Source organism: Pectinatus sottacetonis (genome assembly GCF_015732155.1).
In the GTDB taxonomy this organism is placed as follows: domain Bacteria; phylum Bacillota; class Negativicutes; order Selenomonadales; family Selenomonadaceae; genus Pectinatus; species Pectinatus sottacetonis.
The window spans coordinates 1-57,671 of sequence record NZ_WIQK01000002.1 but is presented as its reverse complement, the minus strand read 5'-3'; the positions used below and the strand labels follow the sequence as shown (position 1 = coordinate 57,671).

55 protein-coding genes and 1 pseudogene (1 of these 56 running past the window's edge) are annotated in these 57,671 nt (G+C 34.2%); 37 read left to right on the top strand and 19 right to left on the bottom strand.

Translation table 11 applies throughout. From position 1 onward, the window contains the following. The 10 genes from I6760_RS12615 to I6760_RS12570 form a co-directional block, all read left to right on the top strand. Positions 1–1,704, top strand: the 3' portion of a protein-coding gene (locus tag I6760_RS12615) for a 3'-5' exonuclease (RefSeq protein WP_231036588.1). The gene continues 897 nt to the left of window position 1, outside the view; only the last 1,704 of its 2,601 coding nucleotides appear in the window; its start codon lies beyond the left edge, outside the window; its stop codon occupies positions 1,702–1,704. Positions 1,705–1,875: 171 nt separating this feature from the next. Next, positions 1,876–2,376: a hypothetical protein gene (locus I6760_RS12610; protein ID WP_196594937.1), complete on the top strand. Its 501-nt coding sequence runs from the start codon at positions 1,876–1,878 to the stop codon at positions 2,374–2,376. Between the two features lie 158 nt (positions 2,377–2,534). Continuing rightward, positions 2,535–3,599 (top strand): endolytic transglycosylase MltG, encoded by a 1,065-nt coding sequence (gene mltG / locus I6760_RS12605; protein ID WP_196594936.1) that lies wholly within the window; start codon positions 2,535–2,537, stop codon positions 3,597–3,599. A 20-nt stretch (positions 3,600–3,619) separates the two neighbouring features. Next, entirely contained in the window at positions 3,620–4,210 is a 591-nt protein-coding gene (locus I6760_RS12600; RefSeq protein ID WP_196594935.1) for an O-methyltransferase, read from the top strand. 3 nt (positions 4,211–4,213) lie between these two features. After that, positions 4,214–5,440: a peptidase U32 family protein gene (locus tag I6760_RS12595; protein ID WP_196594934.1), complete on the top strand. Its 1,227-nt coding sequence runs from the start codon at positions 4,214–4,216 to the stop codon at positions 5,438–5,440. Positions 5,441–5,547: 107 nt separating this feature from the next. Next, the gene (locus I6760_RS12590; protein ID WP_196594933.1) at positions 5,548–5,820 is read left to right on the top strand and encodes an acylphosphatase; all 273 of its coding nucleotides are present in this window, start codon (positions 5,548–5,550) and stop codon (positions 5,818–5,820) included. Between the two features lie 55 nt (positions 5,821–5,875). Beyond that, positions 5,876–6,328 (top strand): type II 3-dehydroquinate dehydratase, encoded by a 453-nt coding sequence (gene aroQ / locus I6760_RS12585; protein ID WP_196594932.1) that lies wholly within the window; start codon positions 5,876–5,878, stop codon positions 6,326–6,328. Next, positions 6,303–7,385: a M24 family metallopeptidase gene (locus I6760_RS12580; RefSeq protein WP_231036587.1), complete on the top strand. Its 1,083-nt coding sequence runs from the start codon at positions 6,303–6,305 to the stop codon at positions 7,383–7,385. The genes aroQ and I6760_RS12580 overlap by 26 nt, the downstream gene beginning before the upstream one ends. Before the next feature lie 155 nt (positions 7,386–7,540). After that, complete coding sequence (gene efp / locus I6760_RS12575; RefSeq protein ID WP_196594930.1) at positions 7,541–8,098, top strand: elongation factor P; 558 nt, start codon at positions 7,541–7,543, stop codon at positions 8,096–8,098. A gap of 220 nt (positions 8,099–8,318) precedes the next feature. After that, positions 8,319–9,389, top strand: coding sequence for a branched-chain amino acid aminotransferase (locus I6760_RS12570; RefSeq protein ID WP_196594929.1), 1,071 nt, complete (start codon positions 8,319–8,321; stop codon positions 9,387–9,389). An 86-nt stretch (positions 9,390–9,475) separates the two neighbouring features. Here the strand turns inward: I6760_RS12570 and rpmA are convergent, their stop codons facing one another. The 4 genes from rpmA to I6760_RS12550 all read right to left on the bottom strand — a co-directional run bounded on the left by rpmA (position 9,476) and on the right by I6760_RS12550 (position 11,466). Next, entirely contained in the window at positions 9,476–9,754 is a 279-nt protein-coding gene (gene rpmA, locus I6760_RS12565; RefSeq protein WP_196594928.1) for a 50S ribosomal protein L27, read from the bottom strand. After that, a complete protein-coding gene (locus I6760_RS12560; protein WP_196594927.1) occupies positions 9,755–10,081 on the bottom strand; it encodes a ribosomal-processing cysteine protease Prp in 327 nt (108 codons plus the stop codon). Further along, positions 10,081–10,392: a 50S ribosomal protein L21 gene (rplU, locus tag I6760_RS12555; RefSeq protein WP_196594926.1), complete on the bottom strand. Its 312-nt coding sequence runs from the start codon at positions 10,390–10,392 to the stop codon at positions 10,081–10,083. Before rplU ends, I6760_RS12560 begins: the two co-directional genes overlap by 1 nt. Positions 10,393–10,551: 159 nt before the next feature. Next, on the bottom strand, positions 10,552–11,466 hold the full coding sequence (locus I6760_RS12550; protein ID WP_196594925.1) for a YitT family protein: 915 nt from the start codon (positions 11,464–11,466) through the stop codon (positions 10,552–10,554). A 512-nt stretch (positions 11,467–11,978) separates the two neighbouring features. Here I6760_RS12550 and I6760_RS12545 point away from each other — a divergent pair. From I6760_RS12545 to I6760_RS13115, 4 genes and pseudogenes are all read left to right on the top strand, one after another. After that, positions 11,979–13,349, top strand: a complete 1,371-nt coding sequence (locus I6760_RS12545) for an ammonium transporter (RefSeq protein ID WP_196594924.1) — start codon at positions 11,979–11,981, stop codon at positions 13,347–13,349. A gap of 79 nt (positions 13,350–13,428) precedes the next feature. Beyond that, positions 13,429–13,791, top strand: a complete 363-nt coding sequence (locus I6760_RS12540; RefSeq protein WP_196594923.1) for a P-II family nitrogen regulator — start codon at positions 13,429–13,431, stop codon at positions 13,789–13,791. Positions 13,792–14,029: 238 nt separating this feature from the next. Then, positions 14,030–14,533 (top strand): annotated as a pseudogene (locus tag I6760_RS13120) (protoglobin domain-containing protein); the annotation flags it as partial. Next, positions 14,522–15,325 carry a methyl-accepting chemotaxis protein gene (locus I6760_RS13115; RefSeq protein WP_407947320.1) on the top strand — a complete coding sequence of 268 codons (804 nt, stop codon included), beginning with the start codon at positions 14,522–14,524 and terminating at the stop codon, positions 15,323–15,325. The pseudogene I6760_RS13120 and the gene I6760_RS13115, both read left to right, overlap by 12 nt. Before the next feature lie 25 nt (positions 15,326–15,350). Here I6760_RS13115 and ftsY read toward each other — a convergent pair whose 3' ends face one another. The 8 genes from ftsY to I6760_RS12495 all read right to left on the bottom strand — a co-directional run bounded on the left by ftsY (position 15,351) and on the right by I6760_RS12495 (position 27,235). Then, complete coding sequence (ftsY, locus tag I6760_RS12530; protein WP_196594921.1) at positions 15,351–16,268, bottom strand: signal recognition particle-docking protein FtsY; 918 nt, start codon at positions 16,266–16,268, stop codon at positions 15,351–15,353. 2 nt (positions 16,269–16,270) lie between these two features. After that, a complete protein-coding gene (gene smc / locus I6760_RS12525; RefSeq protein ID WP_407947319.1) occupies positions 16,271–19,822 on the bottom strand; it encodes a chromosome segregation protein SMC in 3,552 nt (1,183 codons plus the stop codon). A gap of 41 nt (positions 19,823–19,863) precedes the next feature. Beyond that, a complete protein-coding gene (locus I6760_RS12520; protein WP_196594919.1) occupies positions 19,864–20,871 on the bottom strand; it encodes an HlyD family secretion protein in 1,008 nt (335 codons plus the stop codon). A gap of 51 nt (positions 20,872–20,922) precedes the next feature. Then, the gene (locus I6760_RS12515) at positions 20,923–22,551 is read right to left on the bottom strand and encodes a nucleoside kinase (protein WP_196594918.1); all 1,629 of its coding nucleotides are present in this window, start codon (positions 22,549–22,551) and stop codon (positions 20,923–20,925) included. A gap of 81 nt (positions 22,552–22,632) precedes the next feature. Continuing rightward, positions 22,633–23,631, bottom strand: coding sequence for an inorganic phosphate transporter (locus I6760_RS12510; protein ID WP_196594917.1), 999 nt, complete (start codon positions 23,629–23,631; stop codon positions 22,633–22,635). Next, positions 23,624–24,247 (bottom strand): DUF47 domain-containing protein, encoded by a 624-nt coding sequence (locus I6760_RS12505; protein WP_196594916.1) that lies wholly within the window; start codon positions 24,245–24,247, stop codon positions 23,624–23,626. Before I6760_RS12505 ends, I6760_RS12510 begins: the two co-directional genes overlap by 8 nt. A gap of 143 nt (positions 24,248–24,390) precedes the next feature. Further along, positions 24,391–25,887, bottom strand: coding sequence for a threonine synthase (gene thrC / locus I6760_RS12500; protein WP_196594915.1), 1,497 nt, complete (start codon positions 25,885–25,887; stop codon positions 24,391–24,393). Positions 25,888–26,005: 118 nt separating this feature from the next. Next, complete coding sequence (locus I6760_RS12495) at positions 26,006–27,235, bottom strand: aspartate kinase (protein WP_196594914.1); 1,230 nt, start codon at positions 27,233–27,235, stop codon at positions 26,006–26,008. Between the two features lie 392 nt (positions 27,236–27,627). Between I6760_RS12495 and purE the strand changes: the two genes are divergently transcribed. The 8 genes from purE to I6760_RS12455 all read left to right on the top strand — a co-directional run bounded on the left by purE (position 27,628) and on the right by I6760_RS12455 (position 35,544). After that, positions 27,628–28,116: a 5-(carboxyamino)imidazole ribonucleotide mutase gene (gene purE, locus I6760_RS12490; RefSeq protein WP_196594913.1), complete on the top strand. Its 489-nt coding sequence runs from the start codon at positions 27,628–27,630 to the stop codon at positions 28,114–28,116. A 30-nt stretch (positions 28,117–28,146) separates the two neighbouring features. Continuing rightward, on the top strand, positions 28,147–28,857 hold the full coding sequence (gene purC, locus I6760_RS12485; RefSeq protein ID WP_196594912.1) for a phosphoribosylaminoimidazolesuccinocarboxamide synthase: 711 nt from the start codon (positions 28,147–28,149) through the stop codon (positions 28,855–28,857). A gap of 18 nt (positions 28,858–28,875) precedes the next feature. Beyond that, positions 28,876–30,312: an amidophosphoribosyltransferase gene (gene purF / locus I6760_RS12480; protein ID WP_196594911.1), complete on the top strand. Its 1,437-nt coding sequence runs from the start codon at positions 28,876–28,878 to the stop codon at positions 30,310–30,312. A 184-nt stretch (positions 30,313–30,496) separates the two neighbouring features. After that, the gene (gene purM / locus I6760_RS12475) at positions 30,497–31,561 is read left to right on the top strand and encodes a phosphoribosylformylglycinamidine cyclo-ligase (protein ID WP_196594910.1); all 1,065 of its coding nucleotides are present in this window, start codon (positions 30,497–30,499) and stop codon (positions 31,559–31,561) included. Further along, on the top strand, positions 31,554–32,165 hold the full coding sequence (purN, locus tag I6760_RS12470; protein WP_196594909.1) for a phosphoribosylglycinamide formyltransferase: 612 nt from the start codon (positions 31,554–31,556) through the stop codon (positions 32,163–32,165). Before purM ends, purN begins: the two co-directional genes overlap by 8 nt. A gap of 18 nt (positions 32,166–32,183) precedes the next feature. Continuing rightward, complete coding sequence (locus I6760_RS12465; protein WP_196594908.1) at positions 32,184–32,777, top strand: IMP cyclohydrolase; 594 nt, start codon at positions 32,184–32,186, stop codon at positions 32,775–32,777. Positions 32,778–32,956: 179 nt separating this feature from the next. Then, positions 32,957–34,231 carry a phosphoribosylamine--glycine ligase gene (gene purD, locus I6760_RS12460; RefSeq protein ID WP_196594907.1) on the top strand — a complete coding sequence of 425 codons (1,275 nt, stop codon included), beginning with the start codon at positions 32,957–32,959 and terminating at the stop codon, positions 34,229–34,231. A 239-nt stretch (positions 34,232–34,470) separates the two neighbouring features. After that, positions 34,471–35,544: a DUF6765 family protein gene (locus I6760_RS12455; protein ID WP_196594906.1), complete on the top strand. Its 1,074-nt coding sequence runs from the start codon at positions 34,471–34,473 to the stop codon at positions 35,542–35,544. A 21-nt stretch (positions 35,545–35,565) separates the two neighbouring features. On the opposite strand, the gene I6760_RS12450 is transcribed toward I6760_RS12455, so the two are convergent. Next, positions 35,566–36,543, bottom strand: a complete 978-nt coding sequence (locus tag I6760_RS12450) for a YeiH family protein (protein ID WP_196594905.1) — start codon at positions 36,541–36,543, stop codon at positions 35,566–35,568. 285 nt (positions 36,544–36,828) lie between these two features. Here I6760_RS12450 and I6760_RS12445 point away from each other — a divergent pair, with 285 nt between their 5' ends. After that, the gene (locus I6760_RS12445) at positions 36,829–37,029 is read left to right on the top strand and encodes a hypothetical protein (RefSeq protein ID WP_196594904.1); all 201 of its coding nucleotides are present in this window, start codon (positions 36,829–36,831) and stop codon (positions 37,027–37,029) included. A gap of 231 nt (positions 37,030–37,260) precedes the next feature. On the opposite strand, the gene I6760_RS12440 is transcribed toward I6760_RS12445, so the two are convergent. Continuing rightward, positions 37,261–38,133 (bottom strand): LysR family transcriptional regulator, encoded by an 873-nt coding sequence (locus I6760_RS12440; protein WP_196594903.1) that lies wholly within the window; start codon positions 38,131–38,133, stop codon positions 37,261–37,263. Positions 38,134–38,507: 374 nt separating this feature from the next. Between I6760_RS12440 and infC the strand changes: the two genes are divergently transcribed. The 10 genes from infC (at position 38,508) to recG (ending at position 49,010) form a co-directional block, all read left to right on the top strand. Further along, positions 38,508–39,041: a translation initiation factor IF-3 gene (infC, locus tag I6760_RS12435; RefSeq protein WP_196594943.1), complete on the top strand. Its 534-nt coding sequence runs from the start codon at positions 38,508–38,510 to the stop codon at positions 39,039–39,041. Positions 39,042–39,043: 2 nt separating this feature from the next. Next, positions 39,044–39,241: a 50S ribosomal protein L35 gene (rpmI, locus tag I6760_RS12430; RefSeq protein ID WP_196594902.1), complete on the top strand. Its 198-nt coding sequence runs from the start codon at positions 39,044–39,046 to the stop codon at positions 39,239–39,241. 25 nt (positions 39,242–39,266) lie between these two features. After that, complete coding sequence (gene rplT / locus I6760_RS12425; RefSeq protein ID WP_196594901.1) at positions 39,267–39,620, top strand: 50S ribosomal protein L20; 354 nt, start codon at positions 39,267–39,269, stop codon at positions 39,618–39,620. 104 nt (positions 39,621–39,724) lie between these two features. Then, positions 39,725–40,963 carry an LL-diaminopimelate aminotransferase gene (locus I6760_RS12420; protein WP_196594900.1) on the top strand — a complete coding sequence of 413 codons (1,239 nt, stop codon included), beginning with the start codon at positions 39,725–39,727 and terminating at the stop codon, positions 40,961–40,963. A gap of 368 nt (positions 40,964–41,331) precedes the next feature. After that, a complete protein-coding gene (locus I6760_RS12415) occupies positions 41,332–41,784 on the top strand; it encodes a Fur family transcriptional regulator (RefSeq protein ID WP_196594899.1) in 453 nt (150 codons plus the stop codon). Beyond that, positions 41,766–43,262, top strand: a complete 1,497-nt coding sequence (gene hemZ, locus I6760_RS12410; RefSeq protein ID WP_196594898.1) for a coproporphyrinogen dehydrogenase HemZ — start codon at positions 41,766–41,768, stop codon at positions 43,260–43,262. Before I6760_RS12415 ends, hemZ begins: the two co-directional genes overlap by 19 nt. Before the next feature lie 12 nt (positions 43,263–43,274). Continuing rightward, positions 43,275–44,540, top strand: a complete 1,266-nt coding sequence (gene hisS / locus I6760_RS12405; RefSeq protein WP_196594897.1) for a histidine--tRNA ligase — start codon at positions 43,275–43,277, stop codon at positions 44,538–44,540. A gap of 2 nt (positions 44,541–44,542) precedes the next feature. Next, a complete protein-coding gene (aspS, locus tag I6760_RS12400; RefSeq protein ID WP_196594896.1) occupies positions 44,543–46,342 on the top strand; it encodes an aspartate--tRNA ligase in 1,800 nt (599 codons plus the stop codon). A gap of 150 nt (positions 46,343–46,492) precedes the next feature. Further along, the gene (tsaA, locus tag I6760_RS12395; RefSeq protein ID WP_196594895.1) at positions 46,493–46,888 is read left to right on the top strand and encodes a tRNA (N6-threonylcarbamoyladenosine(37)-N6)-methyltransferase TrmO; all 396 of its coding nucleotides are present in this window, start codon (positions 46,493–46,495) and stop codon (positions 46,886–46,888) included. Positions 46,889–46,907: 19 nt separating this feature from the next. Then, positions 46,908–49,010 carry an ATP-dependent DNA helicase RecG gene (gene recG / locus I6760_RS12390; RefSeq protein ID WP_330997993.1) on the top strand — a complete coding sequence of 701 codons (2,103 nt, stop codon included), beginning with the start codon at positions 46,908–46,910 and terminating at the stop codon, positions 49,008–49,010. 207 nt (positions 49,011–49,217) lie between these two features. Here recG and I6760_RS12385 read toward each other — a convergent pair whose 3' ends face one another. After that, a complete protein-coding gene (locus I6760_RS12385; protein ID WP_231036586.1) occupies positions 49,218–50,213 on the bottom strand; it encodes a tyrosine-type recombinase/integrase in 996 nt (331 codons plus the stop codon). A 660-nt stretch (positions 50,214–50,873) separates the two neighbouring features. On the opposite strand from I6760_RS12385, the gene I6760_RS12380 reads away from it, so the two are divergent. Further along, the gene (locus tag I6760_RS12380) at positions 50,874–52,277 is read left to right on the top strand and encodes an aminopeptidase (protein WP_196594894.1); all 1,404 of its coding nucleotides are present in this window, start codon (positions 50,874–50,876) and stop codon (positions 52,275–52,277) included. Positions 52,278–52,437: 160 nt separating this feature from the next. On the opposite strand, the gene I6760_RS12375 is transcribed toward I6760_RS12380, so the two are convergent. Continuing rightward, positions 52,438–53,151 carry a thiamine diphosphokinase gene (locus I6760_RS12375; RefSeq protein WP_196594689.1) on the bottom strand — a complete coding sequence of 238 codons (714 nt, stop codon included), beginning with the start codon at positions 53,149–53,151 and terminating at the stop codon, positions 52,438–52,440. A 124-nt stretch (positions 53,152–53,275) separates the two neighbouring features. Between I6760_RS12375 and I6760_RS12370 the strand changes: the two genes are divergently transcribed. Genes I6760_RS12370 through hfq form a run of 3 tightly spaced genes read left to right on the top strand, consistent with a single transcriptional unit; the run spans position 53,276 to position 55,230 of the window. Continuing rightward, the gene (locus I6760_RS12370) at positions 53,276–53,950 is read left to right on the top strand and encodes a metal-dependent hydrolase (RefSeq protein WP_196594688.1); all 675 of its coding nucleotides are present in this window, start codon (positions 53,276–53,278) and stop codon (positions 53,948–53,950) included. Beyond that, positions 53,950–54,921 carry a tRNA (adenosine(37)-N6)-dimethylallyltransferase MiaA gene (gene miaA / locus I6760_RS12365; protein ID WP_196594687.1) on the top strand — a complete coding sequence of 324 codons (972 nt, stop codon included), beginning with the start codon at positions 53,950–53,952 and terminating at the stop codon, positions 54,919–54,921. Before I6760_RS12370 ends, miaA begins: the two co-directional genes overlap by 1 nt. Before the next feature lie 60 nt (positions 54,922–54,981). Beyond that, a complete protein-coding gene (gene hfq / locus I6760_RS12360) occupies positions 54,982–55,230 on the top strand; it encodes an RNA chaperone Hfq (RefSeq protein WP_196594891.1) in 249 nt (82 codons plus the stop codon). A 54-nt stretch (positions 55,231–55,284) separates the two neighbouring features. On the opposite strand, the gene plsY is transcribed toward hfq, so the two are convergent. From plsY to I6760_RS12345, 3 genes are all read right to left on the bottom strand, one after another. Then, complete coding sequence (gene plsY / locus I6760_RS12355; RefSeq protein ID WP_196594686.1) at positions 55,285–55,896, bottom strand: glycerol-3-phosphate 1-O-acyltransferase PlsY; 612 nt, start codon at positions 55,894–55,896, stop codon at positions 55,285–55,287. Then, positions 55,896–57,218, bottom strand: a complete 1,323-nt coding sequence (der, locus tag I6760_RS12350; RefSeq protein ID WP_196594685.1) for a ribosome biogenesis GTPase Der — start codon at positions 57,216–57,218, stop codon at positions 55,896–55,898. Before der ends, plsY begins: the two co-directional genes overlap by 1 nt. 18 nt (positions 57,219–57,236) lie before the next feature. After that, on the bottom strand, positions 57,237–57,671 hold a 435-nt coding region (locus I6760_RS12345; RefSeq protein WP_196594893.1), incomplete at its 5' end, for a DUF512 domain-containing protein.

The following is a 57,671-nucleotide window of genomic DNA, read 5'->3' as shown; positions in this document are numbered from 1 at the left end:
AATCCCCGTCTTATTGTTTTTAATGAAAATTATCGAGCAACTCAAATGCTTTTGCGGGCATCATATGGTTGTTTGAAAAAACTATTTGGAGAAAAAGTATATGCTATATATAAAAATGAAATAAAAGCCGTTAGTAGAGTCCAGGGAGAGAAGATTATTTTTAAAGAAACTAAAAATGTTGCTGATGAGGCAAAATGGATATTTGAAGAAATTCATAAAATAGGGATAAAAGATGTTGCCCGTATAGGCATACTTACCAGAAGCAACAAGTATAATCAGCGACTCAGTAAAAACTTCAGTATATTAAACAATAGATTGCCTAATGCTGATAGAGTTAATTTTATTTTAGTTGATGAATTTAAATTTTTTCGGCGGCAGGAAATAAAAGATGTACTGGCTTTTTTACGCCTTATAACAAACCGATATGATGAGACCAGTTTTAGACGCATATTAAAAAAGTTTGCTATCGGTATAGGTGAAAAAACTATTGCAGCTATAGAGACAAAAAAATATCATAAGGCAGGAATAAATATTATTGATTTTTTGGATAGAAAAACTTATGAATCAAGCGGAGATCCGTTCGGTATTTTACTTGATGCCCTTGCTAAAGATAAAGTAGTTGTTTTTGATGTTGAAAGTACAGGAACTGATACAGCCTGCGATGAAATTATACAAATTGCTGCTGTAAAAATTGACAAAAATGGAACTATAATAGATAAATTTGTCCGAATGGTCAAGCCAAATAAAAAGGTGGGACAGTCCTTTTATGTACACGGTTTTTCCGATGCATTTTTAAAAGAAAAAGGTGAACCACCGGCATTGGTATTACAAGAGTTTATAGAATTTTCCCGTAATACAGTGATCGTTGGGCATAATGTGGGCTATGATATAAGTATTCTTTACAGTCAGCTTGATAGATTAAATATGAATAAGCCAGATTTTATCACTTATTATGACACATTGGATATATTTAGAAGATTTTATCCAGATTTAGCTAACCACAAGTTATCTTTTTTAAGTGAATATTTCGTTATAGAAAATAAACCAACACATAATGCACTTGACGATGTAATGGCCACAGTGGGATTGTTGTTATATGCAGTGAAAAAGAATATAGGGCCATCTGTGTTAATAAGAAAAAAATATATTAGTAAGTATATAGATCAGTTTAGGTGGATAGCTGTTCAGATGCAGGAACTTACGGATAATAGCTATATTGTTCGGCCATATGATCTTATTGCCAAGATAATGAATCTAACAAAGATAAAAGAATATTATAAAAATGAACCTGAACGTATTGACAGGATAAGAGAATTATATCTTATTGCCAGGGAAATTGATAATAAAAAAGTCTATTCACGTGATGCTCTAAATAATTTACTAAAAATCAGTGCTTTATCAAATAGTGATATGGATAGAATGCTTATGAAGGTACCACGTATACCAATAATTACAGTTCATCAGGCCAAGGGAACAGAATTTGACTATGTTTTTTTGGCCGGCATGCAGGACGGGATCTTTCCGGCTTATCTGGCGATAAGGGAAGGGGTTGTCGAAGAAGAAAAACGATTGTTTTATGTGGCGATAACACGAGCTAAAAGGCAATTATTCTTGACATGGAGCCGAATAAGTGAACATGGCCGGGCAAATACCGTAAGTAGGTTCATAAAAACCATTCCAGTCGATTTTGTACAAAAAATTTAACAGAAAAATTTTTTGTTATAAGTATTGTGAATGTAATATATTAATATAGCAAATTATATTTTTAAAATAATATTAATTTAAAGATTTTTTTATTAAAAATATTTGCATAAATTGATTTTATCCTTCATAATAATGGAAGTATCAGCAAGTTAACTTTGAGGAGGATTTTTTATGAAAAAAATATTTTTTGTTTTTGCCGCGATTTTTTTGATAGGTGCATCAACGGCAATGGCAGCACCTATTAATACTTTAGCAAATAATGAAACAGCAGTGGGGATAGGAACAAGAGAATCATATATAGAACATAAGTTCTCCCCTAAATTGACTATTGGTTATCAATACTTAGACAGAGACGAATATAATCATCAGAATGATATATATGCACAATATGATTTGTTTGGTTCTAATTTGAAAGCCATTGCCGGTTTTCGTAATAATCTACCAGGTGATAATTCAAATGGATATGGTGGGATAGCTGTAGTTACTCCGAATATGATAGGGCCTCAGGCTTATGCATCATATGTAAAAGGCAGTGATTTTGATGAAACACAGGTTGGCATAAATATGAATGTTATTGCTAATATCAGCCTTAATGTAAATTATCATAATTTTGATCCTGATCATGGCCATAGCGAAAATGGTGTAGGTGTGGGTGCTACTGTTAAGTTTTAATCAGTTCCATTTATTAAAAAGCGGTATTCGTTTTAAGAGTACCGCTTTTTTGAGTGAAAAATTCTTTACTGATGAAATAAAGATGTATTGCTTAAGTGCAATTCATGCAGTATCATAATTAATATGAATTTATTACGATTCATTCGGAGGGATATTATTTGTCGACTGTTTTGCATAGCCTGATAGGCAGTCTTAAAAAATGTGTATTATACATAAAAGAAAATAGACTTTTCGGTATTCCATTAAAGTATATAATGTGTGTTTTTTTATTATTTATAGTAGCAATAATAATTGGTTTTCATTCTGTCTATGATAAAAAAGCTGCTAGTACTGTTGTTATTGAAATAAAACCAGGTATGCAGACAGTACAAATTGCGTCTTTATTGAAAGATAAGGGAATTATATATCACGATATATATTTTCGTGTTCTTGCTAATATAGAAGGACTGGATAAGGAATTAAAAGTTGGCCGGTATGTACTGCATAAAAATATGACTGATAGCGAAGTTATGCAGCTTCTTATTAGTGGTCCTCGTGTGTCAATAGTTAAAATAACAATACCAGAAGGATATACGGTAGAACAAATAGCGGATCTTTTAGCTGAAAACGGTGTGGTAGACCGAGATAAGTTTTTAGCTTTAGCAAAAACTTATGTACCATACGATTATATGAAAAATTCCAATCCATATATAAGATATGCAGTGGAAGGGTATCTTTTTCCTGACACATATGAATTTAGAATAGATTCATCAGCAAAATATGTTATGGATGTAATGACAGGACAATTTAACAGGAAATTTAATGAGACATTAAGAAACAGGGCAGGAAATTTGGGCTTATCGGTTAATAGTGTTGTAATAATGGCTTCCCTGGTTGAAGCAGAAGCCAAATTCAATGAAGACAGACCTGTGATTGCGCAGGTGTTTTTTAACAGGTTAAAAATCAATATGCCACTGCAGTCAGATACGACTATTCAATATGCCTTGATGCATCGAAAAGCAAGTATTTCTATAAAGGATACTAAAATGGATTCTCCATATAATACATATAAGCATTACGGATTACCTCCAGGCCCTGTAGATAATCCTGGGCTGGCTTCATTAAAAGCGGTTCTTTATCCTGAAAAAAACGATTATTTGTATTTTGTGGCAGATAGTAGTGGACATAATCATTACAGTCATACATATCAGGAGCATCTTAATAAAATAAAAAATTTGAATTGATGTTGGGATAGATTTTTATAATGAAAGAATTATTACAAGAAATGCAGGAATATGCAATTATAAATCATGTTCCGATTATAAAAAAAGCGGCAGCAGATATTTTATGTTGTTATATTAAACAAAATCAACCGGAAAAAATTTTAGAAATAGGGACAGCTATCGGATATTCCGCGCTGCTGATGGCAGGAAGTAGTGACGGAAATAGCAAAATTACTACTTTAGAAATAAATGATGCGCGGATCAGTACGGCACATAGTTTTATCAACCGTTCAATATATAGGAATAATATTGAGATTTTAAAAGGAGATGCGGGGCAGCTTCTGCAAAATTTGCCGGGGAAATTTGACTTTGTTTTTATAGATGCAGCTAAGGGACAGTATATTAAATATCTAGCAGCAATTATGCCTTTATTGGCTGATAAAGGCATAATTGCTGCTGATAACGTTTTATTTCGTGGTTATGTGGAAAGCAAAGAAAAACCACCGCGCCGTTATAAAACAATAGTAAAAAGATTGCGTGAATATATAAAAGAGCTAGACAGTCGATCAGAATTTATCACTGAAATATACCATGACGGTGATGGTCTGGCTGTGTCACAGAAAAGGATTTGAAAGATGAATAATAAAGTAGAACTATTGGCTCCGGCCGGAAATCTGGAAAAATTGAAATTTGCTATTATATATGGTGCTGATGCTGTATATTTAGGTGGAAAGAGATTTGGCCTGCGTACGTATGGCGGTAATTTTTCCCTGAAAGAAATGGAAGAAGGAATACTTTTTGCCCATAGTAGAAAGAAAAAAGTTTATGTGACAGTGAACATTTTTGCCCATAATAAAGATTTAGAAGGGCTGGCAGATTATGTTTTAAAGTTGGAAGCATTGAAAGTAGATGGAATACTTGTATCAGATCTGGGTATCTTTTCTATTGTTAAAACTACAGCACCGGGGCTGCCTGTGCATATAAGTACTCAGGCCAATACTACAAATTGGGCCAGTGTAAATGCATGGGAAAAGATGGGAGCAGAACGCATAGTTTTAGCCAGAGAACTTTCATTGCAGGAAATACAAAAAATACGTTGTAAGTCATCCGCGGAATTGGAAATGTTTGTACATGGGGCGATGTGTATATCTTATTCAGGACGTTGTGTAATGAGTAACTATATGACGGGACGCGACTCAAACCGTGGAGAATGTGCACAGGCCTGCCGTTGGAAATATTCGATAGTTGAAGAAAAAAGGCCTGATGAATATTATCCTATTGAAGAAGATAGCCATGGCACATATATTTTTAATTCAAAGGATTTATGTCTATTACCATATATTAGTGATATAATAAAAAGCGGTGTAAATAGTTTAAAAATCGAAGGACGTATGAAAAGTATATATTATGTTGCTGGAGTGGTAAAGGTTTATCGTGAAGCTATAGATACTTTTTATAATAAACCGCATAAGCTTTCGGAGCTGCAAAGTAAGTGGCGTGAATCACTAGAAAAAATTTCGCATCGTCAATATACTGCTGGTTTCTTTTTTCATAACCCAACGGCAGAAGATCATGTATATAATACATCTGCCTATACACAAACAGCTGATTTTGTAGGAATTGTACTTGATTATAATGAAAAAACAGGCTACGCGATTGTTGAACAGCGTAACAATATGAAACAAGGTCAACGGATAGAATTATTCCAACCTAATCTGCCATCATATTATCAGACTATTGACCAAATGTTTAATGATGAAGATAATAAAATTGCTGTAGCTCCTCATCCACAACAACACGTGAAAATGAAAATGGCCCATCCAGTGGAAAAATATGCAATACTTCGTCGCGATATTGTATGACTTTTTATAAAGCTTTCCCATATTCATTGAATATAATAAGATGAATATTTATAGTGAGGAATATACAATTTTAAAGCAGGATTATTAAAGATTTAGGAGGGGTTTTTATGAATAGATATTTTGCTACAGCATGTGGACGTGTTCAGGGTGTTGGCTTTCGTTATTTTGTCCAGACTACAGCTAAAAAATATGGATTAACCGGCTGGGTAAAGAATATGGATGATGGTACTGTTACGATAGAAGTGCAGGGAGAACAGACTGAAATCGATAAATTATTTGCTGCTGTAAAAAAAGGCAATATGTTTATAAAAGTTGATGAATTAGCTATAAAACCTATGAATACAGTGCATGAAACTAGTAGCTTTACTATAAAATATTAATTATAACTAAGTAATGATAATTTTATAAATTTAATTAAATGGATAGTGATTATTTATGAATAAGGTACTTGTACTCCATGGACCTAATCTTAATCTGTTAGGTACACGTGAACCGGAAATATATGGACATACTACCCTTGATAATATAAATAATATGTTAAAAGAACAAGCTGAAAAAGCACATATTGGGATTGATTTTTTTCAGACTAACCATGAAGGAATTATTGTTGACCGCATTCAGCAATCAGCCGGATATGATTATATAATATTAAATGCCGCGGCATTTACGCACTACAGTGTAGCTATTCGCGATGCAATAGCAGGAGTGGCAGTTCCTGTAATTGAAGTTCATTTATCTAATATACATAAAAGAGAAGAGTTTCGCCATAATTCTGTAATCGCGCCTGTTGCTGAAGGACAGATCTCTGGACTAGGTGTTGGGAGTTATCAGGCAGCATTATATTATATTATTACTAAGCTGAATGGAGTGGTCAATAATGAAAAATAATCGGTTAATGCGTTTAAGAAAATTTTTGTTAGATAAAAATGCTGAAGCTGTAATTATTAGCAAAAATGAAAATGTCCATTATTTCAGTGGATTTTATGGGGACGATTCAGCACTTGTCATTACAATGGATAAACAATATCTGCTGACAGATTCCAGATATATGGAGCAGGCCAAAGAACAAAGCCGTTTCACTGTTTTAGAACAAAAAAGTGGTTTATTGAATAAAATAAAGGAAACTTTACTGGGGGAAAATATACGACGGACAGCTTTTGAATCGAATGTTCTTGTATATGATTCGTTTACTGCTTTGCAGAAAATGCTGCCGGAAATCACAGCATGGATTCCTGTAATTCTTGATGGATTGCGGGTACAAAAAGATGAAGAGGAACTTGAACTTATAAAAAAAGCGGTTGCTATAAGTGACAAAGCCTTTGAACATATTATTGATTTTATTAAACCGGGAATATCAGAAATTGCCATAGCTGCAGAACTGGAAAATACTATGCGTAAACTGGGAAGTGAAAGGCCAGCTTTTACAACTATTGTAGCTTCGGGGAAAAGAGGCAGTTTGCCGCATGGTGTTGCTACTGAAAAGTTGATTCTTGCGGGAGAATTTGTTACAATGGATTTTGGTGCAGTGTATAAGGGCTATCATTCTGATATTACGCGGACTGTTTGTGTTGGCAGGGCAGATCCTGAAAAGAAAAAGCTTTATGATATAGTATTAAAGGCACATCTCATGGGAATAAAATCCATTGAAATAAATAAGGATGGGAAAAGTATTGATGCTCCATCACGTCAATATATAAGTGATATGGGATATGGCAGTAATTATGGACACGGTCTAGGACACGGAGTAGGTTTGGAAATCCATGAATTGCCCCGCCTTTCACCGATGGCAGGTGACATAATATTTAAACCGGATATGCTTATTACTGTGGAACCAGGTATATATATTCCTGGATTTGGTGGTGTAAGAATAGAAGATACTGTTTTGGTAAAAGAAGCAGGAGCAGAACCTTTGACAAAGAGTCGTAAGGATTTAATTGAATTATAGTAATATATTCATGGTGGATGTCTATATTTATGCAGCAGATAATAGTATTTCTTTTACATAAAGGTGCTTGTGGAAAATATTATCTATAGATTTATCCTGATATTGTTTTAAGAGGGATAAATGGCACCAAAATATTAATTGGGGGTTTATTTTTAATGATTTCAAGCAGTGATTTTCGTACAGGTCTTACTCTGGAAATTGATAATGGTGTATGGCAGATTATCGATTTCCAACATGTTAAACCAGGAAAGGGTGCCGCTTTTGTACGCACCAAAATAAAAAACATACAAAGTGGTGCAGTAGTTGAACGGACATTCAATCCAAATGAAAAATTACCGGCAGCTCATCTTGAAACCAAACAAATGCAGTATTTATATGAAAGTGACGGCATGTACACGTTCATGGACAATGAAACATATGAACAAACTGAATTGAATAAAGAACAGTTAGGTGATGCTTTAAACTTCTTAAAGGAAAATATGGATATAAGCCTGCAGTTGTTTAAAGATAAAATTATCGGTATTTCATTGCCTAATTCTGTAGTTCTAGAAGTAGTGGAATGTGAACCCAGCGTTAAGGGAGATACGGCTACTGGAGCAACAAAAATGGCCAAGGTAGAAACAGGTTATGAAGTTCGTGTACCTCTTTTTGTAAACGACGGCGATAAACTGCGTATAGATACGCGCACTGGCAATTATATTGAACGTGCTTAACAAAATTAATGGAAAAGACACTCTGACTAAAGTCAAGGTGTCTTTATTTATATTTTTTGGCTAAAAATACACAGAAAAGCAAATAAAATATATTATTTTTGTAGGTGATTTGTATTTTGCTGAAGATAAAAAAATAATGTAACTATGTAAATTTTTTCTTGCGTTTGAAAAATAAGAGGTGTATAATGTATTCATTCTACAAATGATAGGAGATATTTATATGAATGATGTTAAGTTTGTAAAAACTGACACATTGAAAACAAAACCTGATGTGTCTAAAATCGGCTTTGGTACGCATTTCACCGATTATATGTTTGAAATGACTTATACGGATGGAAAAGGCTGGCATGATCCTCAAATTATACCATATAGTGATATAAAAATAAGCCCAGCTAATGCAACTATACATTATGGACAGGCAATTTTTGAAGGAATGAAAGCGTTTCGACAGGGTAAAAAAGTAGTTATTTTCCGACCACTTGATCATTTAAACCGCTTGAATAACTCTGCCCATATTCTTGATATTCCTCAAGTTGATGTAAAACTAGTTCATAATGCTTTAAAACAGCTTATAAGCATTGAGAAAGCATGGGTACCGGATAAACGTGGTCAGAGTTTATACATACGGCCATTTATTTATGCCGATGATGGTTTCTTAGGTGTAAGCGTAGGAAAATCATATAAAATGTATATAATTTTATCTCCTGTAGCTGCTTATTATGCTCATGGATTTGCGCCTGTTAAAATCATGGTGGAAGATACATATGTTCGTGCAACTAAAGGTGGACTGGGAGAAGCTAAGACACCGGCTAATTATGCAGCCAGCCTGCATGCAGGACTTGTAGCTCATCAAAAGGGATATGACCAGACACTCTGGCTCGATGGTGTGGAACGGAAGTATATTGAAGAAGTCGGGTCTATGAATATCCTTTTCAAAATAAATGGTGAAATCGTAACACCTGAACTGGATGGGAGTATTTTAAGTGGTATTACACGGCGTACGGTACTTCAGGTTGCTAAGGAATGGGGCTATCCTGTTGCTGAAAAGCGTATTTCCATTGACGAAGTAAAAGCTGCCTATAAAAAAGGTACATTGGAAGAAGTTTTTGGTTCGGGTACAGCTGCTGTAATTTCCCCGGTGGGAGTTCTCGGTTATAAAGGCGAAGACATGATTATTAATAATGGAGAAATTGGTCCCTTTGCTCAAAAAATGTTTGATTATGTTACTGGAATACAGTGCGGAGCAGAAAATGATGTCCATAACTTTACGGAAACTGTTGCTGAAGTATAAATCCTATCATTTATCGTTTGCAATCATTTATAAAGGAAATAACAAAAAGCACTCTTGTAATATAAGAGTGCTTTTTGTTATTTCCTTTATTCAGCATAAACGCTGATTTGTCTTTTATAACGACCATTGCGTTCAAAAGCAACTTTGCCATTTACTTTTGCAAATAAAGTATCATCTTTACCAATACCTACATTTTTACCTGGATGAAAATGAGTACCTCTTTGACGTACTAAGATACTTCCAGCAGTAACAACAGTACCTGCCTGTTCTTTAACACCCAAACGCTTTGACTGGCTGTCACGACCATTACGTGTACTGCCGACACCTTTTTTATGAGCAAAAAGCTGTAAATCAAAATTGAACATTCAATTCACCCCCTGCTTGTTTAAAATATTAACGTATTTAGGATATTTTTTTGCTATTTCTGTAAAGCCCAATACAGCAACAGAAAAAACTGCTTCTGTAAGCTCATTTGGTAAATCTTCTAAGTTAAGTTTTAAATATCCGGGTTTAGCATCATAATAAATGTGGGAATGCAAATGTTCCCTTAAACTTAAAGCAGTCGATTGAGCAAGAGCTGATACCGCAGAACAAATAATATCCGTCCCACGTACTCCGGCACCGGAATGTCCCTTTAATAAAAAACCTGCGATCTTATTGTCATTCCGGTGCATAATGACAATTTTGATCATTATGCTTCAATTTTTTCAATGGTCAGTTTTGTGAACGGCTGACGATGACCCTGACGACGGCGATAATTGGATTTAGCTTTATATCTGAAAATTAAAATTTTCTTTGCCTTATCCTGTTTTTCCACTTTAGCTGTAATTTTAGCACCATTTACTAATGGCGTACCAATTTTAACATCTGCATCATTAACAACTGTTAAAACTTCATCAAAAGTTACAGTAGCACCTTCTTCAACGGATAACTTTTCTACGATAACGGTATCACCTTCAGAAACACGATACTGTTTACCACCTGTTTTAAAAATAGCGTACATTATAATATTTACACCTGCCTCTTTATATACTCGCCGATTTTGGTTAGCAAAAGCTATTAGACCTCACCGAGCGGTTGATAAGCCAGCCAATAAGACAAACTTATACTAAAAAATTTTACCATAACCAGATACAGCTTGTCAATGAATTCATTAAATTATTTATTCATCATCGTCATTGTCGTCATCATCGATATCAATGTTCAAATTATCTATTATTTCATGGGGAAGAACATTTTTCATTGTAAAACCCCGCCCGGCTACTTCTGAAGTATCTGAAATTATCATAAAGGCACTTGGATCTAAGGCATAGACTATAGATTTTATTTTTCCGACTTGAGTTAAACTGACAACAACAAACATGATATTTTTTGGTTGTCTGGTAAAGGCACCTTCACCGCGGAAGAAAGTTACACCGCGATTCAAATATTGCATAATAAGCGGTGCCATCTGTTCAACTTTTGGTGACATGATAGTTATTGATTTTTTCCTATTGAATCCGGCAACTACCTTATTAGTTATTTCTGCCGATGCATACATACAAATTAGAGTAAAAAGACCAGTTTTAAAGTCAAAAATAAAAACACCTATTAAAATAACAATGAAATTTAAAGCAAAGATGGCCGTACCAACGTCAAATGAATAATATTTTTTTATCACGGCCCCAATAACATCAAGACCACCGGTATTAGATACAGCACGGAAGATAAGACCATAGCCTATACCGGATAAAACTCCGCCGAATATGGCACATAACATTCTGTCATCAACTAAATTATAATTGCCGAGAAATCTTGTAGCATCAATACATACAGAAAAAAGAGTCATACCTATTATGGTATCAACAGCATATAGTTTGCCAAAGACCTTGTAGGCAAGGTAAATTATTGGTAAATTATATATTATTAATTGTATACCAATGGGAAGTTTAAAAAGATAATATAAGATGATGGCGATTCCGCTTAAGCCACCGGATAGCAAATGTGCTGGTATCAAAAATATGTTCATGGCAATACCGCTTAAAAGACAACCGATAAAGATTTGTAAATAACGTTTAAAATGAGTAGCAAATAACATTATAATCCTCCATAAATATGTGGTTACTTTTTACATGGGATGGTTAAACTGAGTTTTTTAATTAATAATTGTCCTCTGTGATGATTAGATTAACTAATTATTAATTATCATTGAATGTATATTTTACTTACGAAAAATTGTCAAGTCAAGTCTTTTTATCGATAAAATATCAATAGTTTAAAAAATACTTTATAATTGGTATAAAGTGGAAATAGACTTTATTTTTTGTAATTATTTTTTTATTATTCATTTATTTGTATAAAAAAAATGATTTTTCTCCTAACAAAATAAATAAAATGCTTGACAAAAGAATGACAAGATTATATAATCAATAGCATCATACATGAAGGCAACGCAGCCTATATGCAGATTTTTTCTGCTGTAGGCTGCGTTTTTTTATTGTATAAGAATTTGTGAAAGAATAAAAGTATTATTTAAACTTATAATACTATTATAAAGCAATATCTATTAATATGTATTCTTTTACAAAAAAAAGGAAGGAAAGATTTTATATGAAAAAACTTTGGTCTGTGCTTTTGTCAACATTTATATTAATGGTATTGTCAGTGCCAACAGCTTTTGCTGCTGCTAAAGCACCGCAAATCAGTGCAGGAGATACAGCATGGGTGCTTGTAAGTGCAGCGTTAGTTTTTATTATGACTCCGGGATTAGGCTTTTTTTATGGCGGCATGGTTAGAAGTAAAAACGTATTAACAACTATCATGCATAGTTTTTTTATAGTAGGAATGATTTCGGTAGAATGGATTATATTGGGATATACTATGGCTTTTGGCGATGATGCCACAGGTGTAATTCCTGGAGTAATCGGATCATTAAGTAAGATAGGGCTGACTGGAACTATTGGGCAGATATGGACAGGTACATCTATTCCTGAACTTGCTTTTGTGGCTTTTCAATGTATGTTTGCGGTTATTACACCAGCACTTATTACTGGAGCCTTTGCTGAAAGAGTAAGATTTAAAGCATATGTTTTGTTTGTATTGTTATGGTCGATATTTATTTATAATCCCATGGCACACATGGTATGGGGTGGTGGAAAGCTTTTTGCACTGGGAGCTTTGGATTTTGCCGGTGGATTGGTAATACATATTCTTTCAGGTGTTTCCGGGCTTACCCTTTGTATTCTTATCGGGAAAAGACGCGGCTATGGAAAGTTGCCGCTTTTGCCGCATCATTTACCAATGACTGTTTTAGGAGCAGCATTACTTTGGTTTGGCTGGTTTGGTTTTAATGCCGGAAGTGCTTTAGGAGCAAATGAATTGGCAGCTAATGCTTTTATTACCACACAGGCCGCAGCAGCGATGGCTACAGTATCATGGGTAGTTTGTGAATGGGTACATAATGGAAAACCTACGATTTTAGGAGCAGCATCGGGATGTATTGCTGGATTAGTAGCAATAACACCAGCTGCTGGGTTTGTCGCTCCAATGCCAGCGGTTATAATCGGGTTTATCGGTGGGGCAGTGTGTTATTTTGCTGTAGCTGTTTTGAAAACTAAATTAGGCTATGATGATTCTTTAGACGCTTTTGGTGTTCATGGAATAGGTGGTACATGGGGTGCTATTGCAACTGGACTGTGGGCATCAACGACAGTTAATCCAGCAGGAGCCAATGGCTTGTTTTATGGTAATAGCAATCTGCTCATGGCTCAGATTATATCGATCATAGTAGCTTATTTATTAGGTGGTATAGGTTCATTTGTCCTTTATAAGATTATTAATGCTATTACTCCGTTTAGGGCCGATGAAACTGAAGAAATTTCCGGTCTTGATATAGTAGAACATGGTGAACGTGCCTATTCTCAGTCGATAATGACAGGCGAGTCATTGGGAATAGCCGATGATTTTGATAAAATGAATTAAATTATAATTTTTAGTGGCAAATCAAATAAACTGTTTTATAATATAAACTAATTAAAATTATAATTTAGGAGGCAGGAATATGTCTAAAATGACAAAAATTGAAATCATTACACGCGCTAATAAACTAGAAGAACTTAAAAGTGCTTTAAATAGTATTGGAGTTGAGGGCATGACGGTTATTCCCGTTTATGGCTGTGGATTGCAAAAAGGACATAAGGAAGTTTATCGCGGTAGAGAATATTCTATAAATCTTGTTCCTAAGATAAAACTAGAAACAGTAGTCTGCGATGTTCCCGTTGATGAAATTTTATCTGTTGCTCAGAAAGTTTTGTGTACAGGTCAGGTTGGTGATGGTAAAATATTTGTTTATAATGTAGAAAATGCTATGCGTATTAGAACGGGGACCCAGGGAAGCAAGGCTATAACAGATAATGAAGAATAAGAAAAAATAATAAAAATCTCCTATGAATATTTTGATGTTCACAGGAGATTTTTATTATTTAAAAGTTGTTAGAATTTTTTATCGTTTATAATTATTTTAAAGGATTATAAAAAATCTTATAGAAGTGAATATATAATATTTATTTTACTTAAGATTTATTTTCATGGTTAAGATTAATCAGTACAGTTTAAAGTGTTAGTTATCTGGCAAAATTATAATCAGTATTGGAGGAAAAAACATGTTTTTTACAAGGAAGGCCCTAAAATCAGAATCTTCTATAAGTAATTTTACAGCAACTGATAAAACAAGTAAAATACTTTTGACCATGAGTGATGCTGAAATTGGTTATTTGCAACAGATAGAACCTATTATAAAAAAAAATCTGGAAACAATTACAAATAAATTTTATCAAAAAATAACTTCAGTACCAGAAATAAAAATGTTTATAGAAAAAAATTCCTCAGTAGAGAAATTAAAAAATACATTTAAAATGTTTTTATCAATGATGTATGAAACCAATATTACTGATGCTTATATAGATAAAATTTATAAAATAGGTAAAGTACATAACAAAATAAAATTACCGCCGGAATGGTTCTCTATGTCTTTTGGTGTTCTCGAACAAATTATATATCCGTATATTTTTAAACTTTACAATAATAATATAGAAGGACTTCAACATATTGTCCTTGCCTTCTGCCATCAGACACAGTTTATTCAGGCTATTGTTATGCATACTTTTATTGATGATTATATTCTAGATCTAAAAAATAAAGTTCTTAAAGAAGAAGCATTGATGCACAAGCAGAATGATTTATTGCAGACGATAAAGGAATTATCAGAATCATTGGCTGCATTATCAGAAGAAATGTCTTCTTCAGCTGAAAATATGTCTGATAATGTAATTAAGATTAAGGAATCTGCTGATAATGTAAAGGAACAATCCGGTATAACTAATAATTTGGCAGAAAGCGGCGAAAAAATGATTAAAAAAATCATTGAAGAGATACGGCTGCTGACCAATCAGGTAAAACAGATGAAAAATAATTTGGCGGAGCTTAATGAAAGTACCAAGTCTGTTAATAATATTGCTGAAACAATAACAGAAATTGCATCACAAACAAATTTGCTGGCTTTGAATGCTGCTATTGAGGCAGCAAGAGCTGGTGAAGCCGGAAAAGGGTTTGCAGTTGTTGCTGATGAAGTAAGAAAGCTGGCCGAACAAAGCAGTCAGTCAGCAGCTAAAATTCATGACCTTATAACCCATAACGCGGCATCAACAAATAATGTCGTGAATAATATGGATGAGCAAAATCAATTATTGTTTAAAATTGTTGATGATATAAATGCCAGTGTAGGAGAAATAACTAAAATTACAGCAGCGACAAATAAAAATCATGTCCAGATAGCATCAATAGATACTTCTTTAGGCGCGCTAACATCTTCTTCTAATGATGTTAGACAGGTTTCTCAGGAAGTAGCCGATTCAGCGACAAATTTATTCAATAAGATAAATGAAGAAAATCCAGCATAATGAATAAATATCTGACAACTTTCTTTTATTTTTTACTGAATAAAGCTGTTGCAAAGTCTTCAGCGATAAATGGTTGTAAATCATCTTCACCTTCACCTACGCCGATCCATTTAACAGGCATTGATAGTTGTGATTTTATGCCAATTATTACACCGCCTTTAGCTGTTCCGTCTAATTTTGTCAATATTACTCCAGTTATGGGTGCAGCTTTAGTAAATAGCTCAGCCTGGTGAATAGCGTTTTGTCCTGTTGTTGCATCTAAAACCAGAAGTGTTTCATGGGGAGCATCTGGGATTTCCCGTTTTATTATCCGGTACATTTTATTCAATTCATCCATTAAATTCGACTTAGTATGCAGTCGGCCGGCAGTATCAATTATTAAAACGTCAGTTTTTCTGGCTAATGCTGCTTTTAGCGCATCAAATACAACAGCTGACGGATCAGCGCCTTCTTCATGAGCTATTACTTCAGCGGCAGCCCGCTGCCCCCAGATTTGCAGCTGGTCGATAGCGGCAGCTCTGAAGGTATCCGCCGCAGCCAGCAGAACAGATTTGTTTTGGTTTTTATAATATTTTGCCAACTTACCAATTGTTGTTGTTTTTCCTACACCGTTTACACCTATCACTAAAAATACAGTTGGCGGTGCAACCGCAGTATTTATGGTGTTTTCGCCAATGGATAAAATTTCGCTGATGCGTTTTATCAAGAATGGCTGCAGATCCTGGGGTGAGTTAATTTCTTTTTTCTTTATGCCTTTACGAACATCATCCATTAGTTTCATGGTTGTCTGTACACCAACGTCAGCCGATATTAAAATTTCTTCTAATTCATCAAGACACTCATCGTTAATGTCGGCATAGCCAATTACCAGTTGTTCAATTTTTTCAGTAAAGGATTTTCTTGTTTTGTTTAAACTATTTTTTAATTTGTTAAAAAAACCCATATTCAAGCCTCCGATTCTTCTAATTTAACAGAAATTATTTTAGATACACCTGCTTCTTCCATCGTAACACCATACATAACATCAGCTGCCTCCATTGTACCTTTTCTATGGGTTACTATTATGAATTGTGTATTTGAAGAATAATCTTTTAAAAAGGCACTAAAACGCTTTATGTTTACTTCATCAAGTGGAGCGTCAATTTCATCTAATACGGAAAATGGTGCAGGACTGTATTGCAAAAAGGAGAACAATAGGGCAATTACTGTAAGCGTCCGTTCGCCTCCAGATAACAATACCAGATTTTGTTTCTTTTTACCAGGTGTCTGTACAGCAATTTCTACTCCAGAGGAAAGGATATCTTCTTCATCGGTTAGAATAAGTTTTGCTGTTCCTCCGCCAAATAATTTGCCAAAAATATCATTGAAATATTCTTGGATAGATATGAAAGCTTTTTTAAATTGTTTTGACATTGTCAGGTCCATTTGGGTAATTATCTGCTGTAAATCAGCTTTTGCTGTTGTTAGATCCTCCATTTGTGCTGCCATAAATTTATGTCGTTTATTTATTTCATTGTATTCATTTATTGCATTAGGATTAATACTACCTATTCGGGTTAATTGTTCTTGTAATTCTTTTAAATTTTTTAGAAGAATTTCCTCAGGAATATCTTCTTTTAAAGATAAAGCCTCCTGCGGCGACAGAGCATAATCTTCCTGAAGTCTTTGTACACATTGTTCTACTTCAAAATGAGTCTTTGCTGCTTTTATTTCAAGTGCATGGACATGTTCTTGCAGGGTACTCATCTGGTCAGCTGTTTCTTTGCGTTTAGTTGCATATTCTTTATTTTTTACTCGTTTAGTCATTAACATACTATATGTTTTATCATAATCTGTACTGCCGGATTGATGTAACTGCTGTAAATTTTTTGTCGACAGCTGGAGCTGGGCTAATTCCTGCAGACTGTCATTTATAGAATTCTGCAGGCGGGTTTGTTCTTCTGTATTGCTTTTTAAAGAATTACAGCAGCGATGGCATTCATTTTTTAGTAGTTCTAATTTTTCCCTGTTACCTGATAGACTTTCTTCTATGGAGGCAAATGCAGCTGTCTGTTTTAACAGTTGAGCCTGCTGTTTTTTTTGTTCACAATGATAAGCTGCGATTTTTTCTTCAATTTTACTAGATTTTTCTGATTCAATATTTTTATTTGTCCGCTCAGTATCTAAAGCATGTTTTTCTTTGTCATAAGCAAGATGTAATTCAGCTGATTGTTTATCCAGCGAACTTATATCCGAAATGAGCTTAGTCACTCTTTTTTCTATATCGATATAAGTATCACGTAAATGGCTGAAATTAGTCTTTTTTTCGGCTTTTATAATAAAAAGATCCTGCAATTGCTTATTATTGCTTTTTATAGCCGTATCTGTTTTTGATAAATCGGACATAAGCTGACTTTGTTTTGTTTTGTAAGATAACAGCTGGCTTATTAATTGATTATTTTTAGTGATTAACTGTTGTATATCATTTTCTCGATTTAAAAAGCTTATTTCGCGGCGTGTACTTCCACCAGACATAGCACCCCCGGCATGCATGATTTCGCCGGCTAACGTGACGATGCGCAATGTATATTTTTTTTGCTTTGCCAAAATTAAAGCATTATCTATATTGTCAACAATAACAGTGCGTCCCAGCAGGCTTTCTATTATTTTCTCATATTGGTTTTGGGTTGAGATCAATTGATCAGCATAACCAATGAAACCAGTATATATGGTCATATCTTCACGATGAAGATGATATGGTTTGACTGTTGTAATCGGCAGGAAAGTGGCTCGACCAGATTTTTCTCTTTTTAGAAAAGAAATAGCAGCTTTTGCAATGTCAGTGTCTGTAGTAATTATATTCTGCAGACTGTTTCCCAGCGCAGTTTCTATTGCTGTTATATATGGGGGAGCAACTTTTATCAATTCCGCAACAGAACCGCATATTCCACTATACCAAGCCTGATTTTGGGCAGTTAGTACAGCTTTTACGCTTTTGCCGAAGCCTTCATAGGCTTTCTGCATATTGGATAGTATTTTAATGCGTTCTTTCGTTCGATCAGCAGTATGTGTTAATTCAGTACATTTTTCCTGAATAATGTGCAATTGGGACTGAATATCATTGTATTTATTGATGGCCTTAGTACCAGCAGTCTGTAAGCAATTTTCTTTTTTTGTTAATGTTGTTATTTCTTGTTCAGCAGCAGCTATTTTTTCAGCATATATTCGTTTGTTTTTATCAAAATCATCTTTTATTGTTTTTTTCTCTGCTAAGGAGCGCATTTTTTCTTCAATATCACGCTGAAACATTATTAATTTGCGTTCCTGTTGTTCGAGCAGCAGCTGTTTTTGATGCGATTCTGTTTTTAATTTATCCAGGAGGTTTTGCTCGTCGGAAATATTTTTTTCTAAGCCATTGATAGTAGTATGAGTTTTTTCTAAAGCTGTTTGCCGGAAAAGTTTTGTTTTAGCCAATTCTGAGATATGCACCTGTAGTTGAACTAAATTATCTTCTGCTGTAGTTTTTTCGGTAGTGATTTTAACGAAATGATCTTTCAGAATATTGAGGGAATGGCTGTTTTGCTTTATTCTTTCGGCAAGAATACGGCAATTACTGCGGTTGCGTTCAATTTCTGCCGCAATTTTGCGGTTGTTGCTTTCCATATCAGCTAATTGTTTTTCTATGATAGTTATTTCATTATCTAAAGCGACTGTTTTTCCATCAACAGCCGCTTTTTTTATCTCTAAATCAGCAATATTAGTTTTCAATTTCTGAATATCTGCTGAAATGACATTATCCTCTGTAGAAAAATTTTCGTATTTACATAAAATATGGGATAACTTACATCTATCATAGCTGTTTTTTAATTGGTTATAACGCTGGGTTTTTTCTGCTTCTGCCGCCAAGGGCGTAAGCTGCTTGGAAATTTCTGTAATAATGTCATTTATACGTACAGCATTCTGTTCAGTATTTTCTAACTTCCGCACCGCTTCTTTTTTTCGATCCCTGTATTTAGTTATTCCAGCGCATTCCTCAAAAAGAAGCCTACGGTTTTCCGGTCGGGCATTTAATACCTCATCAACTTTATTTTGACTTATTACACTTATGGAATCTTTTCCTAAGCCAGTATCAGCGAATAGCGTATAAATATCTTTAAGGCGGCAGCGGGCTTTATTTATATAAAATTCGCTTTCACCTGAACGGAATAAGCGGCGTATAATATTTATTTCCTGAAACTCTAGGGGTAATTTTCCATCTATGTTATCGAAGGTAAGGGATACCTCAGCAATACCGGATGCCTTGCGGACTGAGCTGCCGGTAAAAATAATATCTTCAGCTTTACTGCCCCTTAGGTTGCGGATATTCTGTTCACCTAAAACCCACCGTATGGCATCTGTTATGTTACTCTTCCCACTGCCATTTGGGCCAACAATAGCGGTTATTCCTTTATCGAATTCTATTTCGATTCTGTCCGCAAAAGATTTGAATCCGTATGCTTCAAGTCTTTTCAATAGCAAATAAATTCACCTGCAGTTGTTTATTAAAATAAATATAATCTTCATTTTTTTGTTGCTATTTTTACAGTAGCAATCATATTAGGCTTTATATTTTTCATTTTATCTGATGGAATAAAAATTTTTATGATATATTTTTTTTCTATGGTTGTCGGAGGAAGTATTTTTGCTACAGTTCCATTAATATGTTCATTGTTAATGATACAGTCTACATATGCACCTTCCTGAATTTTATCTGTCTGCATTTTTACTGCTTTTGCTTCTAACCACATATAATTAGATGTTCCAATGTTAAATAAATTTTGACCAGCGGAAATGGACATGTTATTTTTTAAATTTGTATAATAGACAATACCATCTGTATCAGCGCATATAGGGATAAGTCTATTATTATTTTTGGCTTCTTCCAGAGCAGCCTTAGCCTGATTCATTTTTGTCTTGGCCACTGCAATATCCTGCGGGGTAATACCACTGGAGGTACCTGTTGTTATGACTTTTGGAGTATATGATGTATGACCACTATTGTTTAACGCTTCCTTGGCAGTAGCTGCATCTGCTTGAGCCGTCATATATTCAGCTTTACTCACGGCACCAAGCGAATACAAATCTGCCATCTTTTTTTCGTGAGCCAGTGCTGCGTCATAATTATTGCGGGCTTCTGCTGACGGAGCAGTCCTTTCAGGCTGAGTTATAGTCCGCATAGAGGTTTGCTGGTTTAAAGCTGTCATATTCTTATATTGTTCCTGTGCCTGTTGAAAAGCCTGTGTTAGATTATCTATATCTTTTTGTGTGACATTTGGGCGTATTTCTGCGAGAACTTGTCCTGCTTTTACCTGTTGACCATCTTTTACTAGTATTTTTTCCAGTTTTCCATTTGTAAGTGTTTTAGCATGAACAAAAGTTCCAACTACGCGGACATCATAAAATGATGCATAGGCATGATATTGACCATATAACCATATGGAAAAATTTATTACTACAGCTAAAATTATAATTACCGGCAGGGTAAATTTAATTATGGGAATAATTTTCCGACTAATGTCAGTTTCCAAAATACAACCTCCTGATAATTTATGTTAATTGTTTTTAAAATATATTAGTCATTAAAAAAAACATGATTTTCCAATAAATTCACGGAGAATAGAATTATTGGGAATATCTTTTTCATTATAGATCTCCTTAAAAAAACCGAGGAAATCAAGAAGTTGTTTTGCTGTACTATGTTCAGGAACATCTGTCCCTATTTTTTCCAATAACGGACAGGCATATTTTTTTAGTACAGCTAATTCATAAATTAAAGCTGAATTAAACATTATATTGGCATTTTCCTGATAGGGAAAAATATTTTTTTGTTCTCCAGCCCGGACTTCAGGCCACTGTCGTATTGTTTTTAATGCTGATGAGCCGCGGAACTGGTAATCACGTACGATACGCCTTATAAGACGTGCCACAGTAGTAGGAATATTATTATGACTGTCTATTCCCAGTTGTGTTAATGCACTTATATAAATTTTATATACTTTTTCCGCTGACAAAGATTCTGTTAAGCTGGGATTAAGACCATGTATTCCCTCGATGATTATAGGCTGATTTTTGGCTAATTGTAAATAATGTCCATTCCATTCTTTTTGTCCTGTAATAAAATTATATCGTGGTATGTTAACTTTTTTTCCGGTGAGTAAATCCAATAGCTGTTTATTGAGTAAACTCTTGTCAATTGCAGTAAAAGATTCAAAATCATAGTCGCCATTTTCATTACGGGGAGTATATTCTCTGTCCAGGAAATAATCATCAATGGATAGCGAAACGGGCTTTATACCATTAACTAATAATTGTATGCGCAATCTCTGGGCAAAAGTGGTTTTCCCAGAAGAAGACGGTCCGGCAATAAAGATAACGCGAATATGGTTAATGTTTTTTACTATTATATCAGCAATTTGAGCAATCTTTTTTTCTTGTAAGGCTTCTGATATTCTGATCAATTCGCCAGATTGCTGTTTTTTTATATAATTATTGAGGTTGCTTACATAATCACATTGTAATATGTTGGCCCACTTATCAGCTTCTGTCAAAAGAGTAGCCAATTTTTTTTGGTTTTCGTGCGGAGGCAGTTTTTCGGGGCTAGTAAGTTCTGGTGTTCTTACTACAATGCCTGGTGGATAGTAATCTATAGCAAATAAGCCAAGATCTTTAGTGCTGGGCAGCATAGGTCCGTATAAATAATCATAGTAATTATTGCAAAAATATATACTGACCAAATCTTGTTTTAATGATTTCACAAGTTCTATTTTAGAAAATTGTCGATTGCGGGCAAAGAGAGCTATAGCATCTTTTTTCGGTAAAACTTTTTTTATGATAGGTATATCCTGTGTTATCATATCACGCATCAGTATAGACAGTTTTTCTATGTTTTCTGGAGAAACTAAACTTATGGGAACAATCTTGCAGTATATACCATGGTTTATAGAATGTTCCACTATTACATGAGCGTTAACAGCAATTTTTTTTAAAGCCGCCATCAATATAAATAAAACGCTGCGACGGTAAATAATAATTCCCTCACTGGAATGCATATCGACAAATTCAATTTTCTTACAATCTTCTTCCGTAAGAGATGACTGTAAATCCCTTAAAGTATTATTTGCTTTAATAGCAACTACAAACTCATTATAATGCTTTTTCCTGTCATTTATCAAATGAAAAATTTTTTTATTAATATGTTGAATACTCATTGATTTCAACTCTTCTCTATAATTAAATAAAAGCCTAAAGTTTTAAATACTTTTTAGACTTTTAGTGTGGGACAGTATATTTTATTTAAAAAATAATTTTAATATCTTATAGATAATAGCAGCTACAACAGCAGTGGAAGGAATTGTCAGAATCCAGGCAATAGCCATCTGTTTAGCAACGCCCCAACGGACAGCCCTGACTCTTTTTGCTGTACCAACTCCCATTATAGAGCCTGATACTACGTGTGTAGTACTTACAGGCAGAGACATTAATGTAGCGGAAAAAATAACAAGTGAGGAATTTAAGTCAGAGGCAAAACCACTTATAGGTTCTAGTTTGAATATTTTGCCGCCTACTGTTTTTATAATTTTCCAGCCACCTATTGCAGTACCACAGCCCATAGATACTGCTGCCAATATTTTCACAAAAGTCGGTACTTGGAAGGCATCTATATAACCGGCACTTAAAAGTGCCAGCGTTATGATACCCATTGATTTTTGTGCATCGTTGGAACCATGTGAAAAAGCCATCATGGCAGCTGATATTATCTGTAGTTTTTTAAATTTATTATTAATTGCAGATGGTCTGAATTTCCCGAACAACAGAAATAAAATTGTCATAATTATACAACCGGTAACAGCGGCTATAACTGGTGAAAGTATAAGGGAAAGAACAATTTTACCTATTCCATAGAAGTTGAGACCTATCGACCCGGTAGATACCAGTACGGCACCAATTATGCCACCGACCAGAGCATGAGAAGAACTGCTTGGTAGAGCCAGCCACCAGGTTAATAAATTCCATATTATAGAACCACCCAAAGCCGCAATAAGAATTAATTCATTAACATGATCAGCTGATTTCACTATATCGCCGCCGATAGTACGAGCAACACCAGTACTATACATAGCCCCGCAAAAATTTAATATGGATGCCATTACAATGGCAATACGTGGACTCATTGCCCTTGTAGACACTGATGTTGCAATAGCATTTGCGGTATCATGAAAACCATTTATAAAATCAAAAACCAGTGCTAAAAGTATAATTAACAACATAATTACCTGGAGTTCATGCATATTTCATTACCACGCCTCTTATCATATCTGCTATTGTTTCACAATGATCCAATGTATTTTCCAAATATTCAAGGATATCTTTCCATTTTATTATTTCAATAGGATCCTTTACAGTAGCAAATAACTGTGCTACTTCTTCTCGGTAAAGTTTATCGCCAGCACTCTCAATTTTGCAAATTCTGGCAGTATATTTAAGAATTTTTTTCTCGTTGTGTTGTAACCTATGTAAAAGTTTGAATATCTCGCTGATATCAGTAGTTGCCTCAATTAGCAGCTGTGACATATCTAAGGCTGTAGGGCGTATTTCATCGATCCGGTACATTATAGCGCGCTGTAATGTACCTTGCAAAAAATCTACTCCGTCATCTAATCCATTAGCAATAGCATAAATATCTTCCCGATCTATTGGTGTTATAAAAGTATGATTAAGCTTCACAATTATTTTGTCATTGATATCATCAGCAGCATGTTCTAAATCAGTGATCGTTTTCATTTTTTCTTCTGCCCTGCTGTAATCTGTCATGACTTCATTGATAATTAAAGCACCTTTATGAAAATAATCAGCACTTTGGACAAATAGATCATAAAATTCCGTATTCTTTTTTACAAGAAACATAGGCTTCCTCCCAAGTTGCAACAGCAAATAATTATTTAGACATTATAATGTGATAATCAATGTTAACACTTATTTTACAATGTCTTAATAATTATTTTACAATATTTACTTAGGATTATACAATATGATAATTAATATATCCCTTAAATTTTTAAATATTTTTTGATAATATCTGCCATTTCTTCCGGTTGGCAAATATCTGTATGCTTTACTACTGCATGCTCTAAAGCAGATAATCCTGCTGGAATATTTTGCTGATTATATTTTTTTAATTTTTTAAGAAGTGTAAATTCATTCTGCCCTTGGATATTTACATTAAGAGCTGTAAGTACACTATCATTAAATTTATATGGACTGGCAGTTGATAAAACAACCATAGGTGTTTTATTGTCATCAGTACGTTTTTTATAATTTTCTGCAGCCTGCCAGGCAACAGCCGTATGCGGGTCTATTACATAATTATTTTTATCATAAACTTTTTTTATCATTTCTAAAGTTTGAGTTTCATTTATCCAATCAGCAAAAAACAAGTTTTGTAATTTACTGCGGTATTGTTTACCGACATCATAGTGGCCAGTCTTATTTAAGCTGTCCATCCATTCGTTTATTTGTTTATCATTATTTTCCGTTAAATAGAAAAGCAATCTTTCCAAATTACTGGAAATAAGGATATCCATGGAAGGTGATATTGTTTTAAAGAACTGGCGGTTTTTATCATAACTTCCTGTGGTTAAAAATTCGGTAAGAACATTATTAGAGTTGGAAGCACAGATTAATTTATTTATGGGTAATCCCATTTTTTTAGCATAAAAACCAGCCAGGATATCACCAAAGTTTCCTGTAGGTACAGCAAAATTGATTTTATCGCCAGTCTGGATACTGTGGTTATTTACTAAATCGGCATAAGCACTGAAATAGTATACTATCTGGGGTAGTAATCTTCCCCAATTTATAGAATTTGCCGAAGATAGTTGATAACCGGCTTTTTTTAATGTACAAGCAAATGTTTTGTCATTGAAAATATTTTTTACCCCTGATTGAGCGTCATCAAAATTTCCCTTTATAGCAACCACTTTAACGTTATCTCCCTTTTGGGTAATCATTTGTTGCCTTTGTATATCGCTGACTCCCTGGTCAGGATAAAAAACAACAATATTTACCTGGGGAACATCACAAAAACCTTCCAAAGCGGCCTTGCCTGTATCACCAGAAGTTGCTACTAAAATAATAATATTATTTTCTTCGTCAGTCTTTTTTAAGGCAGTAGACATAAGCTGTGGCAATAATTGCAGAGCCATATCTTTAAAAGCACTGGTTGGACCATGCCATAATTCTAGGCATTGATAGTTGTTTTTTAAAATAATTACTGGAGCAATACCGCTAGTATCAAATTTATTATTTCCATAGGCATTGGCAATACAGTTTTTTATTTCTTGCTCAGTATAATCGGTTAAGTACAATGATAATATTTTGTAAGCACGTTCCTGATAAGAACAAGTATATAGCGTCTGCAAAAATGATTTATCAATTACGGGAAAAACTTCTGGTACGAATAGACCACCGTCTTCAGCAATTCCTTTTATTATAGCCTGGGCCGCAGTTACTTTGATTTTTTTGTTTCGCGTACTTATATAATTCATATTGTAAGTTTCAATACCTTTCTGCTGTTAATATAATATAAGTGCTTTACACTTTGACTATAACTATAGTGAATAAAGCACTTATATTATAAATAGCTTATCTATTATTATGTAGCTTTCAGTTTTTTGGGAAAAATTCATTGTGGATAATATTAACAGCTTCCTGCATTCTGGCACTCTTTATCAAGCATGAGATACTGATTTCAGAAGTACTTATTACATCAATATTTATTCCGGCATCCGACAGCGCACCGAACATACGTGCTGCTATGCCGGGATTTCCCAGCATACCTACGCCTACAATGGAAACTTTTGCAACGTCTTTTTCAATAAGGACACCTATAGCGTTAAGATCAGAGGCAACTTTATCAACAACTTCTTTTGCCATGTTTAGGTCATCTAATGACAGTGTAAATACCATGTCGGTAACATTTTTTTCTATATTACGAATACTTTGCACAATCATGTCAACATCAATATTATTTTCTGCCAGTGCTGAAAATATTGAATATGCTATTCCTGGATTATTGGGAACACCTAAGACTGCGATTTTAGCGACTTTGTCGTCGTGGCTTACCCCTCTTATTACGAATCCTTTTTCTTCCATTGTATATTCCTCTCTTATTATTGTACCGGGTTTATTGGTAAATGTAGACCTAACATGGATGGGAATCCCCATCATTTGACCTACTTCTACAGAACGTGGCTGCATAACACCAGAGCCAAGTCTGGCCATTTCCAGCATTTCCTGGTAAGTGATTTCTTTCATTCTGCGGGCGTTTTGTACGATTCTGGGATCAGCAGAATAAATTCCATCAACGTCGGTATATATTTCACATGCGTCAGCGTGCAGAGCACCAGCTAATGCAACAGCAGAAGTATCTGATCCGCCTCGTCCCAGAGTAACAGGATCCCCTGACTGGTCACAGCCCTGAAATCCAGCTACAATAACAATATTGCCCTTGTCTAGTTCATCAAGAACACGCTGAGGTTTTATGTCCAAAATTTTTCCTTTTGTGTGAATGGCATTGGTTTTTATACCGGCAAGTGTTCCTGTTAGGGAAACTGCATCTTCCCCTAAAGTTTTAAAGGCCATCGTCATTAATGAAATTGATACTTGCTCACCGGTAGTGAGTAGCATGTCCATTTCCCTGGTGTATTTATAAGGATCCTCATCTATTTGAGTAGCCAGTTTTATCAATTCGTCTGTTGTATTTCCCATTGCAGATACAACGACAACAATTTTGTCGTCTTTTTCTTTTTCTGCCGTAATTCTCTTAGCAATGTTTATTATTTTTTCTGTTGTTCCGACAGAACTGCCGCCAAATTTTTTTACAATCAGTGCCATCCTTATCCTCCTAAATAATTTTAAATTGCAAATACATTAAAAATTATTGCCTGCAACTAAAAACTCTTATCATAAATATAAAAAAAATTTTATATCATGTATAACAATTGTTACATTATACAACATAATCTAATCGTATGTATAGAGGCTATAGCAAAAAATATTACCATTTGCCCGTAAAAAAATCAATTATAATTATTTTTATCTATTTGAGAACAGAATTTTATATTAAAGTGTAAATTAAAATTCACTGTTGCTAGGTTAAATTATGTAACTAATTTTATACTAATTACCATAAAAATTCACCTAAGATAGTATATTATATTGCAGTTTGTCATTTGTTTTGCTATTATTGTCATGTACAGATTATTATTTTTTTAGGAGGAGTTCTAATGAAAGTAGCTGTTGTAATGGGCAGCGATTCAGATTTACCGGTGTTAAAGCCGGCTATTGATCTACTGCACAAGTTTGGAGTAGAAACAGAAGTAATAGTTGCTTCTGCACATCGTACACCAGCAAAAGTACGTGAATTTGTTTCTTCAGCAAGAGAACGCGGCGTGGGTGCTTTTATATCAGCAGCAGGCGCAGCAGCTCATTTGGGAGGCGTAATCGCGTCTTATACAACACTTCCTGTAATCGGAGTTCCCATTAATGCAACTGCATTAAATGGAATGGATGCCCTTTTAAGTACAGTACAAATGCCCTCAGGCATTCCCGTTGCTACTATGGCAATAAACGGGGCTAAAAATGCAGCTATTTTTGCGATAGAAATTTTTGCGTTAAGTGATGATAATTTGCAACAGAAATTGTCTGATTATCGGGCAAAAATGGTTGAAGAGGTAGAAGCCAAGGCTGCAAAAGTAGCTCAGGCATTACAATAAAATTTATTTAATATGAGAGGCGTTATTAAGTTGAGTAAAGAAAAATTATATGAAGGCAAAGCAAAAATTGTTTATACGACAGATAATCCTGATGAATTGTTAGTTTATTATAAAGATGATGCTACTGCTGGAAACGGCGCAAAAAAAGGAACCATAATGGAAAAAGGTATTCTTAATAATAAAATTTCTGCGTTTTTCTTTGACATGCTGGCTAAAAATGGTATTGAACACCATTATATAAGTATGCCCAGTGATAGGGAAATGCTTGTAAAAAAACTTGATATAATTCCGCTAGAAGTAGTTTTGCGCAATGTAGCAGCTGGTAGTCTGGCTAAACGTCTTGGTCTTAAAGAAGGTACTAAAATGGCTTCACCTGTTTTAGAATATTATTATAAATGTGATGAACTGAATGACCCGATGATTAATAAATTCCATATAAAAGCAATGAATTGGGCAACAGAAGCAGAATTAGCTCAGATTGAAAAGATGGGTTTAAAAATAAATGATATTATGACAAAATATTTAAAAACTAAAAATATCGATTTAATAGATTTTAAGCTTGAATTTGGCCGTTATCATGGCAAAGTCATTTTAGGTGATGAAATTTCTCCGGATAATTGCCGTTTCTGGGATAGCGATACACATGAAAAACTTGATAAAGATCGCTTCCGCAGAGATTTAGGTCATGTAGAAGACGCATATAAAGAAATTTTACATCGGTTAACTGGTAAAAAAGCTTAATTAGGAGAGAAATAATAGATGGTTGATATTTCCACATCAAGCGAATGGCATGAAGAGTGCGGCGTTTTCGGTGCTTATTCACATAGCGAAGATGTATCTTTAATGACTTATCTGGGACTTTATGCTTTGCAGCACCGCGGACAGGAAAGTGCCGGCATTGCAATAACTGATGGAGCCTGGATGGATGTTTCCCGTGGAATGGGACTTGTTAATGAAGTTTTTCGTCATCAGCTGCCTCATATGGACAATCAGTATATTGCTATCGGACATGTCAGATATTCCACGACTGGTTCGAGTTTACTGGCAAATACTCAGCCCTTAATGGTGAATTATGCAGGCGGAAAGATAAGTTTAGCCCATAATGGAAATCTGACTAATGCTTCTCAAATTCGCAGGAAAATGGAAGAACAGGGAACTATTTTTCAGACATCGATCGACACGGAGGTTTTTGTAAATTTAATTGCTAAATCTAAAGAAACTACCATTGAAAATAAAATAATAGAAAGCTTAAAACAAATTAAAGGGGCATACTGCCTTACTATTATGACAGAAAACAAACTTATTGGTGCTCGCGATCCCCACGGTTTCAGACCTTTATGTATAGGTAAATCAGATAATTCATGGGTATTATCATCGGAATCATGTGCCCTGGCTGTTGCCGGAGTAAAATATGTGCGTGATGTTGAACCCGGCGAATTAGTAGTAATCGATGAAAATGGCCTTAAATCATATAAATTTGCTAAAGTGGAAAAAAAGGCAGCTTGTATTTTTGAATATATTTATTTTGCGAGACCTGATAGTGTTATCGATGGACAGAGTGTTCATGATGCACGTTTTATGATGGGACGTATTTTGTCCAAGGAATCAGGTTTTAAGGGTGATATCGTTATTTCTGTACCGGATTCTGGTACTACGGCGGCTACTGGATTTGCTTATGAATCAAAAATTCCTTTTATTGAAGGACTAATAAAAAACCGGTATATAGGACGGACCTTTATTCAGCCTACGCAGAAAAAACGTGACACAGCAGTGAAACTAAAATTAAGTCCCATCGTTTCTGCTATTAAGGGTAAAGATGTAATAATGGTTGATGATTCTATTGTGCGTGGGACTACCAGTGGTAAAATTGTTCGTATGTTGCGCAAGGCGGGTGCTAAATCCATTAAAATGTGTGTTAGTTCACCACCAATAGGGTATCCTTGTTATTACGGCATAGATACTTCCGTTCGCAAGGAACTTATTGCAGCTACAAAAACGGTAGATGAAATTCGGGAGTATATTGGGGCAGATGCATTGCACTTTTTATCGTTAGATGGATTACAAGAAAGTATAAAAAATGCCAATAGCGATGATATGTGCTATGCATGTTTTAATAATTATTATCCAGTAAAAATGTCCCAAAACAGTCCTGTCGGTGCAGATAAATATATGTTTGAACATTTAAAGAAAAAATAATATATTATACTGACTTCTGGAGCTACCACATTAATAACATTGGCTTTACAAAATGCAATCTGTTCCTGCTTTTAAGAGCGGATAAAGGAATGGCATAATGTAATTTATGAATAAAAATGTTTATATGTCGGCAATCCAGCCAGTCGTATAAAATCTAAGTACTAATGATTTAATGGGGGATAGCATGCCTGATAAAAACAACAGCAGCTTAACGTATAAAGACGCTGGAGTTAATATTGATGCTGGAAATTATTCAGTATCACTCATAAAAGACAGCGTAAAATCTACTTATCGTCCAGAAGTATTGGGTGATTTAGGCGGATTTGGCGGATTGTTTGCATTAAATAACAATAAATATAAAGAACCTGTTTTAGTTTCTGGCACAGATGGTGTGGGAACAAAATTAAAATTGGCTTTTATGTTTGATAAACATGATACTATTGGACAAGATGCCGTAGCAATGTGTGTTAACGATGTTTTGGTACAAGGTGCAGAACCGTTGTTCTTTCTTGATTATGTAGCTGTAGGTGAATTGGAACCAGAAAAAGTTGCTACTATAGTCAAGGGAATTGCCAGTGCCTGTAAAGAATCAGGCTGTGCACTTATTGGTGGTGAAACAGCTGAAATGGCAGGATTTTATTCTCATGGAGAGTATGATATAGCAGGTTTTACTGTTGGCGCAGTGGAAAGATCTAAAATAATCACCGGAGAAAAGGTAGTTCCCGGAGATGTGCTTATAGGATTACCATCTACCGGTATACATTCCAATGGATATTCTCTGGTCAGAAAAATTTGTTTTGAACGTAAAAATTTTACGGGAAAAGAGTATATGCCAGAATTGGGATGTACTTTAGCAGAAGAATTGCTAACACCTACAAGGTTATATCCTAAAGTATGTTTGCCAATAATAGATAAATATGATATTCATGCAATGGTTCATGTGACCGGCGGTGGCTTTTATGATAATATACCACGGATACTGCCTAAAAATTGTACCGCTCAGATAGACGCAGCTGCTTGGCCAATGCTGCCTGTTTTTTCGTTGCTGCAGAAATGGGGCAATGTAAAATGGCAGGAAATGTACCGTACTTTTAATATGGGAATTGGTATGATAATAGTGGTGACGGCAGATGATGCTAAAAATATACAGGCTGATTTAAAGGCTAACGGTGAAAAGTCTTATATCATAGGCGAAATATCCGCTGGAGAAAAAAGGATCAATATAAAAGGCGGGGTATTTAATGGGTAAGCCGGTTTTAGGTATTTTGGCTTCAGGACGGGGAACAAACCTGCAGTCAATAATGGATGCTATTGCTGAGGGGCAGTTTTCTGCTGAAATCGGTTTGGTAATAACAGATAACCCTAAAGCCAAGGCACTAGAACGTGCACAAATGGCGGGTATAGCTAATATATGTGTTGAGCGAAAAAAATTTGCTAAACGTGAAGTTTTTGAGCAGAGTCTTATTGCTGAATTGAGAAAACATCATGTAGAACATATTGTTTTAGCAGGATTTATGCGTATATTGAGTCCTGTTTTTATCCGGGAATATAAAAACCATATACTCAATATTCATCCAGCTCTTTTGCCTTCATTTCCCGGAGCACATGCTCACCGTGATGTTTTGGCATATGGTGTTAAAATATCGGGCTGCACAGTGCATTTCGTTGATGAAGGGATGGATAGTGGTCCGATCATTATACAGGCAGCTGTGCCTGTAATGGATGATGATACTGAGGATACCTTGGCAGCACGCGTTTTAAAACAGGAACATATAATATATCCTAGGGCTATTGCTCTGTACCTAGATGGAAAGCTAAAAATAGAGGGACGCAGAGTATTTATAAAAGAATAATATTTAGGTGGGATTTTTTTGAAAATAAAAAGAGCACTGCTTAGTGTTTCTGAAAAAAAAGGTATTGTTAAACTGGCGCAAAAACTACATGATGCCGGAGTAGAAATAGTATCTACTGGTGGTACGATGAAAGCAATAAAAGAAGCAGGTATTCCTGTATTATATGTAAGTGATGTTACTGGTTTTCCTGAAATTATGGATGGGCGCGTAAAAACACTTAATCCTTACATTCATGGTGGAATTTTAGCTGTTCGAGATAATCCAGAGCATCAAAAGGCAATGCAGCAACATAAAATTACTGGCATTGACTTGGTAGTAGTTAATCTTTATCCTTTTAAGCAAACAATTGCCAAACCTGACGTTGAATTAGCGGAAGCAATTGAAAATATTGATATAGGCGGACCGGCAATGATTCGTGCTGCTGCTAAAAATTTTAAATATGTGACTGTAGTTGTTAATCCTGATCATTATGATGAAGTTGCCTCAATGATCAGTAAGGATGATGAAGTCGCTTATAAATTCAGAATGAAACTTGCTCAGGAAGCTTTTGAACACACTGCTGAATATGACACTTGTATTCAAAATTACTTAGCAAAGCAATTGGATAAATAATTTTGTTTTAATTAAAAGAAGCTGTCGCACGTAACCATTTTTGTTCATAATATGCACTATCTCATTTTTGGCGTCTATGTTTAAAAAACAGCACGAATAATAGAAGTGAGGATCTGTATTTTTATGAAGGTAATGTAATCATGTGACAGCTCCTTTTAATAATACAGGAGGAAAAAATATTGGATATAATTGTAATTGGCTCAGGTGGCCGTGAACATACTTTAGTATGGAAACTGGCACAAAGCAGTATTGTGAATAAAATATATGCTGTTCCGGGTAATCCTGGCATGAAAAATATTGCTGAATGTGTTACTGATATTGATATAGAAAATAATGATGTTATTGTAGCTTTTGCCAAAAAGAAAAATATTGATATGGTAGTAATTGGACCAGAAGTTCCCTTGATAAATGGGATTGTTGATGATTTAGAAAATGCCGGAATTGCAGCATTTGGTCCGAGTAGAGAAGCTGCACAGCTTGAAGGATCAAAGACTTTTTCCAAAAATATTATGAAAAAATATAATATCCCTACAGCAAAATATGAAACATTTACTGATGCGGACAGTGCTAAGGAATATATAAAAAAAGAAGGCATCCCTATTGTTGTAAAAGCTGACGGATTAGCCGCTGGTAAAGGAGTAATAGTAGCAGATACAATGCAGCAGGCCTTGGATGCTGTAGATGAAATCATGTGTGATAAGGCATTTGGTGATGCCGGAAATTCAATTGTGATAGAAGAATGTCTCATCGGAGAAGAAGCATCTGTTTTAGCTTTTACAGATGGAGATACTATAATACCTATGATTTCTTCGCAGGATCATAAAAGAGCTTTAGATGGTGATGAAGGTCCTAATACTGGTGGGATGGGAACTTATGCTCCAGCACCTGTAGTAACTGACAGTGTTATGGATTTTGTTCAGACAAAAATATTAGAACCAATAATAGCAGCAATGAAAACTGAAGGGAAAAAATATAAAGGCTGTTTATATGCTGGGCTGATGATAACACCAACCGGACCTAAAGTTATAGAATTCAATGCCCGATTTGGAGATCCAGAAACACAGGTAGTTATTCCACTGTTGCAAAGCGATTTAGCAGAAATAATGCTCTCTTGTATCAAAGGGACCCTAAAAGGGAAAAAAATAAACTGGAGTAACAAGGCAGCAGTTTGTGTAGTCTTGGCATCCGGAGGCTATCCGCATAAATATAAAAAGGGAATTACCATAAAAGGTTTAGACAAAGTCGCTGCTGATAAAACACTGGTCTTTCATGCTGGTACAAAGGAAATGGAAGGGGAAATTGTTACTAACGGTGGTAGAGTCCTAGGAGTCGTTTCTATAGGAAATGATATAAAAGAAGCTATAGCAAATGCCTATAAAGATATAAAAACGATAAGCTTTACTGACATGTATTATCGTAAAGATATTGGACAAAAAGCATTAAAATATCTTTAATATATATTAAAGATATTTTTGTAAATGAATTTATAATTCATGTTGTACTATTAGTCATAATTATGGTACTGCTGCGGGTAAATATTTCATTTGACTCCAAAGACGGCATTAATACTATTGCGTGACAGTATCGAAACAGTTAATTCCTATAAATATTGTGATAATAATATATTTGGTATGTGTTTTGGTAAATGACTAAAACATGCTAAGAATTTATTATCTTAACACAGGAGTTTAAAATGGATATTGATTTTCATTTTGCAGTGATTTATATTTTATCCCGATGGGCTGGTTTTACTGGAAAGGAAGCTAAAATTATTGCTACTAGTTCACAATTGGTTGATGATAATGTAAATCATAATATTTCCAGTGTAAATAAATCATATGAATTATGTGATTTTGGCATAAGACGTTTTTCTGGTCACCGTAACTGGGAAAATTTATCGGAAACGGGAAACAAAAACGTGTGGATTCCTTTTCATTTTTTACCCGGACTGGAAGGAAAAACTATGGCAGAAAAGTTGATATGCAAGAAAGACAGCATTCTTTCTAATGAATTAATTCAAAAAATATATCAAAGACTTGCAAAAACTAATCTTTGCCGGATAGGTATTATTCTGCATGTATATGCTGACACATGGGCACATCAAGAATTTTCAGGTATAACTAGCTGTCTCAACGTCGTTACTGATATAAATATAATAAATGCAGATAACAAACTAAGCGAAAATTGGAAAAGCAACACGGCTGATTTTTTTACTAATTTAAAACCATTGGGGCATGCCAGTGCCATACATTGGCCAGATCGCCCCTATGCATATTGGCAGAGCCACCAAAAATTTTTCTATGGAAGAAAAAACTGGCAAGAATTCCAAGAAGCAATAGCGGAAATTTATAAGGCTTTATCATTATATAACAGACAGAAAAGTTATTCGCTGGAATATGATAAAATGAATAAATTATCATATTGCCTGCAAACCATTAAAGATAAAAATTGTTATATACGCAATAATAAATGGTTAAAATTAATTAACAACAATTATTTTGCATTTGAAAAATTTTCTCTGGTAGACAGAACTTTAAACTACGATAAAAATTTTATCATAAATAATAAAGAATATAAAATAGATTTCTATTCAGCTATTCAGGAACATTATCAATGGGTTAAGAACAGGTTAGATGACTTTGATATAGATATAAATGGTATTCCAGAGACATTTATAGATCTGTTTAGTAAATGGCAGTATTATTTTGCAGATTTAAAATTGAACGCTTTTTATACAAAAAATATCCGTATTCCCTTGGTAGATTAATATAGGAATACGGATATTTTATTAAAATAAACCCATTATATGCTGTACAAAGAGAGAAACAACTGCAACTGCAAACCAACAGCAAAGTCCTAAGAATATTGGACGAATCCCATTTTTTATCAGTGACCGCAGATTAGTATTAAGACCGATGGCACTCATGGCTAAAATTATGCAGAATTTACCAGTAGATCCTAAAATATGTGAAATATGAATAGGTAGGATACCAGTTGTGTTAACGATAGAGGCAACTACAAACCACAATATAAACCAAGGAAAAATCTTATAAATATTAAAATTACCATTTTTACTTTGCTGACGTGCTGTCAGAACTGCAAAAAATATACATGCGGGGACTATCATAAGTGCACGAGTTAATTTTACTATTGTAGCATAACTGCCAGCCGCATTACTATACGAATATCCAGCGGCAACAACCGAAGAAGTGTCATTGATTGCTGTACCCGCCCACATGCCAAATCCGGTATTGGACATTCCCATCACATGGCCCAGAAACGGAAATAGGAAAACAGCAATTATATTAAATAAAAATATTGTAGATATTGAAAAAGCAATATCCTTATCCTTGGCTCCTATTACAGGAGCTATGGCAGCAATTGCTGAACCACCGCAGATAGCAGTACCTGCACCGATCAATGTTGTTGTATCGCGTGCTAAACCAAGCCATCTTCCCACAATCCATGCTACTAAAAATGCTGTCAGCAGTGTAAATATCATTACGCAAAAAGAATGTGATCCTATAGCCAGAACACTAAAAAGATTCATTTCGAAACCTAAAAGTATTATTGAATACTGCAGGATTTTTTTCCCCGTGAAAATTATTCCTTGTTCAAAACTTACTGGGCGTTTTATACCAGCAGCAGCTATTCCCAATAGAATACCAAAAACTGGTCCGCCAATAATAGGAAAAAATTTTCCTAAAAAATATGCCGGAACCGCAAAAATAAGCGAAAATAAAATTCCTTTAATATTATTTTGCATTAAAAGATCACTCCTTTTTATTTATGGAATTTATTGTACCAAGGATATTATCATATGTAAAATTATATAATTTTATATATTTGATAGGTATATACTTATTATATAAAATTTGATAATTTACATTATTTATATTTATTTGCTAATAGTATAAAAAAAATATATACATTATAATTTTTTTTTATATATTTCTAATAAATATTTATATTTATTGTTTTTTTTGCAGGAGATAATATTCTTTTAACGAAATTATAGTTATATGAAAAAATTAAAGGGAAGTGCATTATAATGAAACATGTTTTTAAAACAGAAAAACCATTTTGTCTTAATTTGCAAAAAAATGTGAATGTAGTTCGTTATTATCAGCAGGTGAATCCAAGAAGAACTGTTTGTTATAAACAAGAATGTGAGCATAGATTTGACTGCAAGGAATGTACTAACTGTATTCATGCCTTTCATGCTATTGGTTCAGAATTTCTGCAGGGATAAAAATAATATATGTAATAATCGGTAAATTCTAAAAATAATCTATAATTAGAAAGAGTATTTTACAAGAACTGTGATGGTAGTATATATTTCATTAAAGAAGTAGTTATTATAGTACAAAACTATATATGGTATGGATAAAAAACTGGCTTATTGTCATAATAAGTCAGTTTTTTCAACAAAAGAACAGCAGAATAAAAAACATTCTGCTGTTCTTTTGTTGAAAAATACAAATTATTTTAAAGTATCCTGACAAAACTCTATAAAAGACTGAGCAGCTTTTGATATATATCTATCTTTTTTCCAGGCTAATCCTACATCGACAAAAATGGGATTTTCAAAAGGTAGTACCTTTATATCAGGAGTATCTTTTACAACAAAATCAAGGAGAAAAGCCATACCTACATTACTGGCGACTAACCCCTTGATTGTTTCTATTTGGTTTGATTCCAATACAACATTGGCTTTTATATTTTCAGCCGCCATTTTTTTCATCAGCAGATTTCTCAAATATGAACCATCTTTTAACATTATCACATTTTGATTTTCAATATCACTTATGGAAATTGATTTTTTTTCTGCTAAAGGATGGTTGAGCGGTAGACAAGCTACAGATTGATTTTTTGACATTAGGAGCAGTTCCAGACTGGAAGATGCTCCTGATATAATAACAATACCAAAATCAAGTTCATCACGTTCAATTTGTTCTCGTATGGTCATGGAACCTTCTTCATAAAGATAAATATCCAAATGAGAGTATCTTTGCTGGAAACTAGAAAAAATTTTAGGAAAAAGGAAAGCTCCTATCATTGAAGGTATCCCTATTTTTATGGTACCTTTTTGTAATTTTTTATAATCATTTACTTCTAATACAGCATCTTGGATATTACGCAGTGCCAAATCAATTCTGTTTAAAAAAACAACACCTTCTGGTGTCAATGATAATTGTTTCTGACTGCGATCAAATAACTGAATACCTAGTTCTGCTTCCAGTTTTTTTATGGCAACTGTTATATTAGGCTGAGAAACACGTAGCCGTTTAGCTGCTCTGGTAATATTTTTTAACCTGCTTGTCATTTGAAAATATTCTAACTGCTTGAGCTCCATTATAATCCTCCCAAATTTTCATAAGCAAAACATTATATGAATTTATGATATTTATTATGTACATTTATATCATTTATTATAGCATAATTTTATATATAAAAACTATACTAAATTTAAAATATAAATGAATTATTTTATAAATTATCTGATATTATAAAATAATTCATTATAATATTTTTTTATCATTTTGCGGATAATTATTAATAAACATTTGACAATAGTAATTATATATGATATATTATTAACGTTATTTAACAAGCAGGAGCCACCGCTTCTCACCTGATGACTTTTAGTCAGCCGGGTTTATACTTTAAAAAAAAATGGGTGGCTGTGTGCTGCCCATTTTTGTATATACATTTATTTTAGAGAGGTGAATTTTTATTAGTAAAGAATCTTTAAGAATCAATGGAGAAATCCGTGTCAGAGAAGTACGCGTAACGGATGCCAATGGAAACCAGCTGGGGATAATGCCTACACGGGAAGCTTTATCCCGCGCCGAAGAAGTACATTTGGATTTGGTAGAAGTTGCCCCGAAAGCAAAACCACCAGTTTGCCGGATCATGGATTTTGGTAAATATCGTTATGAACAGCAAAAAAGAGAAAAAGAAGCACGCAAAAAACAAAAAGTTATAACGATAAAAGAAGTTAAGCTACGGCCTAATATCGAGCAGCATGATTTTGATGTAAAGGCAAAAAATGCTTTACGTTTCATTAATGATGGAAATAAAGTAAAAGTTACTATCATGTTTCGCGGTAGAGAATTATCACACCCAGAATTGGGACGTGTTTTACTGCTTAAGGTTGCTGATAATCTTTCCGAGTATGTGACTGTAGAACGCACACCAAAACTTGAAGGAAGAAACATGATAATGATTTTAGCACCAAAACAGATTAAGGGAGGAAAATAATAATGCCAAAAATGAAAACCCGCCGTGCAGCGGCTAAACGCTTTACAATAACCGGGACAGGCGAATATAAACGTAATAAATCTTTTAAAAGTCATATTCTGGAAAAAAAGTCACCTAAACGCAAACGTAATCTCAGAAAAGCAGCTATTGCTACATCTGCCGATCATAAGCGTGTTCGTAGAATGCTTCCATACGCTTAATAAAAACATCAGGGGGAAAAAATAAATGCCAAGAGTTAAGACAGGCGTTACAGCACATGCACGTCATAAAAAAATATTAAAATTAGCTAAGGGCTATAAGGGTTCTAAAAGTAAACAATTTAAAAAAGCTAATGAAACAGTAATGAAGGCATTATATTATGCCAGAAGAGATCGTCGCGCCAAAAAAGGTAATTTCCGTAAATTATGGATTGCCCGCATTAACGCCGCTGCGCGTATTAATGGAATGTCTTACAGCCGTTTGGTTTATGGACTTACCAAAGCCGGTGTTGAAGTAAATCGCAAAATGCTGGCAGACTTAGCAATTAATGATGCTACCGCATTTACTAAATTAGTTGCTGTGGCAAAAGAAAATCAGTAATAATAAAAGTGAGTTTAAAGCTGTACATAATAGTTAGAATTATGCACAGCTTTTTTTGTAAAAAATAAGTATTGTTAAAGTTTATAAATTTATGGAGGCAGTGTATGACACTAGTTAACGAAAATTATTTAAAACTGCCGGGCAGTTATTTATTTGCAGAAATAGCTCATCGGGTAAAGGCTTTTAAGGAAGAAAATCCACAGGCTGAAGTTATCAGTCTAGGAATAGGCGATGTAACTCAGCCGCTTGCTCCTACAGTCATCAGTGCATTACATAAAGCTGTCGATGAAATGGCAGATTCAACAACATTTCGTGGTTACGGACCTGAACAAGGATATGATTTTTTGCGTGAAGCTATTGTAAATACAATTTACAAACCATGTACAGCAGCTGTTAGTCCTGATGAAATTTTTGTAAGTGATGGAGCTAAAAGTGATTGTGGTAATATCCAGGAAATATTTGGTGTTGATAATATTATTGCAATAACGGATCCAGTTTATCCAGTTTATCTTGATACCAATGTTATGGCTGGACGAACAGGTTCTTATGATAAGGATGCTGGGATTTTTAGAAATGTAGTGTATATGCCCTGCATAGCAAAAAATAATTTTGTACCAGCAATACCTGATAAGCATGTTGATATGATATATATATGCTGTCCTAATAATCCCACAGGAACAACATTATCAAAACAGCAGCTTACCAAATGGGTACAATATGCACAGGAAAATAATGCCATAATATTATATGATGCTGCATATGCATATTATATTATGGAAGAAAATGTACCAAGAACAATTTATGAAATTGAAGGAGCTGAAAAAGTTGCTATAGAATTCAGGTCCTTTTCTAAAACAGCTGGTTTTACAGGAATGCGCTGTGGCTATACAGTAGTCCCCAAAACGGTTGCTGGCTATACTAAAGCCGGAGTAAAGCAAGCTCTTAATCCCTTATGGAATCGTCGGCATACAACTAAGTTCAATGGAACAGCATATATTATTCAGCGTGCAGCTGAAGCAGTCTTGACCGATCAAGGACAAAAAGAAATAAAAAAAACCATTAATTATTATATGAATAATGCCCGTATAATAAGAGAAGGTCTTTCACAGGCCGGTATAGAGTATTTTGGGGGTATAAATGCACCCTACATTTGGCTAAAAACACCAAACAATATGAAATCATGGGAATTCTTTGATAAATTACTGAGGCAGGCACATATTGTAGGTACACCGGGATCTGGCTTTGGCCCGGCTGGTGAAGGTTATTTTCGTCTTACGGCCTTTGGTGATACTAAAAATACGATAAAGGCTGTTGAACGTATAAAAACAAAATTGAAAATTTAACAGAATATGATAGATTTTTCTAGTATTTATAGTGATACTGCTATGATACGGTCATAGAACAATGAATATTTTAACCAAATACTATCAACCGGAACAACCGATGAATTATATTACAACAATCCCGTTTTTACTCGATATTGGTAAAGAGACTGTTAAAGACTTCTATTTAGTTAATAACAGTCTCTTTTAATTTATTTGTAAGATAATTTTTTCTACATATTGGTATGTAAATAATCAACATATTAAAAATACTTCCTAAATATATTACGAAGTATTAAAAATACTTTGTAATATATATCTATTTTTGGTAAAATATTTAGTTGATAGTAATATTATAGTAAATTGCTGTGGGAAAGGGGATTACGGGCATGGATAAAAAAATTACCATTGACGATTTAACAAAAAAATTAAAGGGCCCTCATCATAAAATTACGCCACAGAGAAAAATAGTCTTACAGGTTTTTATAGAAAATCCAGGTGAACATTTAAGTGCAGAAGATGTTCATTATATACTACGCGATAAAAGATATGATATTGGGCTGGCTACTGTTTATCGCAGTTTAGAACTTTTATCGGAGCTTACTATTTTACAAAAAATTGATTTTGGGGATGGCTGCAGGCGTTATGAACTCAATACAGCTAATCCTAATGCTCATCAGCATCATCATCTTATATGCTTGAAATGCGGCAAGGTATCTGAATTTGCAGATGATTTACTGGATGATTTGGAAATGGATATAATGAAAAAAAGTAAATTTAAAATAATTGACCACCAAGTAACTTTTTATGGATATTGCAGCGAATGTCAAAAACAGAAATAAAAAAAATAATCGTAAACAGTAAAAAAGAAGTAATACATAAGATAGTAAGGGAAATATTGGTATTGTTTCAAATAAATACAGCTGATGAAATTGTCGATATATATGATTTCGACAGTCTTGAGATTTCCAATAGCATCGTTGATGGCAGTTGTCTTAGTGTAACAACCAGTATTTTGCTGAAAAATGATAAATTAAGTAAAAATATGGAAAAAACTTCTTTGGCGGACATAGATGAAAATCCACGTGCCGCAGTTAACAGACTTATAAAATGGAATTTATATTATTTATTTACCGAAGTATTTGGCAAAACAACTGCACCATGGGGGATTTTGCACGGAGTTCGTCCCACAAAAATAGTTCATAGATATATTGAACGTGGCTTGCACAAGTCCGAAATCATAAGAAAACTTATTGACAATTATGCTGTTGTAAGGGAAAAAGCTTTATTACTGGCAGATATTGCTTATAGGCAACTACCAATAATGGCTACAACAGACCAAAGTACTATAAGTATATACATTGGTATACCTTTTTGTTTATCAAGATGTCTGTATTGTTCTTTTCCCTCTAATATATTGCCTGATAATAATACCTTGAAAATTTTTATGGACACACTTTATCAGGAAATAGTATCAATAAAAAAAATTATAGAACAATATAAATTAAAGGTGCAGGCTATTTATATCGGAGGCGGGACACCCACCAGTCTGCCAGAAGAAGAATTTTACAACTTACTTTGTGCTGTAAACAACTTAAAAACAAGGGAAACAATTGAATTCACTGTTGAAGCAGGAAGACCTGACTCTATTACTGCTGCCAAAATTACCGCCATGGAACAGTTTAAAGTTACCCGAATTAGTGTCAATCCTCAAACTATGCAGGAAAAAACATTACAAGTTATTGGCCGCAAGCATACACCTGCTGATATAATAACTGTATATAATAAGATCAGGGCAGTGAGCAGGGCTAAAATAAATATGGACTTAATTTTAGGATTACCAGGCGAGTCAGTCGAAGATGTACGTGATACATTAAATAAGGTTACTGCATTGAATCCAGATGATATAACAGTCCATGCTTTAGCAATAAAAAAGGGATCTTATTTAAAACTTCATCAATCAGATATCAATTTACCAAGTGATCCGGTAGTGTGTCAAATGGCTGAAATTACTCAGCTAATACTGCAAAAAAATTCTTATATCCCATATTATTTATATAGACAAGGCTATATGAGCGGACAATTGGAAAACATTGGTTACTGCAAAAAAGACGCTGCCAGTATTTATAACATACAAATAATGAGTGAGCGACAGACTATTTTGGGGATAGGCGGCAATGCATCAACAAAAATAGTTGCACCATCAGGAACATATTTAAAAACTTTATTTAATCCTAAAGACTTAAAAACTTATTTGGAAAATGCAGATAAATATATTAGAAAGCGTGCTTCTTTAATGGAAGAAGTGTACGGAAAATAAGGGGAGATATTTATGCTTACAAGTGTTCCACGCGGGACAAAGGATATTTTGCCGAATACTGTGCACGAGTGGCTGTATTTGGAAAATAAAATAAGACAGCTTTGCGCTGTATATGGATTTGAAGAAATCCGCACACCTGTGTTTGAACACACAGAATTATTTTTGCGGGGTATAGGTGAAACAACAGATGTCGTGGAAAAAGAAATGTATACTTTTTCTGACAGAAGCGGGCGCAGTATTACTCTGCGGCCGGAGAACACAGCTTCAGTAGTCAGAGCATATTTGCAGAATAAATTATATGCGGATGGCAATATAACAAAACTTTTTTATATCGGATCAATGTTTCGCTATGATAAACCACAGGCAGGACGCTACCGCGAATTCCACCAGTTCGGCGTAGAAGCTTTAGGAGAACAAAATCCTATGGTTGATGCCGAAGTAATAAGCTTGGCAGCTGACCTTTTAACCGAACTTGGATTAAAAGATATACTATTGAAGATAAATTCTGTTGGTTGTCCTAAATGTAGGCCTGTTTACAGAGAAAAATTGCAGGCATTTTTCCGCAATAAACTTGATCAATTATGTAAAGATTGCCAATCAAGATTTGATCGTAATCCTCTGAGAATTTTAGACTGTAAAAATCCTCACTGCAAAGAAATAGCTGCCGATGCACCTAAAATTACAGACTGTTTATGTGATGAATGTGCAGAACATTTTTCTCAACTGCAGAAATATTTAACGACAGTTGGTATAAAATTTATTCTTGATCCACAGCTGGTACGCGGTCTGGATTATTATACCAAAACGGCTTTTGAATTTAAATACACTCCATTAGGTGCTCAGAGTGCTGTACTAGGTGGCGGCCGTTATGACGGGCTGGTTGAAGAATGTGGCGGTAATCCGACACCAGCAGTAGGTTTTGCTACAGGATTAGAACGGCTTCTTTTGGCATTGGAAACACAAAAGTTACTGCCAGCTAAAGAAAATAATTGCGACATATTTTTTGTGGCTCTAGGAGAAAAATCGCGACAAACGACTTTTAAATGGCTGCAGCAACTGCGTCGGCAAAAGGTAACTGCTTTAATGGATTATTCCGACCACAGTATGAAATCACAAATGAAGCATGCTAATAAAACTAAGGCAAAATATGCGGTTATTTTAGGTGATGATGAGCTGAATAAAAAAGTTGCTATAGTACGTAATATGCTGGATAGCCAACAAATGGAAATACCATTTGATACTTTGATAGAAAAGTTAATTTTTGAGGTGAATAAATAATAATGGAAACATTAGAAGGAATGTCTCGTACACATCACTGCGGAAAAATCAGTGAAAAAAATGTAGGAGAAGAAGTTGTAGTTTGCGGTTGGGTATCACGCCGACGCGATCATGGCGGTCTTATTTTCGTTGACCTGCGTGATCGTTCCGGGCTGGTGCAGACAGTATTTGCAGAAGATAAAATGGGGAAAACTGCTTTTCCAAAGGCAGAATCACTTCGTTCTGAATTTGTTATTGCTGTTCGCGGTAAGGTATCACTTCGTTCGGAAGATACTATTAATCCGCATATGGCAACAGGTAAATTTGAAATATACTGTGAAGAACTGCGTGTTTTAAATAAATCGAAAACACCACCATTTTATATCCAGGATAATATTAATGTAGATGAAACCCTACGGTTGAAATATCGTTATCTTGATTTACGCCGCCCAGAAATGCAAAAAAACATTATATTAAGACATCGTGTTACTAAAATTATGCGTGATTATTTTGACAGAAATGATTTTCTGGAAATAGAAACACCAATGCTCACCAAAAGCACACCAGAAGGTGCCCGCGACTTTTTAGTTCCCAGCCGATTGAATCCCGGGGAATTTTACGCTTTGCCGCAGTCCCCGCAGATTTTTAAGCAGATATTGATGCTGGCAGGCTATGAAAAGTATTTTCAGATCGTCCGTTGTTTTCGTGATGAAGATTTACGTGCGGATCGTCAGCCTGAATTTACTCAGCTTGATATTGAAATGTCCTTTGTCGATCAGGAATATATTCTAAACCTAATGGAAAAAATGATTATTGAGCTGTTTGATAAGTCTATTAATGCTAAAATATCCGGGCCATTTTTACGCATGACCTGGCAGGATGCTATGGATAGGTTTGGCTCTGACAAACCTGATCTGCGTTTCGGTATGGAGTTAATGGATATTTCCGATTATATGCGTGGCTCTGAATTCAAAGTATTTGAATCTGTATTGCAAAATGGCGGACAGGTAAAAGTTATAAAAGTAGATGGTTATGCGAATATCCCTCGCCGCGAACTGGACGGTTTGGTAGAATATGTTAAAAATTATGGTGCTAAAGGTTTAGCGTGGATACAATATACGGAAAAAGAAATAAAATCACCGTTTAAGAAATTTTATTCCGAAGAAACTTTTCTTAAAATAAAAGAAGCAGTACATGCTGAAACAGGTGACTTATTATTAGTTGTTGCTGATAAACCACTTGTTGTTGCACAGTCCCTGGGAGAATTGCGATTGGAGATGGGACGCAGGAGAAATCTGATTGATCCGGATAAACTATCCTTTTTATGGGTAATTGATTTTCCAATGTTTGAATATGATGAAGAAGGTAAACGCTGGAAAGCTATGCATCATCCATTCACAGCTCCTTGTGAAGAAGATATACAGTATCTTAAAAGTGATCCTGGCCGTGTTAAGGCAAAAGCATATGATATGGTATTGAATGGTACTGAAATTGGCGGCGGTAGTTTACGTATTTATAATAGTGAACTCCAGGAACAAGTTTTTGAAGCTATTGGTTTAACCCCAGAACAAGCCCGTTTGAAATTCGGTTTCATGCTTGATGCATTTAAATATGGTACACCACCACATGGCGGATTGGCATTTGGACTTGACCGTTTGGTTATGATTATGGCCAAACGTGATTCAATTCGTGACGTAATTGCTTTTCCTAAAACGCAAAGTGCGGCTTGCCTAATGTCAGAGGCACCTTCTGAAGTTGATGCTAAACAATTACGAGATCTGGCAATAAGAACTACTGTTGCTGCAAAAAAAAATAAAGAATAATTATGAGGTTGCCGCACGAGTAACATTGACTTTATAAAAATGCATCCTTGCTTTCCAAGATAGGCGGCGAGTGAGAAAATATGCATGTTTGTAAATGAAATGTCTTGACGTGTCGCAGCCTTTTTTACTAAAAGTATAGGAGTGAATAATATGGATATAGCAATAAAACCTATAGGTCTTATCAAATCAGATTTTAAAGTAACTACGGATATTCCGCGTCAGAGTATATATGGGAAAGATAAAAAAGCATGTGCTATTATAGACGAAGAGTACGCATTAGGGTTACAAGGGCTGCAGGCAGGACAATTTATTGAAATAGTTTTTTATTTCAATAAATCGGATAAAGCCCCATTACTTCAATATCCTTGTTGCGGAATAGAGAAAAAAGGTGTTTTTTCTATACGTTCGCCACATCGACCAAATCATATAGGTATTTCTAAGGTAAAAATATTGAAAATAGAAAAAAACATAGTATATTTTACCGGTGTTGATATGCTCAATGACACTCCAATTATTGATATAAAACCTTCTATAGCAGAAATTTAAAAGTTCCTTTATAGCTCACATGCTGTTTCATACAACACAGATTATAAGACAAGGGATTCAAATGGATATAGAAAAAAATATTCAGTATTTAAAAGGTGTCGGACCTAAAAAGGCATATGCCCTAGGCAGATTAGGTATAAAAAATATATATGACCTTATAACGTATTACCCAAAACGATATAATGATCAAAGTGAGATAGAAAATATCTCTTCCGTGAAAGCTGATGAAGTTGTTAATATTTCAGGTCGTATTTTAAATATACAAGAACGTGCTTCACGGCAGGGCATGAAAATAACTACAGCAATATTGGCTGATGATACAGGCTCTATACAACTGGTTTGGTTTAATCAGCCCTTTGTAAAAAAAACTATAAAAATAAATGAACACTTATTTGTTCAAGGCAAAATTGGTTATGCTTATGGTGGATATGGACAGCTTGCCGTTAAACAAGTGATTTCATATTTTTCCCTGGATACAGCGGGGAAAAAAAGAAATAAATTTCTGCCAGTTTATTTGCTGCCGGAAATCATAAAGCCAAAATTTTTTCGTGAATTAATACAGCGCGTTTTAGAAAAAATAGATAATATTCCATGTGCCTTGGCAGAACCACTAAGAAAAAAAAATCAGCTGCTAGCAAAAGAAGACGCACTTAGAGCAATTCATTTTCCGGCCAGCCGTAATCAATTGGCTACAGCGCGTAAAATGCTTATATTTGAAGAGTTGTTTATGATTCAATGTGGGCTTATATATATACGTAGACTCAACGATAAAAATAAGCACAGTATTCGCTGCCTGGGCAATAATAAACTTGTGCGGCAGCTTCAACAGAAATTACCATTTCAACTTACTAATGATCAATCCAGAGCATGGAAAGAAATCTGTCATGATATGGAGTCTGCTATCCCCATGCAACGCCTTTTACAGGGAGATGTAGGTTCCGGTAAAACAGTTATTGCTATGTTAGCATTAGTAAAAGCTGTAGAAAATGGCTACCAGGGAACATTGATGGCCCCGACAGAAATTCTTGCCAGGCAACACTTTAATATTTTTTGTACAATATTGCAAAATTTGAATATAAAAACAGGTATTCTCGTTGGCAGTTTACCAGCAAAAGCGCACAAAAATGCTTTGGAAAAAATTGCTAATGGGCAGTGGCAAATCGTTATTGGAACCCACGCATTAATTCAAGATAAGGTAAAGTTTTTTAATCTTGGACTCGTAGTTACTGATGAACAACACCGTTTTGGTATTGCCCAAAGGGCTAATTTAGAAACAAAAGCAAAATGTACACCTGATGTTTTGATAATGACTGCTACTCCTATTCCGCGTACGATGACACTAACAGTCTATGGAGATCTTGATGTTTCGTCGTTAAAACATCTGCCTCCTGGTAGGAAACCCGTCCGGACTTTTTTACGTACTAGGACAGCACGTCCTAAAATATATAAGTTTCTCCATGATAAAATAGATGAGGGTCGGCAGGCATATGTTGTTTGCCCGCTTATCGAGTTATCAGACGATATTAATGCCATTTCAGCAGAGGCCGTATTTAAAGAACTTTCTTCAGGTATATTTAAAGATGTAAACTGTGCTCTTTTGCATGGTAAATTACCATCGAGAGAAAAAGAAAAAATTATGCAAGATTTTCTTGATAACAAAATACAATTGCTTATTGCTACTACTGTAATAGAAGTAGGAATAAATGTACCTAATGCATCTATAATGGTAATAGAAGGAGCAGACAGATTTGGCTTGGCACAACTGCATCAATTGCGCGGTCGTATTGGCCGGGGCCAATACAGATCATATTGTATATTGTTGTCTGATAATAAAAATGATAAATCACGGCAAAGGTTATCCTTAATGGAAAAAATAAGTGACGGATTTCAGCTTGCAGAAGAAGACTTATTATTAAGAGGACCAGGACAATTTTTTGGTTCTATGCAGCACGGACTGCCTGATTTAAAGATCGCCAATGTCTTAAGTGATGCTGCGATACTGCTTGATGCTAGAAAAGCAGCAGAAGAATGGTGCAATAATAAAAGTAATGATATGAATTCTATTATACAAACAATCAAACTTCAATATAAAAACAATTTTTTTAAGATTACAGATGTTTAACGAATGAATTTTCAGAATTATTTCTTTCACACACTTTTTTATATATGTATAAATCATATTTCATAAAAATTATTATTTATTATACCACATATATTATACTATAAAATATTAACGCAGTATATTTGCTATAAAATATTAAATATTATTTAGTAAATATACTGCGTTAATAAATTGAATTACATGCTTACTAATATATATACATGTTTGTTATTTGTTATTCAAATTAATGTCAGATGTATACCGATTATCCATTTGGCTGAAAACATGAGCATATTTACTGGTGATATTGACATCACTATGTCGTAGCACTTGTTTAACAACCTGCAGATCCTTTGTTTTACTATAAAGTAAGGTACCACATGTATGACGCAGCATATGACAACTTATACCTGCTTTTTTAAATCCAGCCAGAGAGAGCCATTTATCAATGTTACGCCGAATATTGCGTCTATCCATGCGCCCACCTTTATTTCTATTGCTCAAAGATGTAAATATTGGTTCTCCTAGTTTATCATATTTATTTTTGTCTACATAGCGCTGCTGTATATATTTATACAAATATTTCAATACATCATCACGTGGATAAATAAAATCATTATGTCCTTTGCCATGGATATAAATAGTTTTTATTTTCCAATCAATATCAGTGGTGGACATACGATAAACCTCTATTGTACGCAGTCCCTCTAGTGCCATAAGCATGACTATGGTTTTGTCACGTACGGCATCCTCATTATCGTCAGGAATTTTCGCCAATAAATACTTAAGCTGCTCCAATTTTAAAAATTTTAAGGGTGAAATATCATTAGGTTCATAAGCTTTTATGCCTATGTCTTTAGCAGGATTATCTGAAATAAGTTTTAATTTCAATGCTGCATTATAAAACTGTTTAACTGCATTGAGCTTACTTTTTATGCTGCTTTTTTTCATTTTTAACCTTATGAGCATGTCACGATAATATGTAAATTCATATTCAGTTATCCGCAGTGGATGTCTCTTGTTATAACGGCACCATTCCAAATAATTATCTATGGAAGAATAATAATTGCGTAATGTATCTTCTGATGGTTTACCATGAGATAAATACCGTTCTAAAAGTTTCTTATAATTAAGCACAAAGGTAGTATCGTTTATTTCATGTTCAGGTATATAATCTGGGATAGCCATAAAAGCTTCTGGAATAGCAGTTGGTGTTTTTTTCATTATTAAAATATCCTTATATAATATATTCATATTCTAAGTCCTACTTCATAAAAAATAGGACTTAGAATATGAATATATTGTAACAAATTTTTTTATAAAAGAAAAGTATATTAATAAATACTATTTTTTCTATTAACTATCTTTGTTTTAAGCAATTTTATTTATTCTTTGATATATTGAATAACGTAAACATATAAAACGCCTTATATCGATAATAACGAATTTTTATGTTAATTAGTATTAATTGATATAAACAATAGCAGTTATTTAAAAGTAAAATATATTAAATTATTAATAAATAAAACTAATATTAATAATAAATAAATACGAAAAATCTACTTTTAATATATTAAACTAATAAGAAATATCGTTAAATAATTGTTATAAAAAAATAAATAATATTTTTTATTTATTGGAGAATATAATGTCGTTTTTTTATAGAGTTTAATATGTTAATATAATTATATACTATATTTATATTAGCGTATAAATGCATAGCAAAATAGAAGGTATTAGATTATGAATATATTAACCTTTATCAATTGCTATATATGTTTATGAATAGTATAATAAATCTTGTGAATGAGTTGCTATTTCTATATTGACAACACAATTTATTATATATTAGGATTATATCTATTAAAAACAGGAGTGATATATATGGCTAAAGAAAAAAGTAAAAAAGATGATAAAAAGTCAGTTTGGGAAAAATACACCAAAAAAGAAAAAGGAGATTTACAAATTCTTTGCGATAATTATCGCAAATTTTTAACTGTCGGGAAAACCGAACGTAGATGTGTAGAAGAAATAATCCGCCAAGCAGAAGAAAGTGGTTATAAAAATATACAGACAATAATTGATAGTAAGGGTAGTATCCATACTGGAGATAAAGTTTATGCTATATGCATGAAAAAATCAGTTGTTATGTTTAATATTGGCAGTGAACCATTAGAAAGTGGTATGTCCATATTAGGGGCACATATTGACAGTCCACGACTTGACATAAAACAAAATCCACTTTATGAAGATGGTGGGCTAGCATATATGGATACCCATTATTATGGAGGCATTAAAAAATATCAATGGGTAACGATTCCTCTAGCTATCCATGGTGTAGTTGTAAAAAAGGATGGTAAAATAATAGATATTACCATAGGTGAAAAAGAAACTGATCCTGTTTTCTGTGTAACTGATTTATTGATCCATCTCGCCCAGGATCAAATGAAGAAGACTGCCAGTGATGCTGTTTCCGGTGAGTCATTGGATCTACTAGTCGGTTCTCTACCTTTAAAAGGTGAAGAAAAAGAAGCTGTGAAGGAAAATGTGCTTAAATTATTAAAATCGACCTATGATATTGAAGAAGATGATCTATTATCAGCCGAATTAGAAATCGTACCAGCCGGAGGAGCGAGAGAATTAGGTTTTGACCGCAGCATGATAATTTCTTATGGACAGGACGACAGAGTATGTGCATACACTTCTTTAGTCGCAATGTTGGAAACTAAGAATACTAAAAAAACTGCCTGCTGTTTGCTGGTAGATAAAGAAGAAATAGGCAGTGTTGGTGCTACGGGTATGCAATCAAAATTTTTCGAAAATGCTTTAGCTGAAGTAATGAATTTATTGGGTACATATAATGAATTGAATATGCGGCGTTGTCTGGCTAATTCTAAAATGCTTTCTTCTGATGTAACGTCAGGTTATGATGCCCTTTATGCTTCTTCCTTTGACAAAAAAAATGTAGCTTATCTTGGTAAAGGAATGGCTTTTAATAAATTTACTGGTTCACGGGGAAAATCTGGTTCTAATGATGCTAATGCAGAATATTTAGGTGAAATACGTGCTATGATGGATAAACATAATGTTAATATTCAATTTTCAGAACTCGGCCGTGTTGACTTAGGCGGTGGAGGAACTATTGCCTATATCATGGCTTTATACGGAATGCAGGTAATTGACAGTGGTGTCGCTGTTCTTAATATGCATGCACCGTGGGAAGTAACAAGTAAAATTGATGTGTATGAAACTAAGAAGGGTTATTGTGCTTTTTTAATAGAAGCATAATGAAATAACCAAAATTAAGGGGGCTGCCGCATATATTGCTTTTATAAATATGCAGGTATTCAGTAATTCATTTTGACGAGTACCGAATTCTTCTGACAAGATATCAAAAGAAACTGTTATTTATTTAATCATTTATTATATGCAGCGGTCTCTTGTTTATTCAATTGTTAGGCCAGTAAAAATATACACCTAGTATGCCTCGTCCTGTTTTTACTTTTATTTTATTGTCATTTTTTAGAACATTGCTTATTGCGTAAGGTGTTTTTTGTTTCAAAATAACTTTGTCTAAAGGCCATTTGACATTATTTATACTGACATCGTGACACTTCTCTTCTAAGGGTAGTAAAGAAATGCTTTCCGGTATTTTCTCACATTTTAAAACAGCTGATTCTGCTTTGAGGTAAATAAGTATTTCTTTATCATCAGCAGCGCAGATAACATTACTTTCGGTCAAAACTGCTGCTGCAGAAAAAATACTACTATATAAATGATCAAATCGACCGCCAAACATTCCGGTGATGATAATATCTGACTGTGGATATTTTTGATTTATTTGCTCAAGTGCCAACTGTGTATCAGTAAAATTTTTGGCAGAGGGATATTTATCTACAGGAATGCCTATAGATTCTGCCCATTGCCAATTTAAACTATCGACACTGTCACCATCACCTAATATATAATCAGGGATCAACCCTGCATCAATGCATATATCAAGACCGTGATCGGCACAATAGATAATCCTTTGATTAGCAGTTCTTTTAAGCCATGCGGTATCAGGGGTTCGACCACCTGTAATGAGTAAAATTTTTGTGGTTATTTCCCTATCCTTATGTAAAGTTACAGCCAGCTGGGGTAAAAATATTTTGTAAGACATAATATCGCCTCAAATAAATTAAATGTTTATTGATAATTATTATTAAATTAGCAGGACTTTTAAATTTTTTGTATAATTATATACTATTAGATATAGATATTTTGTGACAGAATGGAGGATTTTTATGATTAAATTTAATTTTTATGGACATTCTTGTTTTTCTTTAAATACAGGTAAAGAAATTATTCTAGTAGATCCCTTTTTCAAGGAAAATCCCTTGACAGATATAAAACCAAAGGAAATTTCCTGTGATTATATACTTGTCAGTCATGCCCATTTTGATCATTTAGGAGATGCTGAACTTATTGCTAAAAAAAATGGGGCTGTAATTGTAGCAATTCCTGAAGTCCTAGCTTTATGCAGTAGTATAAAGAAAGTACAACCGATGAATATTGGCGGATCATTAAGTTTTTCCTTTGGCTGGATCAGAATGACTATGGCAATTCATAGCAGTGGTGTTGCCGGAGGTCTTGCCTGTGGCTTCGTAATAAAATTTAAAAACGGGCCTACAGTTTATTATTCAGGTGATACTGCTCTTTTTTCCGACATGCAGATTATAGGTGCAAAAGAACGGATAGATTATGCTATTTTGCCTATTGGTGACAATTTCACGATGGGCAATGAAGACGCTGCTCGTGCAGTTCAGTTTTTAAAAGCGCATAATGTTATTCCTGTTCATTATAACACATGGCCGGTAATAAAACAGGACCCCAAAATTTTCAAGCAGACAGCAGAAAGTATTGCTGCTGTTAAAGTTCATATAGTAAAACCAGGTGAATCATTGGATTTAAGTAAATAATGACAAAAATCCTCAATTTATCAAATAACAGATACAAAGAAAAAGTTGTTATTATACTTGGCCCAACAGCAGTAGGAAAAACTGAATTAAGTTTAAAATTGGCACAAAATTTAAAGGCAGAAATAATTTCAGGTGATTCTATGCTGGTGTACAAAAATTTTAATATTGGAACAGCAAAACCAGTTCCAGAAGAACTTACACGTGTAAGACACCATTTAGTTAATATATTATCGCCGGAAGAATCGTTTGATGTGACTAAATTTTGTACTAGAGCCAAAATTATAATAACTGAATTAAATAAAAAAAATATTATTCCTGTGATTGCTGGCGGTACAGGTCTTTATATAAAATCACTAGTAGAAGGATATCAGTTTAATACAGCTCCAGAAGATCCTGAATATCGATCATATCTGGAAACTATAGCGAAAAAATATGGTCGAGAATATGTATTAAATTTATTAAAAAAAGTAGATCCTGAAACAGCACAGCGATTGCATATTAATAACTTTCGCAGAATAATACGTGCGCTGGAAGTATATAAATACAATAAAGATAAAATTTCCCATAAAAAATCATTCACCAATAATGAGTTATTGTATGATGCTGCAGTTATTGGCTTGAACCGCAACCGTGATAATCTATACGCGCGTATTAATGAACGCGTGGATTTAATGATAAAGGATGGTTGGGTAAATGAAGTGGCATCTTTACTGAAAGGCGGTGTACATCCTTCTTGTCATGCGATGCAGGCAATAGGCTATCGTCAGCTTACCACTTACTTAGAACATAAAATTACTTTGCCGGAAGCTATTGATGATATAAAAAAAGCTACACGGCATTTTGCTAAAAGACAGCTTACCTGGTATAAAAAAATGCCTTATATCAAATGGTTTGAAGTTGATAAAATCTCATCAGAACTATTATGGAAAAAAGTCTATGAATTTATAATAAAAAAATTTGAAGATAAATAGATTTTTATTAAAAATATAATATATATTAATTTTATCATATACAACAAAATCGAGGAGGAAATTTTTGTGAAGGCTATTAATCTGCAAGATGCTTTTTTAAATCAGGCACGTAAAGAAAATATAAGTGTTACCATTTATCTTGTAAATGGGTTTCAATTACGCGGTAATGTTACAGGGTTTGATAACTTCACGGTTATTTTAGACAGTAATGGAAAACAACAGCTGGTATATAAACATGCTATATCAACAATTACTCCAGCACATACTTTGACAATGGCCGCTGCGAGCGAGAAGAAAATTGTTGATTAATAATTAATTTAATAAAAAGGAGTATCGCCTTATAATCAGTGCGATACTCCTTTTTTATCGACCATGAAAATTTATTTTTGTTTCTGTTCCATTTATTAGCCGCTGAATATTTTCATGATGTCTGTAAACTACAAATGCAGCTGCTAAAATACCAAAAATAATATATTGCCATGATTTATCCCAATAATATGCTTGCAAGGGAACTGATACAGCGGCAACTATAGAGGCCAGAGAAACATAATGTGTAAACAGTACAATTATGAACCATAATATGAATACGCATAAAGCAGCTTTGGGCATGAGCATTGCTATAACGCCAAGTCCAGTTGCTACACCTTTTCCTCCTTTGAATAAAAGAAAAATGGAACAGGAATGCCCAATAATAGCCATGATACCACCCAGGATAAGCAAAAAAGGTGTTGGCTCGATCATGTTGTAATTACTTACAATGACAGCAGTCAGTACACCTAGTACACCCTTAAAAAAATCCAGCAAAAATATAGAAATTCCTGCTTTTTTTCCCAATGTCCTCCATGCATTAGTGGCACCTATATTATGGCTCCCATGTTGGCGCAAATCAGTGTGCCAGATTAATTTACCTATAATGAGTCCATTAGGAATGGCTCCAATAAAATATCCTATGATCAAAGTAGAAAGATAGCTCATTACTCTTCTTCCTTTCTCCCTTTCACTATCAAACGCAGAGGTGTACCCTCAAAGCCAAAACTTTCACGCAGTTTATTTTCAATAAAACGAACATAGGAAAAATGCATGAGTTCTGGATCATTGACAAAAATTATAAATTTAGGTGGATTTACATCAGCCTGCGTCATAAAAAATATCTTTAATTGTTTACCCTTATGTGATGGCGGAGGATTAACAGATAAAGCATCCATTATAAGCTGATTAAGGACACTTGTCTGAATACGCATATTTTGCTGTTCTGCTACATATTTTACAAGTTCTGGTATCCGATGTATTCTTTGGCGGGTAAGCGCAGAAATATATATAATGGGTGCATATTGTAAAAAACCAAGTCCATCACGAATATCTTCGGTAAAACGCAGTGGTGTTTTTGAATCTTTTTTTATTAAATCCCACTTATTGACAACAATTATGCAGCCTTTACCTGATTCGTGGGCATAGCCTGCTATTTTCTTATCCTGTTCAGTAACTCCTTCGGGTGCACTTATTACCATTAGTACTACATTGCTACGATCTACAGCCCTAAGGGCTCTTATAACACTATAGCGCTCTATAGGCTCATCGATTTTACCCTTACGGCGCATACCGGCAGTATCAATCAAAGTATATTTTATATCATCCTTGACAAAATGTGTATCTATAGCATCACGTGTAGTTCCTGGAATATTGCTTACGATAACTCGGTCTTCTCCTAACATAGCATTGACTAGTGATGATTTCCCTACATTAGGTCTTCCTATTACTGCTATGTGTATTTCATCCGGGTCTTCTTCTATAATTTCAATTTTACCAAAAGCTTCAGCTATACGGTCCAGTAGATCGCCAATATTCAAAGCATTAGATGCACCAATTGCCGTAGGTTCACCTAATCCTAAATTATAAAATTCGTAAATATCAAGAGCTTGTTTAGGAGTATCAATTTTATTTACTGCAAGAATTACAGGTTTCCGTGTATTGCGTAAAATTCGTGCTATTTCTTCGTCAGTATTAGTCATACCAGCACGTCCATCAGTCAAAAAAACTATAACATCAGCTTCCTCTATAGCTAATTGGGCTTGTATCCTAATAGAAGATAATATCGTGTCTTGTCCTTCAAGTTCTATACCACCAGTATCAATTATGGTGAACTTTTTATCAAGCCATTCTGCATCCATATAGATTCTGTCACGTGTAACCCCTGGAAAATCTTCAACTATAGAAACACGCTTTTTCCCTATTTGATTAAACAAGGTTGATTTACCGACATTAGGTCGGCCAACTATTGCAACTATGGGTTTACTCAAGTTCTATGCACCTACCTTTTATTTTGTATAAGCAGCATTACTCTGCCATGTATAAATATCTTTTTTAACGATGCTTTTAGTATTATGCCATTTTGTCAATAATTCATATAATGTTTTGGCATCTGCAGCCACTTTTATTTCGTGGGGATACTTTTTTTGTAGTTCTTCCAATGAATAATCATCTAAAAAAATATTTTCTCCTGTGCGCAAAGCTGATGAAGGTAAAATTACCCCATCACAAGAATTTTCCTGTTTCTGCAAAGCAGTTAAAATATCCTGCCCGGTAAGTAATCCAGTTACTGTAACAGCAGGACCAAAAAAATTATTTATTATTGCTAAGGTATTAATATATAAATTATCTATTTTGAAACTGTTGAGCAATGGTGATAATACTTTTTCAGCTGATTTACCGCAGACTATAGTCAGATGTAATTGGTCCTTATAATATTTTTT

Excerpts from the sequence above, each read along its gene's own strand:
- I6760_RS12610 (WP_196594937.1), top strand. The coding sequence starts at position 1,876 with ATGAAAAAAATATTTTTTGTTTTTGCCGCGATTTTTTTGATAGGTGCA.
- I6760_RS12600 (WP_196594935.1), top strand. The coding sequence starts at position 3,620 with ATGAAAGAATTATTACAAGAAATGCAGGAATATGCAATTATAAATCAT.
- I6760_RS12595 (WP_196594934.1), top strand. The coding sequence starts at position 4,214 with ATGAATAATAAAGTAGAACTATTGGCTCCGGCCGGAAATCTGGAAAAA.
- I6760_RS12590 (WP_196594933.1), top strand. The coding sequence starts at position 5,548 with ATGAATAGATATTTTGCTACAGCATGTGGACGTGTTCAGGGTGTTGGC.
- aroQ (WP_196594932.1), top strand. The coding sequence starts at position 5,876 with ATGAATAAGGTACTTGTACTCCATGGACCTAATCTTAATCTGTTAGGT.
- I6760_RS12580 (WP_231036587.1), top strand. The coding sequence starts at position 6,303 with ATGGAGTGGTCAATAATGAAAAATAATCGGTTAATGCGTTTAAGAAAA.
- efp (WP_196594930.1), top strand. The coding sequence starts at position 7,541 with ATGATTTCAAGCAGTGATTTTCGTACAGGTCTTACTCTGGAAATTGAT.
- I6760_RS12570 (WP_196594929.1), top strand. The coding sequence starts at position 8,319 with ATGAATGATGTTAAGTTTGTAAAAACTGACACATTGAAAACAAAACCT.
- rpmA (WP_196594928.1), bottom strand. The coding sequence starts at position 9,754 with ATGTTCAATTTTGATTTACAGCTTTTTGCTCATAAAAAAGGTGTCGGC.
- I6760_RS12560 (WP_196594927.1), bottom strand. The coding sequence starts at position 10,081 with ATGATCAAAATTGTCATTATGCACCGGAATGACAATAAGATCGCAGGT.
- rplU (WP_196594926.1), bottom strand. The coding sequence starts at position 10,392 with ATGTACGCTATTTTTAAAACAGGTGGTAAACAGTATCGTGTTTCTGAA.
- I6760_RS12550 (WP_196594925.1), bottom strand. The coding sequence starts at position 11,466 with ATGTTATTTGCTACTCATTTTAAACGTTATTTACAAATCTTTATCGGT.
- I6760_RS12545 (WP_196594924.1), top strand. The coding sequence starts at position 11,979 with ATGAAAAAACTTTGGTCTGTGCTTTTGTCAACATTTATATTAATGGTA.
- I6760_RS12540 (WP_196594923.1), top strand. The coding sequence starts at position 13,429 with ATGTCTAAAATGACAAAAATTGAAATCATTACACGCGCTAATAAACTA.
- I6760_RS13115 (WP_407947320.1), top strand. The coding sequence starts at position 14,522 with ATGCATACTTTTATTGATGATTATATTCTAGATCTAAAAAATAAAGTT.
- ftsY (WP_196594921.1), bottom strand. The coding sequence starts at position 16,268 with ATGGGTTTTTTTAACAAATTAAAAAATAGTTTAAACAAAACAAGAAAA.
- I6760_RS12515 (WP_196594918.1), bottom strand. The coding sequence starts at position 22,551 with ATGAGTATTCAACATATTAATAAAAAAATTTTTCATTTGATAAATGAC.
- I6760_RS12510 (WP_196594917.1), bottom strand. The coding sequence starts at position 23,631 with ATGCATGAACTCCAGGTAATTATGTTGTTAATTATACTTTTAGCACTG.
- I6760_RS12505 (WP_196594916.1), bottom strand. The coding sequence starts at position 24,247 with ATGTTTCTTGTAAAAAAGAATACGGAATTTTATGATCTATTTGTCCAA.
- thrC (WP_196594915.1), bottom strand. The coding sequence starts at position 25,887 with ATGAATTATATAAGTACGCGAAACAAAAAAATCAAAGTAACTGCGGCC.
- I6760_RS12495 (WP_196594914.1), bottom strand. The coding sequence starts at position 27,235 with ATGGCACTGATTGTAAAAAAATTTGGCGGCAGTTCTGTCGGAACAACA.
- purE (WP_196594913.1), top strand. The coding sequence starts at position 27,628 with ATGAAAGTAGCTGTTGTAATGGGCAGCGATTCAGATTTACCGGTGTTA.
- purF (WP_196594911.1), top strand. The coding sequence starts at position 28,876 with ATGGTTGATATTTCCACATCAAGCGAATGGCATGAAGAGTGCGGCGTT.
- purM (WP_196594910.1), top strand. The coding sequence starts at position 30,497 with ATGCCTGATAAAAACAACAGCAGCTTAACGTATAAAGACGCTGGAGTT.
- purN (WP_196594909.1), top strand. The coding sequence starts at position 31,554 with ATGGGTAAGCCGGTTTTAGGTATTTTGGCTTCAGGACGGGGAACAAAC.
- I6760_RS12455 (WP_196594906.1), top strand. The coding sequence starts at position 34,471 with ATGGATATTGATTTTCATTTTGCAGTGATTTATATTTTATCCCGATGG.
- I6760_RS12450 (WP_196594905.1), bottom strand. The coding sequence starts at position 36,543 with ATGCAAAATAATATTAAAGGAATTTTATTTTCGCTTATTTTTGCGGTT.
- I6760_RS12445 (WP_196594904.1), top strand. The coding sequence starts at position 36,829 with ATGAAACATGTTTTTAAAACAGAAAAACCATTTTGTCTTAATTTGCAA.
- I6760_RS12440 (WP_196594903.1), bottom strand. The coding sequence starts at position 38,133 with ATGGAGCTCAAGCAGTTAGAATATTTTCAAATGACAAGCAGGTTAAAA.
- rpmI (WP_196594902.1), top strand. The coding sequence starts at position 39,044 with ATGCCAAAAATGAAAACCCGCCGTGCAGCGGCTAAACGCTTTACAATA.
- rplT (WP_196594901.1), top strand. The coding sequence starts at position 39,267 with ATGCCAAGAGTTAAGACAGGCGTTACAGCACATGCACGTCATAAAAAA.
- I6760_RS12420 (WP_196594900.1), top strand. The coding sequence starts at position 39,725 with ATGACACTAGTTAACGAAAATTATTTAAAACTGCCGGGCAGTTATTTA.
- I6760_RS12415 (WP_196594899.1), top strand. The coding sequence starts at position 41,332 with ATGGATAAAAAAATTACCATTGACGATTTAACAAAAAAATTAAAGGGC.
- hemZ (WP_196594898.1), top strand. The coding sequence starts at position 41,766 with ATGTCAAAAACAGAAATAAAAAAAATAATCGTAAACAGTAAAAAAGAA.
- hisS (WP_196594897.1), top strand. The coding sequence starts at position 43,275 with ATGCTTACAAGTGTTCCACGCGGGACAAAGGATATTTTGCCGAATACT.
- aspS (WP_196594896.1), top strand. The coding sequence starts at position 44,543 with ATGGAAACATTAGAAGGAATGTCTCGTACACATCACTGCGGAAAAATC.
- tsaA (WP_196594895.1), top strand. The coding sequence starts at position 46,493 with ATGGATATAGCAATAAAACCTATAGGTCTTATCAAATCAGATTTTAAA.
- recG (WP_330997993.1), top strand. The coding sequence starts at position 46,908 with ATGCTGTTTCATACAACACAGATTATAAGACAAGGGATTCAAATGGAT.
- I6760_RS12385 (WP_231036586.1), bottom strand. The coding sequence starts at position 50,213 with ATGAAAAAAACACCAACTGCTATTCCAGAAGCTTTTATGGCTATCCCA.
- I6760_RS12380 (WP_196594894.1), top strand. The coding sequence starts at position 50,874 with ATGGCTAAAGAAAAAAGTAAAAAAGATGATAAAAAGTCAGTTTGGGAA.
- I6760_RS12375 (WP_196594689.1), bottom strand. The coding sequence starts at position 53,151 with ATGTCTTACAAAATATTTTTACCCCAGCTGGCTGTAACTTTACATAAG.
- I6760_RS12370 (WP_196594688.1), top strand. The coding sequence starts at position 53,276 with ATGATTAAATTTAATTTTTATGGACATTCTTGTTTTTCTTTAAATACA.
- miaA (WP_196594687.1), top strand. The coding sequence starts at position 53,950 with ATGACAAAAATCCTCAATTTATCAAATAACAGATACAAAGAAAAAGTT.
- plsY (WP_196594686.1), bottom strand. The coding sequence starts at position 55,896 with ATGAGCTATCTTTCTACTTTGATCATAGGATATTTTATTGGAGCCATT.